The following is a 56,806-nucleotide window of genomic DNA, read 5'->3' on the forward strand; positions in this document are numbered from 1 at the left end:
AGAAAGTGTAGGAGTAATAGTTTCGTTCTTCTTAAGAAATTTAAAGCGATTTGAAAAATTTGAAAACCAATGGAAATATTACTTAAGCATTAAAGATTTAAAGCCTAGAGATATAGCAGAGAGAACATTTGTAGATCTATTAGAGGAGAAGGTCAGAGATATTCCTTTAGCGTATAGAAAAGATATTGTAAGCTTTCTTGAAAATAGCTCTAAAAACAAGTGGTACTTAAATTTAATACAAGAAATAAATAGCTTAGCTAAATATAGGCTTAATCAAATGTGCTTGATTTGCTGCTACTCAAATCAAGCGCTATTATTTATTACTTAGCTTCCAATAACGCTCATAAGCAAGCAGAGCATCAGCTAAATTTGCATATCTCGCTTCGCCATTGCTGTCATATACCCATATTTCAGGCTCTATTTTTGAATCGAACCAAAGTAAGTAAATTTTCTCATTGGTGTCTGCGCTGCCTGCAAATAGGGACAGTCTATTTTTACGAAATAAACTAGAAACTTCATCTTCCCAATACTCAGACGCACTCACCTGCATTGCTTTAATTTCGGCAAGCCTAGCATCTTGGACGTTACTCCATAGTGCTTGTATTTCTTAACAAGAAAGCCAATGCCCAAATAGTTTAAAGCGCTCCTGCAACATGGGTGAAAGTGTTTTATAAATGTCTTTTTCTAATGTGGGTATGCTATGAACTGGCAATTCAGGCGGTTCAAGATCAGTTGCTGCAGCATCTAACTCTATTTGTGCACTGTTTATCAGCTGATTAATCATAGCCTCTCTCAGCATAGTAAGCAGGAGCTGTGCGCTATTAAGTATCTATGGTTAGGCATAGCATAGAAGTACAGCCGATTAATTATCGGCCGTACTACCACTATGAAAGCGGAATTTATCATCTGGTGTAAGAATAGCTTGGCGTTCCACTTCTGCAAAAAGTGCTACACGTTCTGCAATTGGCTCTTTGCTATAGAGTTGGGCCAGTTTTAAATAGTCTTGGTAATGACGTGATTCTGATTTTAGTAGATTAAAATAAAACTTCTGTAGTTCTTCATCCAAAAAAGGTGCAATACGAAAAAAACGCTCACAAGAACGGGCCTCCACAAAAGCGCCAATAATCAAAGTATCAATCAAGCGTTCGGGTTCTTTTTGGCGCACATGTTCATGCAGGCGTTTGGCATAAAGTGAGGCACTCAGCTGAGTGTACTTAATGCCCCGTTTTTTCATAATGGCCGTTACTTGTTCAAAATGACGCAATTCTTCACGGGCTAACCGTGACATTTTCTGCTGCAATTCTTCTTTTTCGGCGTAGCGAAACATCAGTGTTACAGCCATGCCTGCAGCTTTTTTTTCGCAATTAGCATGGTCAATAAGTAGTTCTTTGGGATGATTTTTAGCAGCTTCTATCCAACTTTGTGGAGTACTGCATTTTAAGAAGGTTTCGATTTCTGGTAAAAGTTGCATAGTAATGTCAGTAAGCCTAGAAATTTCTTGCATTATAGGCGCGAATGACAATGACTACCAAACTCAACTGGTTGATATATATCAGCCCCCACTGGGTCAAAAGTGACATCATACTAGTCACAGGACCTTACCCAGCAGTGAAGAGGCAGCTATGCATACAATTAAGCGGATTTTAGTCGTTATCAAACCCAACCAACCAGAAGGCCTAGCACTAAAGCGCGCTAAACTTATTGCGAAAGCTAATAATTGCAGCCTGCATTTATTAGTCTGTGACCGTAATAATGAATGGACTGCTTACCTTACTGATATGGCAAAAGCATTAACCGATGAAGGCTTTGAAGTTACTCATCAAAATGCCTGGAAAGACAGTTATCACGAAACCATTATCGCGGCACAACAAGCACAAGATTGCGGCTTAGTTATTAAGCAGCATTTTCCAGAGAATCCTTTGAAAAAAGCCTTACTCACACCGGATGACTGGAAGCTACTTCGCTACTGCCCAGCGCCGGTGATGATTGCTAAAACAGATACTTCTTGGGAAGGCGGTACTATTTTAGCTTCGGTTGATGTGGGGAATAACGATCCAGAGCACAAAGCGCTACACAGCAGTATTGTTGCCGCTGGTTTAGATATGGTGAATGTTACTAAAGGGCATCTAGAGCTATTTACGGCTCATCCATCACCTATGCTATCTGCAGCTGACCCAACCTTCCAGTTGCGTGAAACAATTGAAACGCGCTATCGCAAGCTATGCGAAGACTTTATCCATGGTTTTGATCTAAAACCTGAGCAAATGCATGTCAAAGAAGGCCCTGCGGATATTTTAATTCCGCGTATGGCGCATGCACAAAAAGCAGTGCTCACTATTTTAGGTACAGTAGCGCGCACTGGCTTATCCGGTGCACTTATTGGCAATACGGCTGAAGTGGTATTAGATGCCATTGAAACTGATGTTCTTGTATTAAAGCCACAAGACCGCATTGACCAGCTTAAAGCTGAGCTAAAAAAATAGGTTTTAAATAACACTATTCACCGCCGTCCTTGTGACGGCGGTTTTGTTTATCCGCTATACTTTCAGCGTTAATAATTAAAAGTACAACTGAGGGTAGCTGTTATGAGTTGGTTTACCATCTTACTCTTTATTCCTGCTTGCTTTGCTTTAAACATGGCACCAGGCCCTAACAATCTGTTATCAATGAATAATGCCCGTTGCTATGGCATTAGAATTTCTTGTTTAGCTGGTATTGGCCGCCTTGCTGCCTTTATTGGCATGATCGCTTTAACTGCTATGGGATTGGCCAGTTTACTCTATACCTCCGAATTACTATTTAATGTGGTCAAGGTTTTGGGAGCGTTGTACCTATTTTGGCTGGCTTACCAGCTATGGCGTGCTCCAAAGGCAGAACTAGAAAGCCCTGCAGTTAATTCACGCAGCCTGTTTGGCTTAATGCAACAAGAGTTTTTATTAGCGGCTGGTAATCCTAAAGCCATTCTAATTTTTACTGTTTTTTTACCTCAGTTTGTTGACTTATCTGCAGGTAATATCAGCTTCCAGTTTTTTATTTTAGGCAGCCTATTTATTGCAATGGAGTGCATTGCTATTTTCCTATATGCACTTTTTGGCAGTTTGTTACGCCACTGGTTCGCCAAACCTGCTATGAAGCAACTATTTAACCGTAGCTGTGCTTCATTGTTAGCCAGTGCTGGAGTGGGCTTATTATTTGCCAAGCGCACTAACTAAAAGGCCTAGGATAAAAAGATGCTAACACTTACCACTCCCTCCGCAGATGATTATCTGCAACTTATTCGCATTTGGGAAAGTGCCGTACGAGCCACCCATGATTTTCTACCGGAGGAAGAGATACAAGCACTCAAACCGCTAATTCTTAACCAGTATTTTGATGCTGTAAGCTTAACCTGCGCGCGCTCTAGCACTGGAGAAATGCTTGGTTTTTGCGGTGTACATGAGGGTAATATTGAGATGCTCTTTGTTTCGGCTACGGCTCGCGGCCAAGGTGTCGGTAAGTTTTTAGCGTCACAGGCGATACAACAAGGGGCTTATAAAGTGGATGTGAATGAACAAAATCCTCAGGCTATTGGTTTCTATCAACACCTTGGTTTTAAGCAAATAGCTCGTTCAGCACTAGATGGGCAGGGAAAACCCTACCCTTTATTGCATATGCAGCTTAATGGCTAGCGGCATTATCCCTTAGCAAAATCCACAACGAAGTCACCTCTGCACTTCTCACGCTGTGTAATGGATCTGTTTGATCTTGGCTTCGTTTGTGGTTTGGCTGAATATCTAAACGCTGCTGTACACATAATCCTGCTTGGCTGATCCACTCCAGTAGCGTCTCTCTACTGCGTAATCCAAGACGTTCAGCAAGATCAGAAAGAATCAACCATACCTGCCCTTGCTCGGCTAAATAGTGAGTTACTTGGTTTAAAAAACGTTTTAGCATCCGACTATCGGGATCATAGACAGCATATTCAATGGCTGAACTAGGCTTACCTGGTAACCATGGTGGATTACAGACAATCAGCTGGGCTTTTTCAGTGGTATCGGGGAAAAGATCAGCCTTGATAATGTCTATTTGCGTTAAGGCAAGGCTTTCTTTGGTCTGTTGCGCACAGGCTAAAGCGCTCGGATTAATATCTGTTGCTAGCACTTTGGCAATACCGCGCTTAGCTAGCATAGCTGCCAGCACTCCTGTGCCTGTGCCTATATCCATCGCTAAATTACAATTGGCTGGCAATTTAGCCTGGGTTAGCAAATCTAAATACTCACTGCGCATAGGTGCAAATACCGCATAATGCGGATAAATAGATGCATTCAATGCAGGAATAAACACGCCTTTACGGCGCCATTCATAAGCCCCTATTAGGCCTTGTAATTGACGCAGTGAAATAAGGCAAGGATAAGCATTACTAGGCCCTAAAGCCTGTGTGCAAGCCTCACTTACATCAGGTGCACGACGCAAAGTGCAAACATAATTTGGATCTAAGGCTAACAGCAACAAACCTAACATTTGCGCTTTTTGTGCTTGACGCTGGCGAACTTGATGAAAAGCTTGAGTGATATCTTCAGCAAGCTTTTTTTGCTGCTGACGTTTATCTATACGTCTTGCGACAGCTTGCAATAGTTGTCGAGCATTTTGAAAATCCCCTTGCCATACTAATGCATTGCCTTGACTTACATGCTTAAAAGCAACATCTGCATTCATGTTATCGTCAGCAACTAGTAAGTGCTTTGGGGGTTTTTGTTGATTTTCACTGAGCCAGCGCCACTGCTGTTCTTGCCATGTGATAAATACAGTGTGCTTTTCGCTCATAACCACAACCTGAAAACATAAAAGCCTAAGAATAGCTTAAATGCTGGCTAAAAGCCTGAAAATTGCGCAGCGCAACCATCATATTCTAATTTGCCATCTAATATAGCCAAGGTACGCTGTGCCATTTTACTTAAAGACAGGTCATGCGTTACCAAAATCACAGCACATTTTTGCTGTTGATTGAGCTGGGCGAATAACTCAAAAATAGCTTGTGCATTACGGCTGTCTAAGTTGCCGGTTGGCTCATCCGCTAACAGCAGCTTTGGTTTATTCATTAACGCACGGGCAATAGCCACCCGCTGTTGTTGCCCACCTGATAATTGATTGGCAGGACGTTGCATAACTGCTGACAAACCAACTTGCTCAAGTAAATGTACAGCATAGTCCTTTTGCTCTTTATTGGGTCGCCCCCGCCCAAGCATGCACGGCATTAAAACATTTTCTATGGCAGTAAACGCATTCAGCAAATGATGAAATTGGAAAACAAATCCTAAATGTTGGTTGCGCAATTGCGTCAATTGCACATCAGATAAATGCTCTGTATTTTGCCCTAAAAGCTTGAGCTGGCCAGTGCTGGCTGTATCTAACAAGCCCAGTATATTTAATAAGGTGCTCTTACCTGAGCCAGAAGGTCCTACTAGTGCAATAAACTCACCCGCTTTTACATTAAATGAAATATCTGTAAGAACCTGCTGTGCTAGCTTAGTATGGCCATTAAAGGTTTTGCCTAGCTGATCTAAAATTAATAATTCAGACATTATGAATCGCCCTTGCTGGTTGCAATAAAGCCGCACGACGAGCGGGCCAGGCGGCAGCAAGGATGCCACTTATGACAGATAACAGTAAAGTATAAGCAATGAGTGTGATAGAAACCTCAGCTGTAAATAAACTGGCTGCAAAGTAATTAAAAGCATGTACTAAGACAGAACCGATTAAACAGCCTAGCATAGCGCCTAGTAAGGCTAATGCCCCGCCTTGCATAAGAAAAACAGTTAAAATTAACCTTCGTGTGCCTCCCATAGCTCGCAAAATGCCAATTTCTCGAGTCCGTTGGGTAACGCTCACTGCCAACACACTGGCAATGCCAAAAATAACCGAGATGGCAATAAACAGACGAATTACTTGGGTAGCCATGCTTTGTGATTTCAGCGCATTCAGCATTTGGCTGTTATTTTTCATCCAGCTTTCTGCTTTTAAAGCGGTACGCAATTCTAGCTGTTGAGCAATAGACTCGGCCTGGAAAATATTGTTAATACGTAAATCTATGCCTGTAACTGCTCCTGGCATATCCAGTAATGCTTGGCTTTGTTTTAAATCGGTATAGACATAGCGCGCGTCTAAATCACGCACACCAATTTGAAAGATACCCACTACCCGCACTGTTGTTGCATGCTGAGCAGCCTCTAAACGAAATTTATCACCTATACGCAACCCTAGATTCTGTGCTAATTGCTGACCAATAAGCACATCTCCTTCTCCCAGTTTTAATCGGCCTTGCTTAAGATAAGCAGGCAGATCAATCACTTGCAGATAGCGATTTAAGTCTATGCCCATTAAAGCTATTGATTTTCGCGTCATAGCGCGCTCTGCAGTTGCTGGGCCTGAAATAGAAGGCGAGACTGCGGTTAATTCGGGCAGCTTATCTAAATGCTCTAGCCATAGCTGCCAATTAGCAATAGAACGTAAACGCTGAGCACGTGGCGTATGTAAAAGAATATCCTGTGTCTGAACCTGAGCACTTAATAGATTACGTTCTTGGGCAGCTTCTAGTCTTAAATGCGCTTGGGTGCCTAATGTTCGATCAATAACATTCGCTTGCAGCCCAGAAATAATAGAAGTGATAAAAACAACCACCGCTGTGCCTATCGCAATGCCAAGACAAATCAGCGAGGTTTGCAGCAGATTCTGCCGCAAAAAACGCTGTGCAAGTTGCCATGCCGACCAAAGCATAGCCGTTAGTCTTGCCATTTAGGGCGCAAACGCTGGTGCGCTTGTTCTGCTGTTATATCTAACAGCAAGTCATCTGCGGCTAAACCTTGGCTGATTTCACTGCGCCCTTCACTGCGGATTCCTAATTCAACAAACACTGGCTGCGCTTGGCCTGCTTGATAGCGCCAAACATAAGCCTGTTTGCCTTGCCAGCGAAGAAACTTATTATCCAGCACTAAGGTTTGCGGTTTGTGCTGCGTTAATATACTGGTAGACACTGTCATACCTGAGCGCAACCAAGCAGCGGGCTGTTCTAAACGCAGGTGCACGTCTATAGTGCCTCTGGTACTGTCTAAAGCGGGCGCAATAAAACTAACTTTGCCTTGAATTTCGCGCTCTGGATAAGCATCAGCAATAATCCATGCGGGCTGCCCTAAGGCAATAGGCGCGAGGCTTTTCTCGTCAAGCGCGAGCACGACTTCTAATGAATCTAAACTGGCCAATTCAAAAAGTACTTGTTGCGGCTGCACAACATCACCTTGCTCAACATTACGTTGCAAAATACGTCCTGCAAAAGGCGCGTAAATCATCGTTTTATCTAAGCGTGCCTGTGCCTCTGAGAGCGCTTGCAGGCTTTGCTGGCGCTCTGCACCTAAGGTTTGAAGCTGCTCAGTTTGTAGTTTGGCGCGTTGCAGGTTGGCTTGTAAGTCATGCACTTGGCGCTGGGTTTGCTCTAAACTTTCTGTTGATACCAAGCCTTTGGCAGCCAAAGCTTGGCGGCGAGTTAGTTCTTTTTGCGCTAAAGCTAAGCGTTTTTGCGCCTCTTCTAGGGTAACCTGTGCCACACCAACGCCTAGGCTGTCTAGTTGCTCTAACTTCGCTTGAGCTTGATTACGCAACGCTAACCAAGGCTGCTGCTCCAAACTCAGTAATAACTGCCCTTGTGTGACTAGATCACCTTCACGTACATGGCGCTGCTTAACAGTGCCCGTAATTTCAGCGCTGATCTGTGCTTGAATATCAAAACGCACTTCACCACTGGCAACAACCCATTGCTTAAGTGGCTGCACAGTAACTTTTACTGCTGGCACTGTAGTGCCTTGCCATAGGTGCCAGCCAAAGCCCCAAATTAATGCCACCAGTAACAACAGGTTCAGCACAATAATCAGGGGACGACGCATGCTTAGCTCCTATGCTTTCAATTCAATATGATCATCATAAATGATAATTAAGCCTTGCTTAAATAACCCACCAATGGATTTTTTAAAGTTACCTTTACTGACATTAAACGCATTAGCAATGATTTGCGGATCAGACTTATCACTTAGCGCCAGTGAACCACCGTTGTCTTTTAAGCGCTGCAAAATTTGCTCGCCCAGTTCATCACGCATTTCATGCCCTTGTTTTTGCAAGCTAAGGCTAATACGTCCATCATCACGCACCAAACGAACATAGCCTTCAATTTGCATACCTGGGCGAACAAAGCGAAATAGCTCATTCTTATGAATTAGTCCCCAGTACTTGCCATTAATAATAGCTTTAAAGCCTAAATCAGTACGCTCTGCAACCAAGAGGTCAACCTGCATACCTTTGGGTAATTCTTCGTTAGTAGCCGTATCTTTAAGATGGCGATCTAAGCGGGCACTGGCTGTAATACGCTCAGTATGTGGATCTAAATAGACATACACCATGCAATAGTCACCAACTTGCAAGGGGCGCTTTTCTTCTGAATGAGGCAGTAATAAATCCTTACTTAAGCCCCAGTCTAAAAACAAACCAACACGGTTAATATCCACTACTTTTAAGCTCGCAAACTGCCCAACCTGCACTTTAGGTTTATGCATAGTTGCAATGAGCTTATCTTCACTGTCACGGTAGACGAAAGCATTGACCCAATCTTCTTCATCTAACTCAGTATTTTTTGTAATTTCACGATTAGGCAACAAAATATCGCCATGGACAGTACCATCTAAATACACACCAAAATCAACTTTACGCAATACCTGTAAAGTGTTCATCTGTCCAATTAATGCCATTGTTTACTCACTTCGTCTAACGACGCAAAAGAAAACACCCTGCAAGCTCTAACTTGCAGGGTGTTTGTTAACTTGCTACAGATCATCGTAACGCCTGTAGTACTTCTTCTAACTCACTAACCATTTGTTTAAGCATTTGCTTATACTCGGTTTTGTCATTAGCCACAGCACCATTTAGTAAATGCTGGCGTGCACCAACAATAGTAAAGCCGTGCTCATATAACAGTGAGCGGATTTGCCGAATCATCAGTACATCTTGGCGCTGATAATAGCGGCGATTGCCACGTCGTTTAATACGTAACAACTGTTCAAACTCTTGCTCCCAATAACGCAGAACATGTGCTTTTACAGCACATAAATGGCTAACTTCACCAATGGTAAAGTAGCGTTTACCTGGTAAAACCGGTAATTCTTCCGTTAACGCTGGGTTACTCGTCTCTTGTGACATATGCCTCAACTCGAGCCTTCAACTTTTGCCCTGGACGAAACGTCACAACGCGGCGGGCGGAAATAGGAATTTCCTCACCTGTTTTAGGATTACGCCCTGGACGCTGGCGCTTATCCCGCAAGTCGAAGTTGCCAAAACCTGACAACTTCACAGGTTCGTTATTTTCGAGGGCCAGACGAATCTCTTCAAAAAACACATCAACCAACTCTTTGGCTTCCCGTTTATTTAGCCCAAGCTCTAAATTGAGATGCTCGGCCATTTCTGCTTTCGTCAAAGCCCCCATGCACTATTTCCTCAATGTTGCGTTGAACCTCTCTTCAAGCAGCGTGAGTACATTTTGTGTTGCGCTGCTCACTTCGTCATCTGTTAGAGTGCGCGATGGATGTTGCCAGGTCAAGCCAACGGCCAAACTTTTGCGATTTGGATCAACACCTTTGCCTTGGTAAACGTCAAATAAACGAATTTGCGTTAAAAATTCACCAGCCGCACCACGCATAGCGGTTAGAATCTCTTGCGCTGGTATTATTGCGTCGACTAATAAAGCTAAGTCACGGCGCACTTCTGGGAAGCGTGATAATTCAGCAAATGTAGGCAATTTACCTTGTATTACAGCACTTTGCAGCAGCTCAAACATAAACACAGGCTGATCTATATCCAATTCACTCGCTAACTGCGGGTGCAATGCTCCCATATAGCCTACTAGTTCGCCATTGCGCAGCACTTGAGCGCATTGCCCTGGATGGAAGCCATGTTCAGTGCACGGCTCAAAGCTGTAGCTGGAAAAATCACCGGCAGCTGTTAATAAAGCTTCAACATCACCTTTAAGATCATAGAAGTCAATGTTGTCTTTGCCATGTGCCCATTCTTCAGCTAAACGTGTGCCTGTAATCACACCTGCTAACATTGGTTCTTGTTTTAAGTTGTCAAGCTGACCGACAAAACGTAAGCCTGTTTCAAATAGACGCACGCGACTCTGCTGGCGATTTAAGTTATAGGCAACTGCTTTTAACAAGCCTGGTAAGAGCGAAGCGCGCATTGAAGAAAGTTCTGCCGATATAGGGTTGGCTAACTCTAGTGCAGGCTCCTCGGGATGAAATAACTTAAAGACTTTCGGATCAATAAAGCTATAAGTGATAGCTTCTTGGTAACCACGCGCTACTAATAACCGGCGCAAAGCCGGTAAACCCACTTTGGTTTCAGGGTTGGCTTTAGGCGCTAAAGGTACCATTGGGTAACTTACAGGAAGCTTGTCATAACCATATAAACGACCTACTTCTTCAATTAAGTCTTCTTCAATGCTGATATCAAAGCGATGACTTGGCACATCCACTAACCAAACGCCTGCCGCTTGCTTATTCAGCACTAAACCTAACACAGATAACAAACTTTCAATTTCATCATCTGTAAGGTCAAACTCAAACGTTTGATTAACCCGAGCAGCGCGTAATTTAATAGGTGCAACTTGAGGTAAATATGCTGGGGCTACGGCTTCGACCACAGGGCCAGCTTGACCACCGACAATATCTAGTAAGAGTTCAGTAGCACGTTCAATGGCTTTGCCTGCTAGCTGCCAGTCAACACCACGCTCAAAACGATGCGAAGCATCTGTATGCAGGCCGTAAGAACGGGCCTTACCAGCAATGGCAATAGTATCAAAGAAGGCACTTTCTAAGAATAAATCTTGAGTGTGCTCAACATTCACACCACTGTTTTCACCCCCCATCACCCCTGCAATAGCTAAAACACGCTGGTGATCAGCAATAACTAAGGTTTGCTCAGTTAGCGTAATTTCTTGGCCATCTAACAAGGTAACTTTTTCGTTTTGCTCAGCAAAACGTACACGAATACCACCTTGTATTTGTGCAAGATCAAAGGCGTGTAAAGGCTGGCCTAACTCAAGCATCACATAGTTGGTAACATCAACCGCAGGGTCAATACTGCGAATATCACTACGCGCTAAGCGCTCAACCATCCATGCAGGCGTTTTACGGGTTAAATCAACACCATGAATAACTCGACCGAAATAACGTGGGCATGCCTTCTCTGCTAGCAATTCAATTTTAACGCTATCTTCAATTGTCGCGGCTATGGGCGTAATAACTGGAAGGCTAACAGCTAGATTATATAACGCACCTACTTCACGCGCTAAACCTGTTAATGACAGGCAGTCACCTCGGTTTGGCGTCAAGTCTACCTCAATGGAAACATCATTAAGATTTAATAATTCACGAATGTCTTGTCCCACCGGTGCAGTAACATCAAGCTCTAGTAAACCTGAGTCATCTTCGCCAATCTGCAACTCTGTGGCTGAGCAGAGCATGCCAAAGGACTCTACGCCACGTAATTTGGCTTTTTTAATTTTAAAATCACCAGGTAACACAGCACCTAATTGCGCAAAAGGCACTTTAATGCCAGCGCGTGCATTAGGTGCTCCACAAACGATTTGAAAGGTCTCTTTGCCATCGCTGACCTGACAAACACGTAGTTTATCAGCGTCTGGATGCTGTTCAGTTGCAAGGATTTCTCCCACCACTACGCCAGAAAACTCACCCGCCACTGGGCGCACGGCATCGACCTCAAGACCTGCCATAGAAAGGCGGGCTACTAGCTCATCACGCGATACATTTGGATTAACTAGGCTACGTAGCCATTGTTCACTGAAATTCATGTTGCTCTCCTAAATTCGGTTAACGGCTACTTAGCGAAATTGCGCTAAAAAACGCAGATCGTTGTCGAAGAACAAGCGCAAATCATTAACCCCATAACGCAACATGGTTAAACGCTCAGCGCCCATACCGAAAGCAAAACCTTTAAATTCTTCTGGATCAATGCCTGACATACGCAATACGTTTGGATGCACCATGCCGCACCCCATTACTTCTAACCAGCCTGTTTGCTTACATACGCGACAGCCTTTGCCACTGCACATAACACATTCCATATCAACTTCGGCTGAAGGCTCAGTAAATGGGAAGAAGGATGGGCGGAAACGCACACCTAAATCTTTTTCAAAGAAAACACGTAAAAACTCAACAATAGTGCCTTTTAAGTCAGCAAAGCTCACATCCCGATCAATCAGTAAACCTTCTACCTGATTAAACATAGGTGAATGGGTCATATCAGAGTCACAACGATAAACACGCCCTGGGCACACCACGCGAATAGGCGGCTGCTGTGTTTCCATAGTGCGCACCTGCACGGATGAGGTGTGCGTGCGCAATACCGTCGTTGGGTTGAAATAGAAGGTATCGTGCATAGCACGCGCGGGGTGATGGCTTGGAATATTTAAGGCTTCGAAATTGTGGTAGTCATCTTCAACTTCTGGCCCTTGCGCTACTTCGTAGCCAATGCTTGAAAAAAAATGCTCAATACGCTCTAAAGTGCGAGTAACTGGATGTAAACCACCCATTGTTTGGCCACGACCTGGCAAAGTAACATCAATACGCTCAGCTGCCAGCTTTGCTTCTAAGGCTGCACTTTCAAGCAGTTGTTTGCGCGCATTAAGGGCAGTTTGTACTTGCTCTTTTGCCACATTAATCAACGCACCTGCTTGAGGACGCTCCTCTGCAGATAAGCTGCCTAATTGCTTCATTAATGAAGTTAATTCGCCTTTTTTGCCTAAATATTGCACACGTAGTTGTTCAACAGTGACAACATCTTGACTGGTTTCTACCGCTGACAGTGCCTGAGCCACTAACGCATCAAGATTTTCCATTTAAACCTCCAGAGAGTCTTGCAAAACGCAGACTGCGCTGCACTTTGCAAGTCTCTCTCTTAAATCATCATGCAAAATAAAAATAAGGGAAGAGCTTTGAGGCCCTTCCCTTATTTCAAAAACGCTTTACGTTGCTACGTTCGAAAATTAGGCCAGAGCGGCTTTAGCTTTTTCGACGATCGCTGCAAAGGCTGCTTTTTCATTTACTGCTAGGTCAGCAAGAACTTTACGATCGATCTCGATAGTTGCTTTCTTCAGACCAGCAATAAATCGGCTGTATGATAAGCCGTTTACACGAGCGCCAGCATTGATACGAGCAATCCACAATGCGCGGAATTGACGTTTTTTCTGACGACGGTCACGGTATGCATATTGACCAGCTTTAATAACTGCTTGTTTAGCTACGCGGAATACGCGAGAGCGCGCTCCGTAGTAACCTTTAGCTAGCTTAAGTACTTTCTTGTGACGACGACGCGCCACAACGCCACGTTTAACACGAGCCATAAAATATTACCTTTATTTATCTAAACCAAAGATTAACGAAGACGCAACATGCGTTCTACGCGTTGTACATCAGTAGGGTGCATCAAAGATGTACCACGTAGCTGACGCTTACGCTTAGTAGTCATTTTGGTCAAGATGTGACTCTTGAAAGCGTGTTTGTGCTTAAAGCCGTTAGCGGTTGGCTTAAAACGTTTTTTAGCACCGCTCTTAGTTTTCATTTTTGGCATGTTTGAATACTCCGCATTCAGTGATTACGCATAACCTTAAGGCCTACCAGTGCCCTAGGGGGTTATTTTTTCTTTTTCGGGGCGATGACCATCATCAGCTGGCGTCCTTCCAGCTTAGGACGTTGTTCTACAGTGCCATACTCAGCCAAATCAGCTTCGATTCGGTTAAGCAGCTCCATACCCAAGTCCTGGTGAGCCATCTCACGACCGCGGAATCGTAATGAAACCTTGGCCTTGTCCCCGTCTTCTAGGAAACGTATCAGGTTGCGTAGTTTTACCTGATAATCCCCTATATCCGTCCCTGGTCTAAACTTAATTTCTTTAATTTGCACTTGCTTTTGATTTTTGCGCGCCTGTGCCTGCTGTTTTTTCTTCTCAAACAGATGTTTACCGTAATCCATGATTCGGCAAACAGGTGGCGTGGCTTCAGCAGAAATTTCTACTAAATCAAGGTGCGCCTCTTCAGCAGCTTTTAGTGCCTCATCAATCGAGACTATCCCGATCTGCTCACCATCAGCACCAATTAGGCGTACTTCACGTGCTGCAATATTTTCGTTAATTGGTGCCTTAGGGGCAGTGCGTCTGTCTTGTCTCATATCTCGCTTGATAATAATCACTCCAGATCTTGGCGTCCGCGCCGGGAAATCGCAGTTGTTAATAGTTCCATAAACTGGCTTACAGGCATTGAGCCTAAATCTTTGCCATCACGTGAACGTACTGCGACAGTTTTGTTTTCAATTTCCTTATCGCCAATAACCAGCAGGTAAGGAACTTTGAGTAAAGTGTGCTCGCGGATTTTAAAGCCGATTTTCTCGTTTCTCAAGTCACAAGTTGCTCTAAAACCATTTTCATTCAGAGTTTTTTCAACTTTTTTCGCAAAATCGGCTTGTTTGTCCGTAATATTCATAATTACAGCTTGTGTTGGGGCAAGCCATGCAGGAAATGCCCCCTCATAATGTTCAATCAAAATACCGATAAAACGCTCGAAAGAACCTAGAATAGCACGATGTAACATTACAGGGTTTTGACGATCATTTTCTTCGCTAACAAACTCTGCACCTAAGCGTACAGGCAAGTTAAAATCGAGCTGCAATGTACCACATTGCCATACACGACCTAAACAATCTCTTAGTGAAAACTCAATTTTCGGACCATAGAAAGCCCCTTCACCTGGCTGCAGCTCGTACTTCAAGCCTGCATGATCTAGCGCTGCTGCCAAAGCCGCTTCTGCTTTATCCCACTGTGCATCAGAACCGACACGCTGTTCTGGTCGAGTAGAAAGCTTAAGCTCAAGATCATTAAAACCAAAGTCTGCATAAACATCTGTGGTGAGTTTAATAAAGTCTGCTGCTTCTTGCTGCACCTGCTCTTGAGTACAGAAAATATGCGCATCATCCTGAGTAAAGCCACGCACACGCATAATGCCATGCAGCGCACCTGAAGGTTCGTTACGATGGCAAGCGCCAAACTCGGCTAGGCGTAATGGTAAATCACGGTAGCTTTTTAGCCCTTGATTAAAAATCTGCACATGGCAAGGACAGTTCATTGGTTTAACCGCATAAGTGCGCGATTCTGACTCGGTGATAAACATATTATCACCGTAGTTAGTCCAGTGCCCTGACTTTTCCCAAAGGATACGGTCAACTACTTGCGGTGTGCGTACTTCTTGATAGCCATTATCGCGCTGAATTTTGCGCATATACTGCTCAAGCACCTGATAAACCGTCCAACCATTTGGATGCCAGAACACCATACCTGGCGCTTCTTCTTGCATATGGAATAGATCAAGGCGCTTACCTAGCTTACGATGATCACGCTTTTCAGCTTCTTCAATACGTTTAATATAAGCGGCTAGTTGCTTTTTATCTGCCCAGGCAGTGCCATAAATGCGCTGTAGCTGCTCATTTTTTGAATCGCCACGCCAGTAGGCACCTGAAAAGCGAGTCAGTTTAAAGGCTTTTAAAAAACGTGTATTAGGTACGTGCGGGCCACGGCACATATCTACATATTCTTGGTGATAATACAAACCCATTTGTTTTTCATCTGGCATATCAGCCACTAAACGTAGTTTGTATTCTTCGCCACGCGCTTCAAATACCTTGATCACTTCATCACGTGGGGTTAGTTTTTTAACCACATCGTAATCTTGATCAATCAGCTGTTTCATGCGATTTTCAATTGCCACCATATCTTCTGGTGTAAATGGGCGATCAATCGCAATATCGTAATAAAAGCCTTCATCAATAACAGGGCCAATGACCATTTTAGCATTGGGATACAACTGTTTTACTGCATGCCCAACTAAGTGAGCACATGAGTGGCGGATAATCTCAACGCCTTCTTCATCTTTTGCAGTGATAATTTGCAGCTGCGCATCCTGATCAATAAGGTCACAAGCATCTAACAAGCGGCCATTAACTCGACCTGCAATGGTTGCTTTAGCTAAACCAGGACCAATATCCTGCGCAACTTGCATAATTGATACAGGTTGTTCAAATGAGCGCTGACTTCCATCAGGAAGGGTAATAATGGGCATGGCGCCTCCTCGTCCTAGTGGTGACCCCTACCAAAGGTCACATCGGTGGGATGGCCAGTAAGAGCGACCTTAAAACTTATCTGCCATACAGTAGCAGCGTAAAACCTGTTTTTAAGCCGTAGTCACTGGAAACTTCAACAAAAGCAGCCTTAAGCTGCCTAACTAGAGAATATTAACACATATTAATTACGTATTAAAGATCGCCATTACCCCAGCTTTTTAATACATAAGAAAACCTAGGCTATTTTATTTTTTCTGCTAATTACTTTTAAATAAATTAAAGTAATTTTCCGTTGTTTTCTGTGCCAACTCACTTGTTTCTACTCCCCGTAAAGCGGCGACAAAAGCACCAACTTCCACAACATACTCTGGCAGGTTTGGCTTTCCTCTATAGGGTATAGGCGCCAAATAAGGGGAATCTGTTTCAATTAATAAACGGTCAATAGGTACTTTTCGCGCCACTTCTTGAACCTGCACAGCATTACGAAAGGTAACTATGCCTGACATCGAAATATAATACCCCATATCTAACGCAGCCTTAGCCATTTGCCAATCTTCGGTAAAGCAATGCATAACTCCTGCTTTAGGTAGCGCCGCCTCTTTAAGCATGTTTAAAGTATCTGTTTGCGCTTCACGCGTATGGATAATAATTGGTTTTGCTGCTTGCTTAGCAACTTCTAAATGCAAAGCAAAAGAAGCTTGTTGTAACACTGCTGACTCAGGCTGATAGTGATAGTCTAGTCCAGTTTCACCAATAGCTACTACTTCTGGCGCACTAACTTGCTCAAGTAGCCATTCCTGATCTACTACACCATTTCCCTGCACATCAAGTGGATGCACACCTACAGAGCAATCTACATCATCGTACTGACAAGCTAACTCACGCACTCTGTGTGCATTATCTGCGCTTACACCTATACACAAGAAGCGCTTTACATTTTTATCACGTGCTGCTTGCAGAGCACGCTCTAAAGAGCCGTTATAAGCTGACAGATCTAAACGATCAAGATGACAGTGTGAATCAGTAAAGTAATTAAACGACATATAACATCATGGCTAACTAAAAATAAGCTAGCCATGATAACGGTTATCTAAGGAAAGAGGAAAGCTTAAAGCGTATAGGTGCGACGGTCCGATTTTAAAGTACCCGCTAAATAAGTTTCGATTTTATTTTTTACCATTAAATCATTAGGACCAAATTGCACACCAACACCTGCGGCACGGTTACCTTGTGCGCCTGTCGGCGTAATCCAGATTACCTTGCCAGTTACTGGAAGTTTATCTGGTTCTTCCATTAGCGTTAATAATAAGAATACATCATCACCAATTTTGTAATTTTTATTGGTTGGAATAAACAAGCCGCCATTTTTAATAAAGGGCATATAGGTAGCATATAGCACAGCTTTATCTTTAATGGTTAAGTTTAAAATGGCATTTCTTGGACCTAGCCCCATGACACTTCCTTTCAGCAAATAGCATACGTTCTATAAAATTATAGTGTTATTGCAAACCTATAAGTGATGCAGCTCAATTTTTTCGCGCAAGCAGACCTAACCAGCGATAAAGCAAGCCTTCAAACAGTAAGTCTGCCCGTAATGGTACTCGTTTTAAAACTTTCTGCCGATGATCTAATAGCCAATTTTGCACCTCAATCAAAGGTTCCAGTTGTGTTTTTTCAGCTAAGTATTTAATTACAGGAAACATGCTATTGGTTTCAAGCAAGGGCATGTCTTGCGTTAACTTAAAGCGCAAAATAGCCTGCGTCCAATCAGCAAACCAGTTAATTAGCCATTCTTGCGGAATTTTAGCCCATGCTAAAGCCAAATCAGACGCTGTAACTTGCTGTTTAAAGAGTTTTTTCACACCCTCTACAACTCGTTCATACTGAGCAAGTACATCCAGCTCTAATAACGACAGCGCTTTTAATGGCGAGTTACCGGCCAAAGCCAAAGCTGCTTGCAGATCGTTATCTTGTATATCAGGTTTAGCACTCTTTAACCAATCCAAGGCTTGCTGATTATTAGGCATTGTGCATTTTTGCAAAACACAACGACTTTTGATGGTAGGCAGCAAGAAGCTAATCTGATCACTGACCAGTAAAAAAACGGTACTACCACTGGGTTCTTCTAGATTTTTCAAGAGTGCATTTGAAGCGCCAAGAGTCATTGCCTCTGTTGGCTCAACAATCACAACTTGACGGCCACCCTGCTGTGCCGTTTGCGCAATATCAGCCACCAGCTCGCGCACTTGCCCAATTACAATGCTTTTACCCTCTTCCTCTGGTGCAAGATGAAAAAAGTCAGGATGCGTTTGAGCGGCTAATAAGCGACATGACGAACAATGACCACAGGCTTTTTGTTGTGGTTTTTGACATAGCAACAAGGCAGCAAAGCACTCCACAAACTGACGCTTACCTATGCCTTGATGACCATAGAATAAATAAGCATGGGCAAATTGACTATTGGCCGTCAATTGTTGCCACATACTTTGCTGCCAAGGGAACAACTCAGACACTTAAGCGCTCCATAATGCGTGGAAACAAGCATTTAATTTGCTCTTGAACTTCGCTCAAAATAGGTGCGGCATCAATAACTGAAAAACGCTCTGGTTCTTGTTTAGCTCGTACTAAATACGCTTCACGCACACGCTGAAAAAACGCTTGATGCTCTTGCTCAAAACGATCTAATCGGCCGCGCGCCGCCGCGCGTTTTAAACCTTCTTCAATAGGCAAATCAAATAATAAGGTTAAATCAGGCCGCAAATCACCCTGGACAAACTGCTCTAATATTTGAATACGTTGCTGACTTAAACCACGCCCACCACCTTGATAAGCATAGGTTGCATCGGTAAAACGATCACAGAGCACAACTGCTCCACGCTGCAATGCAGGCTTGATTTTTTCAGCAATATGCTGCGCACGCGCGGCAAACATCAGTAATAGCTCCGTATCTACGGCCATTACTTCATTACTAGGCGCTAATAACAATTCACGTACTTGTTCAGCCAAAGGCGTCCCTCCTGGCTCTCGCGTAAGGACGACCTCAACTCCTTGTTGCTGCAAATAGTCAGCAATAAACGTACGATTAGTTGTTTTCCCAGCACCTTCTGGGCCTTCTAACGTAATAAATAAACCTGGCATAGACTTCCCTACTCAGTGGATGCAGGACTAGAACGATAATCGCTACGGCGCCGTAACTGATATTCACGCACCGCTTTATTATGCTCACTGAGTGTTTCTGAAAAATAATGTGAACCATCACCTTTTGCCACAAAAAATAAGCTACGACCTTCTTTGGGATGCAAAGCAGCATGTATGGCTTCACGTCCAACCATAGCAATAGGTGTAGGCGGCAAACCTTGAATAAGGTAAGTATTGTAAGCTGTTGCTTCTTTTAAATCTGCAGAACGAATACGCCCTTGATAACGTTCGCCCATGCCATAAATAACAGTTGGGTCAGTTTGCAACCTCATCCCTTTATTTAAACGTCGCACAAATACGCCGGCAATCTCACTGCGCTCTGATGGCACGCCCGTTTCCTTTTCAATAATGGAGGCCAACACTAAGGCTTCATAAGGTGTTTTTAAGGGTAGGTTATCTGCGCGCTGCTCCCATTCTTGCGCTAAGACCTTCTCTAAGCGTTGATGGGCTTGTTTTAAGAGTTCAAAATCAGTTTGCCCTTTAGTAAACTGGTAGGTGTCTGGAAAAAACTGCCCTTCTGGATGAACGCCTCGCTTGCCTAAGCGCTCCATCAGCTCAGCATTAGATACATCACCTAATGTTTGAGTAATATGTTCATTAGCCGCTAATGCTGCACGTATTTGACGAATATTATGCCCTTCTACCAGGGTCACTTTATATTGCACAATATCGCCACGTAGCCATTTATCAATTACCTGTTTCACATCCATGCCGGGGGTTAAGCGATATTCACCTACATGAAGATTTTTACCTTGATAATTTAAACGCCAATGCAAGCGCAACCAGAAAGCCCCCTGAATAAGGCCCTCTGATTCTAAACGTGAAAATAAGGCGTTAGGCGTTGAGCCAGATGGCACCTCTAATATGTACTCAGTGGTAATGGATAGTTTTTGCGTTACTGAATCTTCTTGCAACCAAAAGGCTGCACCACCAACAATAGCCACAGCCAAGATAAAACTAAATAAAGTAAGAAATAGTTTACGGATCACAAGTGTGCCTACTTATATTCGATAAGACGTTGTAGTTTACGGGTGATAGGGCCAACCAACCAGTGTTGAGTAGAAAATTCACGAACTGGCCAAATACCATATGAACTATTGCACATAAATACTTCGCTAGCCTGCGCCAAATCAGACAAACTCAGCTTTGCTACCTTATAAGATAAAGCATGCATTTTAGCCAAGTCTAAAATCTGCTGCCGGCGCACTCCTTCAACCCCAGAATCAGACAAGTCTGGAGTAACTAAACAACCATTAATAACGCAAAAAATATTGCTAAAAACCCCTTCAATAACCCAGCCTTGCGTATCTCGCATTAAACCTTCGGCATACTTACTATCTTGCCATTCATTGCGAGCCAACACTTGCTCTAAACGATTAAGGTGCTTAATTCCTGCCAATAAGGGTTGACGTGCTAACGCTGTTTGACATTCAAATAAACAAATCCCCTCCTCTGCGTAGCTGGACGGCCAAACGGGGGAAGCGGATGCTAATAAAATACGGTTAGGCAAACAAGGCTTTGGCTGCGCATAGCCGCGCTGCCCCAAACCTCGAGTTATAATTAGCTTGCAAGTAAAGTCAAGATCAGCCTGGGTGCTAAGGAAGGAATCTAACTCAGCTTGTAATAGTCGAATATCTAAAGGGATTTGCAAACGCTGGCAACTATTTAGCAAACGCTGCCAGTGCCAATCTAATAATGGAATTTTTCCATCCACCACCTTCATGGTTTCAAAAACACCATCACCATAAGCTAAACCGCGATCAGCTAGGGAAATAGTTTCCGCTAGCTGACCATTAAGCCAAATTGACATGCTTAGATTTTGCGAAAAATTAAACTGCCATTAGTACCACCAAAACCAAAGGAGTTAGATAGCACAGTATCTATTACCATTGGCTTAGGTTGGTTAGCAGCAAAATCAAGATCACAACCTTCGCTTGGGCTTTCTAGGTTAATTGTTGGCGGAGCAACCTGATCACGCAGAGCAAGAATGCTGAAAATAGCCTCAATAGCGCCTGCTGCCCCTAACAAATGCCCTGTCATAGATTTAGTTGAGCTAACAACTAGTTTATAAGCATGCTCGCCAAACACACGTTTAAGTGCTGTTACCTCAACGAGATCGCCTAAAGGCGTTGATGTGCCATGCGCATTAACATACTGAACTTCGTTAGGTTGAATATCTGCATCACGCAAAGCAGCAGCCATACAGCGTGCTGCACCATCACCATCTTCTGAAGGTGCCGTCATATGATAAGCGTCAGAACTCATACCAAAGCCAATGAGCTCGGCATAAATAGTAGCTCCCCGCGCTTTAGCATATTCGTACTCTTCCAGCACTAAGGCACCTGCACCATCTGACAAAACAAAACCATCACGGTCTTTATCCCATGGACGGCTAGCACCTTGAGGGTCGTCATTTCGAGTGGAGAGTGCTCGCGCTGCTGCAAAGCCACCCAATCCCAAACCACAGGTTGCCATTTCTGAACCCCCTGCAATCATCACATCTGCTTCGCCGTACGCAATATTACGTGCAGCCATACCAATGCTATGTGTACCTGTTGTGCACGCAGTAGTTACCGCATAACTAGGCCCTTTTAATCCCAACTGGATAGATAAAGTGCCTGACAACATATTGATAATAGAACCGGGTACAAAGAATGGTGAAATACGTCTAGGGCCTGACTCAGCTAGCGTCTTGCCTGTATTTTCAATGTTGGGCAAACCACCAATGCCTGAACCTAAAGCAACACCTATACGCTCACGGTTAGCATCTGTAATTTCAAGTTTTGCATCCTCAATTGCCTGTAAGCTGGCAGCCAAACCATATTGAATAAACAAATCTAGTCGGCGTGCATCTTTTTCTGGCATATATTGTGAAACATCAAAACCTTTCACTGAACCACCAAATTGGGTAGTGAAAGCTGTGGTGTCCATGTGTTCAATAGGACCAATTCCACTTTTACCAGCGAGAATCCCTGCCCAGGTTGATGCAACATCGACACCTAGCGGAGTCACCATTCCCATTCCGGTAACCACAACACGTCTACGCGACATGGCGATAACCTCTTCTGCTTTTGACTGACAAAGAAAAGCCGCACGCCTACAAGGTCGTGCGGCTTTTCATATTCAGAACCGCTGTTCCAAATTAAGCGTGCGCTGTAACGTAATCAATCGCTTCTTGAACAGTAGTGATTTTTTCAGCTTGCTCATCAGGAATTTCAGTCTCAAATTCTTCTTCTAGAGCCATTACTAATTCAACAGTGTCAAGAGAGTCAGCGCCTAAATCTTCAACAAAAGATGCACTGTTAGTTACTTCTTCAGCTTTAACGCCTAATTGTTCAGCAACAATCTTCTTAACGCGTTCTTCAATAGTACTCATGTGTAACTCCTAAATGGAAAATATCCGGGCAACCCAGGCTGCCGCATAGTGTATAAAAAGGGTTTCGCTTATTTCAAGTGATAAGCTAACGGCTTGCCCTTTACTGCAACAACCCTACTTCAAATTAACTGTGCCCAAAGCTCAGTAAACTGCATTTATGACTAAGGATTATAACCACTAGTCACAAAAAATCTATTTTAACTCATATACATGCCGCCATTCACAGGAATTGTTGCCCCTGTGATATAGCCGGCATCATCGGACGCTAAAAAAGCCACTACAGTAGCAATCTCTTTTGCTTGCCCTAAACGTCCTAATGGAATCTGGGTTAACAGCGCCTGACGCTGTTCTTCTGGTAATTCACGGGTCATATCCGTATCAATAAAGCCTGGCGCTACCGCATTAACTGTAATGCCACGAGAACCAATTTCACGCGCCAACGCACGTCCAAAACCTTCAACTCCCGCCTTAGCTGCTGCGTAGTTAGCTTGCCCCATATTACCCATAGAGCCTACCACAGAACTAATATTGATAATACGCCCCCAACGTGCCTTCGTCATACCACGCATAACGGCTTTAGATAAACGAAACATGCTGTTTAGATTAGTATCAATAACATCATACCACTCGTCATCTTTCATACGCAGCATTAGATTATCGCGAGTAATACCTGCGTTATTGACTAAAATCAGTGGTTGCCCAAAGTCTGCTTGTAGCTTTTCTAAGGTAGCCGCCACAGAAGCATCATCACTGACATTTAACACTAAGCCAGCACCTTGAATACTATTCGCTTTTAAGGTTTCTGTAATAGCTTGCGCACCTTTCTCAGATGTAGCTGTACCTACCACCGTTGCACCTAAGCGACCTAATTCAAGCGCAATCGCCTGACCAATACCACGACTAGCACCAGTTACTAGCGCTACTTTTCCTTCTAAACTCACAAGCGACTCCTTATTTCAGAGCATCTAAAGCAGCAGCAAGACCTTCTGCTGATTCAAGATTATAGGTATTAGCGCCTTTAATACAACGCTTGTTTAGCCCCGATAAAACCTTACCCGGACCACACTCAACCACCTCAGTAATACCTTGCGCGGCAAGGTAAACCATAGATTCTACCCAACGCACTGGACTGTATAATTGAGCCAATAAATCTTCTTTTAATGAATCCAAATCAGCTGCTTTACTGGCTGTTACGTTTTGTACTAATGCGATATTTGGCATTTTCCATGCAATAGCATTAACCGCAGCAACCAGCTTTTCAGCTGCTGGCTTCATTAACGCACAATGAGAAGGCACGCTGACCGGTAATGCTAAAGCACGTTTAGCACCACGCGCCTTACAGGCCTCAATGGCACGCTCGACAGCCGCTGCGCTACCGGCAATAACCACTTGACCAGGGGCGTTAAAGTTAACAGCACTAACAACCTGCCCTTGCGCTGCTTCGTCACAAGCCGCTTGCACGTCAGCATCATCAAGACCTAGTACTGCAGCCATACCACCTTCACCAGCTGGAACCGCTTGCTGCATTAATTGCCCACGCCACTCGACAAGCTTTACCGCTTCTGCAAGCGATAAACTTTCCGCTGCGACAAGAGCAGAATACTCCCCCAAACTATGACCAGCGACATAAGCAGGCTGAGCACCGCCTTGCGCTTGCCATAAACGCCATAGCGCAATAGACGCCGTTAAAATAGCGGGTTGAGTCTTATCAGTTTGATTCAGCGATTCTGCTGGACCATTTTGACACAGAGCCCATAGGTCATAACCTAAAGCCTCTGATGCTTGAGCAAAGGTATCAAGAATAATAGGGTGTTCTTGAGCTAACTCACCCAACATCCCAACCACTTGAGAACCTTGTCCTGGAAATACGAACGCAAGAGATGCAGTCATAAAAACCTTCATCAGTTATTCAGCAAATAAGTGTGCCATGACCTATAAGTCATCACAAATCGACTATTGGATGATAGAGGCGCCGCTATGGTCACATTCTGCCAATAAAAAGGCTAAACGTTCTTGCATACGTTCATAAACATTACGTTGAGCTGCATTAACGGCTGCTTCAATTGCATATTCAAAGGCTTCATGAGTCGCCGAGCCATGGCTTTTTATAACCACTCCATTCAAACCCAGTAAGCAGGCACCATTATATTGCGCGGGCTTAAGTGTTTTAGATAAGGCGCGCCAAACAGGAATGGACAACCATTTCATTAACAAGGCGCGCAGACCACGGCCTAGCTGCTCACGCACCTGACCACCAATCATCTGCACCATACCTTCTGCTGATTTTAAGATAGCGTTTCCTACAAAACCATCACAGACAATCAGATCAGCTTCACCGCGGAACAAGCCATCACCTTCAATATAACCTATATAGTTAACACTAGGCATTCGTTGCAGTAGCTCATCTGCAGCCTTCACTGCCTGCGTACCTTTAATATTTTCTGTACCTATATTAAGCAGAGCAACTTTAGGGCTAGACAGACCCTCTGCCTCTAACGCTGCCACCCCCATGAGCGCAAACTGCACTAGGTTATCAGCAGAGCAATCCACATTTGCTCCAAGATCTAACATATAGGAACGTCCCTGCTCAGTTGGTAGCGCCGTAATAATGGCAGGCCGATGAATTCCTTCAAAAGTACCCAATTCAAGACGCGACAAAGCCATAAGCGCCCCTGTATTGCCGGCACTCACGATAGCATCAGCCTTTGCCTCTTTAACTAACTGAACAGCTACTCGCATTGAGGAATTAGTTTTTCCCCGAATCACCTGTGAAGGCAACTCATCCATAGCAATGCATTCAGATGCATCAACCACAGAAAGGCGTTGTTTATCAGCTAAAGAATAATGAGAAAGAATTTTTTCTAAAACAGCGGACTGACCTACAAGGATCAGTTTTAATGACGGGTGCGCTTTTAGCGCTGTAATACAAGCAGGTACAATGCAGCGAGGACCATAGTCCCCGCCCATCGCATCAACTGCAACAATTGGAGCTGTCAAGATTTACTCGGCAGAATCCTTGCTCACAATTTGACGACCACGGTACACACCAGTTGGTGATACATGGTGACGTAAATGCACTTCACCAGTGCTTTTCTCTACAGACAATGCATTTTCAGTTAGTGCATCGTGTGAACGGCGCATATCGCGCGCTGAACGAGATTTTTTGTTCTGCTGAACAGCCATAATTAACTCCTAAACGTTTGGGTCACGCTTTAATTGCGCCAATATACTGAACGGGTTGGACTTTTTTACCTCTTCCTCGTCAAGCTCAGGTTCTTCAAGCTCAACTGGCGGCCGACATTCGTCACTTGGATGCATCGGCACAATCGGCAAGCTCAGCAACAGCTCATCCTCGATTAGCGCATGCAAATCCAGGGGCTCTTCCCCCACTTCCAGTACGTCGTAGCCTTTCGGCAACTGTGAATCATCCGTGCCTGGCCATATCACTGCGTAGCTAAAACTACCCTGACATGGCAAAGCGGCTTCTTCCAGACAACGCTGGCAAACCATCCCGACCTCAGTAGTAAGATCAAGCTGTATTATAACAGCTTTTTGCTGGTCGCGACTAAAGGTCACATTTACTAGTACATTACCAGTAGCATGTGTCGACAAATCGCAAACCCTTGTAAACTGTGCCAAAGGCAGGCTGCCGTTAAGGCTAATGCCACGATCAGCTAATTTACGAGGATCAACGTGAGGAGGAATCGGTCCATTCAACATAGGCGCGGTATTCTATGGATGCGTAGGCATACTGTCAAAGGTTATTCGATTTATAATGCAGAAAGTCGCTAAAAGGCGTACTCTTTTTTTCATTATAAGTAAAAGTTTCTCGCACTTATTTGTTTTAAGTCTTTCTTGCTTAAGCACTCTGTGCGAAACTCACATGATATTGATCTTACTGTGAATGTAAAGTTTATATGTCTAGTTTGTGGTTACATCTTATCGCTGCCAGCTTATATCTTGCCGCCAGCTTCTACCAAGGCTACTGCCTATGGCGTAAAAATAGCCTGAATAATACCTTTTTTATCGTCATTGGTTTTTTAGGCTTGATTGCTCATTCATTTGCCTTATTTCCACAGGTTTTTTTACCCTCAGGTTTAGCCCTAAGTTTTTTTAATGCTGCTAGCCTAACGGCTATAACTGTAGTAGCTGTTATGTTAATTGGCTGCACGCGTATGCCATTGCAAATGCTGCTTTCGCCACTTTTTGCCATTAGTGGGGTTACTGTATTGCTTTCAACATTTATTCCAGCTGGCACCGTGAACCCTATTCAAGAACACCCAGGTATTTTGGCACATATTCTTTTTTCAATCTTAGCCTCTGGCATGATTATCATTGCCGTTTTTCAATCTTTACTTTTGCTTAATCAAGAGCAACAACTACGTAAGCGCCCTATATCACGCCTAATCAAACTTTTTCCGCCATTGCAAACCATGGAGTCACTGCTCTTTGCCTTTTTAAGTGCTGGCTGGCTTTTCTTAAGCTTATCACTAATGACTGGGGCTATTTATCTTGAAAATTTTTTAGCGCAGCACTTAGCGCACAAAACCTTATTATCCTGCCTTGCTTGGGTAGTATTTGCCGTATTATTGTGGGGTCGCTATCGCCTAGGATGGCGTGGACATAAAGCCATTCGCTGGACATTAGCTGGCTTTTGTTTGTTAATGCTCGCTTATTTTGGTAGCAAATTAGTTCTTGAATATATTTTTCCAGCTTAAGGTAATTGCTGACTGTGAATGACATGGATATCGGCTATCTTATTGGCCTTTTGATTTTTTTAATTTTGTGCTCTGCATTCTTCTCCAGTTCCGAAACTGGTTTGCTTAGCCTGAACCGTTATCGTTTACGCCATAAAACACGTGAAGGCCATAAAGGCGCAAAGCTAGCCAGTGAACTACTGAGTAAACCTGATCGTATGCTTGGTACTATTTTAGTTGGCAATAACGTTGTTAATATTTTAGCAGCCTCCATTGCTACTGTTGTTTGCGTCAAGTTTTGGGGTGAAGCTGGTGTTGTAATTGCCACTGCTGGCATGACAATCTTAGTCCTTATTTTTGGTGAAATTACACCTAAAACCTTGGCGGCCCTGCGTCCTGAGCTTGTCGCTTACCCTGCAGCACGCGTACTTAAAGTTCTGATGTTTATTCTAGCACCCGCCGTTTGGCTAACCTCAACTATTAGCAATATTTTACTACGCATGCTAGGTGTTAATACTAGCCTTAAAACCTCAGACGCACTTTCTCGTGAAGAATTACGTGCCATTGTGCGCGACTCACAAGCCAGCCTTGCGCATAATGGCCAAGAAATGATGTTAGGTGTGCTGGATTTAGAAAAGATTACTGTCAATGACATTCTTATCCCCCGCAATGAGGTTTTTGGAATTGATCTTAACAGTGATTTAAATACTATTGTTTGGCAACTACGTACTACTACTCATACACGTATACCTCTTTATAGGGATAATATTAATCAGATTCTTGGCGTTATTCATATGCGCCAAATAGCGCGCTTACTTACCCTGAACAAACTGACCCATGAAGATTTACAAAGCGCATGCAATGAGCCTTATTTCATTCCAGAAAGCACACCACTGTCGATTCAACTATTAAACTTTCAACAACAAAAACGTCGTTTCGCCATTGTGGTTGACGAGTATGGTGACGTTGAAGGCATTGTTACTTTGGAAGATATTCTTGAAGAAATTGTAGGCGACTTTAGTGCGCCTGAAAATCGCCATGAGCCTGAAGCCAGTTTGCAAGAGGATGGTAGCTATATTATTGATGGCACAGCGCATGTACGCGAGCTCAATAAAGAAATTAACTGGCAGCTTCCACTAGATGGCCCTAAGACTATCAATGGTTTGATTACTGAACATTTAGAAGATCTTCCTGACGGTCCTGTTTGCTTAAAGCTTGGGCAGTATTACCTAGAAACCTTAGAAATTCGTGACAATCGTATTATCTCTGTGCTCGCTCGTGATCTTAAAAACACTAAAAAAACAATGGCTAACCACTAAGGTGCTAGCAAACACCTTTAGGTACTGTCATTAACTTAAATTGCTGTGGCTGCAAGGCGGTCCCCCCTTGCACCTTCATTCCTCTTAAATCACAGCTTACAAACTGTGTTTTATAAAAAGTACAGTCAATAAAACGAGCCGCTCGAAAAGCAACTGCTTGGAAAATAGCCGCTGTAAAGTCACAATTAATAAATGTCGCTCTACGCCCACCAAACTCCATTCCAGCCATGCCTGCAATAAACAGTGCCGAGTCAAAAATACAATCTACGCAGACTACATCATCCATATTAGCTAGAATCTGTGCATGCAGAAAGCTTGATTTTTCAATGCGCGCTTGATTAAAAGCACAGTAATCCAATTGAGCATAAGCAAAGTCAACTTGTTCCAAGCAGCTGTGGTTAAACGAGGTCGCCAGCACAGCATGGCTAAAATTAACCGCTTTAATCTGGGCTTGATGTAGACTTAACCCACGCAGAGTATCCAAATCAGAATCAGGGCCTATAACTATTCCAGAGAAGTCCACACAGTTAAGTTTAGGCGAAGCACTGGCTAAAGCCGCTAAATGCGGCTGGATATATTCTAGAAAGTGTGGGCTGGACCATTTAGTCTGAAGTATTTTTTTCACGGCAAGGATAGTCTATATTTTTTACCAGTATAAAAAAACTGACTAACTCTTTCTATTAACTAGTTGTTACATCAAATATTCTTTGTTGTTTCTTGTAGGTACCACTGCACACAGGCTTTAGCCAGTACCTCTGTTGGATCTATGGCATACACTAAGTACTTAGAATTGATACTTTGTAATGCTAATGGAATCTCTGTGCAGGCTAGCAGTAAATACTGTGCTCCCGCCTCAATTAGCTCTTGCGCACAGTTTTCAATCAAATGGGCACCTTCTTTTAGCTGTCCCTGCTTCACCAAGTAACAACCTTTCATAAAGAAGTTGTCCATAGTATCCAAACTATTCAGTAAAACCCGATATCCTGCTTTAGATAAGATAGATTGATACAAATTAGCATCCAACGCTCCTTGGGTTGCAATAATGCCAATTGTGCCTGCTGTACTTTGAGTATTTTGTAGTGTTTTGACTACTTCTTGTGCAATATGAAAAATCTTAACTGTTGTTTCTTTTTGTAGCTCAGCATGCCAGTAATGTGCCGTATTGCAGGCAATAGCTATTCTCTTTACTCCAGCGCGCTCTAATAATAAAACGCCTTCTAAAATAGCGTTTAGAGGTGACTCCCCCATCCCCTTTAGCGCCAACTGACGATCAGGAATAACACCGTTATTCCATACCAACATAGGCACATGGTCTTGATCGCACTGTGCATTTCTAATATCTAAAATCTTACGTTGTAAATCCAACGCGGCATAGGGGCCCATACCGCCAATAATACCTAACATAGGTGTTTTTTGATTTTCTTCCACAAGTTCAACCTAATTGCATTAGGCGTGCTACTTCCACACGCAAAACATTCAAAATATGCTGTTTTAAGGCAATATAGCGTGCATCAGCCATTAACTGCTCAAGGCGTCTTGGTCGCGAAAAATCAACGTTGATTTCTTGCGTTATTTGCCCTGGCTGCCCTGTCATTAAAACTATTCGATCAGCTAATAACAAAGCTTCATCAACATCATGGGTAATAAATAAAACTGTTGTTTTATTAGCTTGCCATAACTGCACTAACATCTCTTGCATCAATAGGCGTGTTTGTGCATCCAAGGCGGCAAACGGTTCATCCATTAACAAGACATCTGATTGTTGCACCCATGCTCTAGCTAGTGCCACTCTTTGCTTCATTCCACCTGATAATTGCCAAACAGCGTGCTCTGCAAAGCGTTTTAGCCCTACTTGCTCCATGTAGTAGTCAACCACCGCCTGATAGCTCTGCTCATTCGCGCCTCTCATTGTTAGTGCAAAAGCAATATTTTGCCGCACATTCAACCAAGGAAATAATTGTGGCTTCTGAAAAACCACAGCCCGTTCTGGGCTGGGTTCGCGCACTAAATTACCCTTAACTACGATCTGCCCTGAATTGGCTTGTTCAAAACCTGCTAAAAGATTTAGCAAGCTTGACTTGCCACAACCTGAAGGTCCTAACAGACAAACAAACTCAGCTTTATTAATAGAAAGATTAAGATTTTTTAAAACCTGATTTTGCTGGCCACTAGGACTGATAAATTCCTTGCTTACATTAATAAACTCAACATGCGCACTCATTAAAAATCCTTCCCCGCCCAAGGCACCCAGCGGGCTTGTAATTTAATTAGTAAGAAATCCAGCAAATAGCCAATGCCACCTAAAATAATAATGCCCAAGATAACCACATCTGTACGTAAATAATTACCTGCATTCAAAATCATCCAGCCTAGTCCAGATGTTGCGGCAACCATTTCAGCAGCGACTAACGACGTCCAACCAATACCAATAGAAAGCCGAGCTGTTGTAAATAAAGCAGGCAAACTATAAGGCAAAATGACACGCACAATTATTTGCACTGGCGATGCACCTAGATTTCTGGCCGCTCTTAATAAATCTTCTGGAATATCACGACTCGCCGCAGCAGCCCCAACAACGACACTCAAAAAAGTGGCTATAAAAATAAGAAAAAACTTTGAACCTTCGCCAATACCAAGCCAGAGCACCACTAAAGGGATCAAGGCTATTTTGGGAATAGGTCGAAGAAATTGCACAAAAGGATCTAATATGGCGTTAAGCACAGGGCTGCGTCCCATTATCAAACCTAAAGGAACGCCCAGCACAATAGCCATCAAAAATGCAGAGAATGCTCTCGCACAGCTCACCCAAATATGTTCATACAGCGGCACAAGGCGATAACCATTAGAAACTAAATCAGGCACTGATTTGACCAACTCAGATGGCGATAAAAGCAAGCTAGAAGCTATCCACCCCATACCGCTTGATAACTGCCATACAGCAATAACCACAACCACTGCAAACAAGCTAATACTACGTAAATAAAGCTTAGTCATGATTACGGCTCTTGTACGCTAACAGCATCAATTAGGTATTGATTATTGATAAAATCGGCATAGCTTTCAGGCTTATCTTGAACACGAATTTCACCTGTGCGAATCAAAAAATCAGCAATATCAAGCGCAGACTGAGCAATACCACTGTTCTTATCATGATTAATAGAACCTAAATACACCTTAGTGGCTTGCTGCTCTAGTGGTATATATTCAATACCGGACAAACTAGCGCGCACCTGCTCTGCTGGTAAACTCAAATGTCGAGCCAATTTAGAAATAGCCTCTTCTGGCGCATTCTGATACTCATCAACCTTAGCCTGGTAGTTACGCAAAAATGCTGAAACTAGTGCTGGATGTTGCTGCGCAAACTCTTTACGTACGACAAAGTTGTTATACACAATAATGCCGTGTTGTTTTAAATCTATTGTTTGATAAATGGCGTGCGCCCCTTGCTTTTCTAACTCCAACGAAAATGGTGCCCAGACATAAGCCGCATCAATATCACCACGATTCCACGCTGCCACAATTTCAGCTGGCTTTAAAGGCAATAAGCGAATGCTTTTTTTATCAATGGCCTGCACTTCAAGCGCTGCTTCTAATGCAAACTGAGCAGTGGAGTTGGCTGGGAAGGCAACAGTTTTACCAGCTAAATCATTTAGTTGTTTAATTTCAGGTTTAACCATGAGTTTTTCGCTAGTGGCAACCAGCCCTTCTAACCCTATGATCTCAATAGGTAAACCACGACTAATTCCTGCTATAGCTGGGTTATTACCAAAACGAGCAATATCAATTTCATTGGCTGCAAACAAACTTAATACTTCAGCACCAGAGGCAAATTCAACCCATTTAACAGGTACGCCTAGTGCTTGATCAAACGACTTATCTATTTGCCCTAATACCCATATACGCGGGCCGCCCGCCCAAGCCAAGCGCACTTCTTCTAATTTTTCACTCGATTCAGTAGCTGTCACTTCCTGTTCAGGCGAGCAGCCTTGAGTTAAAGCAAGAAATGACAATAGACCTGCAATGACAATGCGGTTAATCCAAGAACTGTGCATAATTAAATCTCTTACATACTATTATTTTGCACACTATAGATCAGGCGCAGAATAACCTAAAATAATAAGTAAAGATAATTTTATATCAAAAAGGAATTAAAATCTTAACCTAAGATTTAGCTAGATTGCTAAAGATAAAACATAACCATGGGTGTGATATGCCTACAAAAAGCAAGGCAAGCGTCTTACTCCAGCAAAAACTAATTTGCTAAAAAGGGTAACGAAATAATGGCTTTTATTTAAAAACAGTTGCCAGAGTAGGCTAAGACGATATTAGCTAAGAGCTTCCACCCTTAGCTAATTTCATTAGAGTTGAATACCGATTGAGCGAACCGATTGATTTGCCTTCGCACGAGCAGCTTCTATATTTTCATCAAGGGCTAAAGCCACCCCCATACGACGCTTACCATCGACATCAGGCTTACCAAATAAGCGTAAAGCAGTGTCTGGTTCAGATAACGCAATGCCCAAGTTAGAAAAAACTGTTTCTTCTGAGCAACCTTCGGCCATAATCACTGCCGAAGCAGCAGGCCCATACTGGCGAACATAAGGAATCGGCAAACCTAAAATAGCCCGCGCATGTAAGGCAAACTCAGATAAGTTTTGCGATATTAGCGTGACCAAACCTGTATCATGCGGGCGTGGGGAGACTTCGCTAAACCACACTTGGTCGCCTTTGACAAATAACTCAACACCAAATACACCGCGACCACCTAAATCGTCAGTAATCGCACGCGCAATTCGCTGAGCCTCCTCAAGTGCCGCTTCACTCATAATTTGAGGTTGCCATGATTCTTGGTAATCGCCATCTTCTTGTCGATGACCAATAGGATCACAGAATAAAACACCTTGCGCATGACGCACAGTGAGCAAGGTTATTTCATAGTCAAAATCAATAAAGCCTTCAACAATGACCCGCCCTGCACCTGTCCGACCACCTTCTTGTGCATAGTCCCAAGCTGTTTGTAAATCTTCTGCACTACGTAAAACACTTTGTCCCTTACCAGAAGAGCTCATTAGGGGTTTAACTACGCATGGATAACCTAATGCAGCAACCGCTTGTTGGTATTCATCAAAGTTGTCCGCAAAGTGGTAAGGAGAGGTCGGAAGTTCTAATTCTTCCGCGGCAAGACGGCGAATGCCTTCGCGATCCATAGTGAGCTGAGTAGCCCTTGCGGTAGGTATGACAGTAAAGCCATCTTTTTCAAGCGCGGCTAATGTTTTAGTCGCAATGGCTTCAATTTCGGGAACTATGTAATGTGGTTGTTCTTGTTCAATAATGGCGCGCAATACATCACCATCTAACATATCCACTACGTAACTACGATGCGCAACCTGCATGGCAGGTGCATTGGCATAACGATCTAAAGCAATCACTTCAACGCCTAATCGTTGTAATTCAATAGTTACTTCTTTACCTAGCTCTCCTGCACCACAGAGCAACACTCGTGTGGCCTTATTTGACAGGGGAGTACCTATGGAAGGCATTTTGCGTCCTCTTGCAACCTATAGAAGCCCTACTCTACACGTAAAATGCTAATCTAGGCTAGCAAGAGCTTACACGAAACTAAATTTTTCTATCAGTTTGACAAAACTGTAACAATATACTGCAACTTAGCGTTTTACAGAGGATAAGGTTTAAAGCTTTTATTTTCTCGCTCTACGCAACGACGTAAAACTTCGCGCTTTTCTTCGTTACTCATTTTTCCCCAATAACTAATTTCTTGGCCTGTGCGGTAACAGCCCATGCAAATATCATCAATATCTAAAGCGCAAATGCTCACACAAGGCGAAGCTACTGGCTTCTCGTTCTCTGGTATAGACAAAGCACACCTCTGTTTATTTAGTCTAGCCAACGCCATAAAGTGTTATGGCTCTGAGCATAATATAAATAAATTGTAAAATATTTTCCCTACCCAATTAACCCTTAGCTCTTATGATGAGTGCATTTTTAGTCCTAGGATATCTCATGCGTAAGTTAATTATTGGCAGCTCTTTATTAGCTTTGACACTCTTAACAGGTTGCAGTCAAAAAATTGCCAAACCTAATGAATATGGTAGTTTTTTATCCAACTATGATGGCTTAACGGTGATTGAAGCCGACTCAGGACGTAAAGCCTTGCGCTGGGTAAACCCTGAAGTAGAACTTAGCCAATACGGACAGATTATTTACACCCCCATTCAATATCATCCACTACCTGCCAAGTCTGAACAAATTACTAAAGGAACCCTAAAAAATATCCTAAATTATGCCAATAAACAGGTTGAATTAGCCTTAAATAAACAAGAAGAAAAAATCCAGACGCCAGCAAACAAACATAACGCCTTAATTTTCCAAGGCGCTATCACTCGGGTAGATCTAAAAACAGAGTCTTTCCAACCTTATGAGGTCCTGCCTGTAATGGCGATAGTGTCTGGCGCTGAGTATGCAATGGGTGGGCGAGACATTCGTAGTAGCATCTTTTTTGAAGCTGAATTTGTTGATTCAAACTCACGTCAACCTGTGGTGCGTGTGATTATGCGCGCTAACGGCGAAACACTCTCCAACAAAAAGACCAAACTCAGCCTAAACGATGTAAAAGAAGCCATTGATTTACTAGCAACAGATATTGCTAGTTTTCAACCTGTAAGCTAATAACTTTATGCACAAAGTCAGCGCGCTCCTCGACGCTGGCTTTAGGCAACTCATAGAGTTGATAACCAAGCTCGGTATAGATATCACACATTGCTTGGTAGGTTTTTACCGCTAATGGATAGTCTTGCTTGCGTTGCTCATCTTGACAATAGATCTCAAACCACGGTGGCGCAATAAGCACTTGTGGTTGATAAGGATACAGCTCAGCGGCTTTTTTTAGATATTCTGGAATGGGTAGCTGAGATAAATTTAAATAACCAAGAATGTCTGGCACGCCTCGATCATATAAACAGATATCATCCTTGGCTAGTTCATAAGAATAAACTTCCCAGGTTAACATTTGCTCGGCAAATTTTTCAGGTGAGCGCCAAGGCAAAGCACTACCGCCAATACGCTCTTGCATTTGAATAATAGCACGCCCCGCTTCAATACTAGTCTGTATGCCTTGCGCAGCCAAATACGCTAGTAAGGTACTTTTTCCGCTACCAGGTCCACCTGTTATAATAAAACGTTTTGTCATCTTTTCTTAAATTTCATACCTATTGCATACACTATTTCTGGGCAACCCAAATAGTCCAAGAATCTTTATCCATTAATGGCATATGCGCCGTTACTTTTGGCGAAATATACGCAATTAACTGTTCCAGTTCAGCATCGGTTAATTCATGCAAGATAGAACGCCCCTTACGCGCACTAAACTCTTGCTGTAATGCCTCAATATTGGGATATAGCAAGCGGTCCTCCCAAAAACTTAACTGTTTTACAGATCGAAAACCGACTGATTTAAGTCCTTGTTTAACCAATTCAGCCGTAGGCCGTCGCTTAGCCTCAAAGGTTAACAAGCGTGGGAAGCATTCAAACAAATAACCACGAATATGCTCAGGACTCCCCGCATAGCGCACATCTTCTTGGGTTCTATCTTGAATAATATAGACCCCATTAGCGGCTAACACACGGTAAGACTCAGCAAAGCAATGTAATTGATCTTCTAAGGATAAGTGATGAATCAAAGCGCGCTGAAAAACAATATCTTGGCTTTTATTGGCTAGTCCGCTAGCCAAGGCTTCTCCTTCTAACACCTTTATTTGTGCTATGCCTTTGGTTTCACGCTGGGCATCTTCAAGCATAACTTTAGAAGAATCAATAGCAGCAACTTGCTTAGCGCCAAGCTCTACCCAAGCCCTTGAGTAAACAGCTCCACCACAGCCAATATCAGCCACGTTCTTATTGCGCGCATCCACTAAAGACGCCATGAGCGCTATCCAAGAATCTTGTGCATCACGCCCTGTATAAGCATCATGTTGGTGGGCTGCATTAAAATCTATAGACATAAATACTCCTACCAATAGGGTTTTAATCCAAGCTGATCTTTCAAAAGAAAAATAAACCTAGCCTATTTACTTAGGCTATATGGAAGGAGTTTACTCAGCTACTAAGTCTTTTTTATAACGCTGTGCATTTTGCACATAGTGCGCTGCACTGGCTTCTAAGCCTTTCATTTGCTCAGGTGTTAATTGACGAACCACCTTGCCTGGTGACCCCATAACCAAGCTACCATCTGGGATTTCTTTGCCTTCAGGTACCAAACTATTAGCGCCAATTAAGCAATATTTACCTATTTTTGCACCGTTTAATATCACTGCATTAATGCCAATTAAGCTGTAGTCACCTACTGTGCAGCCATGCAGCACCACATTATGTCCAATGGTCACACCTTTACCTAAGATTAAGGGATAACCAATATCCGTATGAATCACTGTGCCATCTTGCACGTTGGCATTTTCCCCAATATGAATCAGCTCATTATCTCCACGCAATACGGCACCAAACCAAACGCTAGCACCTGCATCTAAACGAACACTACCTATAACATCGGCCGAGGGTGCAATCCAGCTATCTGGGTGAGCTTCAACACTACGGTTAGCTAAACGATATTTCATTTTTTATTATCCTTATTAAATGATTTTAAGCTTTCCAACTGGCGGCCGGTGCAGATCGATATCTGCACCAAACACTAGATTGGTGAGTTCCACCAACATGATGGCAGTTAAACCCCAGATTTTATATCCCTCAAATTGGTAACTAGGTACATACCAACTGCGCCCTTGATAATCTATTCGATGAGTCATTTCGCGGGCATCATCTGCAAAAAATGATAAAGGAACAGAAAAAATAGCGGCTATCTCACTTTCATTTGCCACATACTCTGTATGTTCTGCCACCAAACCAACATAGGGCGTCACACTCACGCCGTGTTTCGACATTAATGTGCTTAAAGGGCCAACCACCTTAACACGTTCAGGAAGCAAGCCCACTTCCTCATGAGCCTCACGTAAAGCTGTAGCGATAAGATCAACATCCTGCTGCTCATAATGGCCACCAGGAAAAGCCACCTCACCACTATGTGTAGAAAGTCCAGTAGCACGCTGCGTTAAGATAACCTGAGGATGAGTAGACTCAGTAATAGGCACCAAAACAGCCGCCTGAGGAACATGTGAAGCTACTTTAATCGTTTTAGGCTGATAGGACCTTACTCTGTGTACCATATCTAGCAACATAATTTAGCTCTCTTATTCTTTATTAAAGATAGTAACACTCCTTTGTTTTTCGACAAGTTTTTACTATTCTTTGACTGAAAAACGCCAATGGCGTCATAGGAGAACATTCTTTGTCTCGTTTTTCAGCACGTTATATTCAAAAACTATTAGATAGCAGCGACGTACAACACCTAGCTGAAATTGCCAACATACTCAGCTCAAATCCACTGACTGATTTTACGCTTAAGTATTACAACCTACCTTCCGCCTTATTTGTATTTATTGAAACACAAACATGGTTTGCACAAGGTAGCCGATCAGGTGTTTGGACGTATTTTGAAGCGACTGATAAAACTACTCAGCAACAAATGGCCAAAGCGCTTTTAGCCTTTGCACCTAAGGATTTTTATCAAAATTACTTACTGGGCATGAGCCATTGGCAAGATACTGTATTCACTGAAAGGCTAGATCACTGGTTAGATACCAACCAAGAACGCTGTAATGTCTGGCTCGTCGAACATTTACAGCAGTATTTAGCGCTATTTCGCTACCATTTAATATAAAAAAGCCGAACACTAAGTCCGGCTTTTCATTAGGCATTATGAGTTAATCTACCCATACGCGAGCATTACGGAACATACGCATCCAACCGGCATCTTCTTGCCACTCATCTGGGTGCCAAGAGTTATTAACGGCACGGAATACACGCTCAGGATGAGGCATCATTATGGTTACACGACCATTACCAGAGGTCAGCCCTGTAATACCACGTGGAGAGCCATTAGGGTTAGCGGGATAGCCTTCTGTTACGGCGCCATGGTTATCAATAAAGCGAGCAGCAACGCAGCCAGAAGCATCAGCCGCTAACATCGCCTGCTCATTACTGAACTCGGTAAAGCCTTCACCATGAGCCACAGCAATTGGCATTTGAGTACCTGTCATACCTTGGAAGAAAATCGAAGGCGATTCCTGAATTTCCAGCATAGCAACACGGGCCTCAAACTGCTCCGAGCGATTGCGCACAAAACGTGGCCACATGTCTGACTCAGGAATTAACTCTTGTAGGTTAGATAGCATCTGACAACCATTACAAATACCTAAAGCAAAGCTATCTGTACGATTAAAGAAGCCCTCAAACTGATCGCGCGCTCGACTATTAAAGAGTACTGACTTAGCCCAGCCTCCGCCCGCACCTAGAACATCACCGTAAGAGAATCCGCCACAAGCCACTAAGCCTTTAAAGTCTTCAAGACTCAAACGCCCTTCTAGAATATCACTCATGTGTACGTCAACTGCGGCAAAACCTGCACGATCAAAAGCCGCGCCCATTTCAATCTGACCGTTAACACCTTGCTCACGTAAAATAGCTACGCGAGGTCGAACACCTTTATTGATATAAGGTGCTGCAATATCTTGGTTCACATCAAAGGTTAGTTTTGCGAATAAGCCTGGGTTAGCTTCATCTAACAGGCTAGCAAATTCTTGATCTGCACATTCTGCATTATCGCGTAAACGTTGAATGTGATAACTGGTTTTTGCCCATGTGCGCTGCAGTAAGCTGCGCTTTTCAGCAAAAATCGTCTCCGTTGATAAGCGAATACCTACTTGTTCGCCAGCAACAGCTTTACCTAACACATGCACGCAATCGGCTAAACCAAACTGCTCAAACAAGGTTAATACCGCTGCTTTATCTGTGCTGCGAATCTGCACCACCGCACCTAACTCTTCGTTAAATAAAGCAGCAATGCTGTCTTGAGGTTGAATAGACAGCGCATCTAGTGCGATATCTAAACCACAGTGCCCAGCAAATGCCATCTCTAACAAGGTTGTGATTAAACCGCCGTCTGAACGGTCATGATAGGCTAATAACTTGCCGTCTTGATTTAAGCACTGAATCGCATCAAAAAAGGCTTTAACATCTCGTGCGCTATCGGCATCAGGGACTTGCTGACCCATTTGACTATAAACCTGAGTCAAGATAGAAGCGCCTAAACGATTTTTGCCGCGCCCTAAGTCAATCAGCAAGAGCTCATTTGAACCTTTATCTAAACGTAGCTGAGGCGTTAGCGTTTGACGCACATCCTGCACAGGTGCAAAACCACTGATCACTAAGGATAGAGGAGAAATGACGGCTTTCTTCTCACCGTCTTCTTCCCAACTGGTTTTCATTGACATTGAGTCTTTACCTACTGGAATAGTAATTCCTAGCGCAGGACAAAACTCCATACCAACGGCTTTCACTGTGTCATATAAGCGCGCATCTTCGCCAGCATGGCCTGCCGCAGCCATCCAGTTGGCGGATAAGCGAATATCGCTAATTTTTGCAATGCGTGCTGCCGCCAAGTTAGTAATAGCCTCAGCCACCGCCATACGACCAGAAGCAGGCGCATCCAGCACAGCCAACGGAGTACGCTCGCCCATTGCCATAGCTTCGCCGGTATAAACATCAAAGCTGGTCGCTGTCACCGCACAGTCCGCTACGGGTACCTGCCAAGGCCCTACCATTTGGTCACGCGCTACCAGCCCTGTAATTGAGCGATCGCCAATAGTAATTAAGAAACTTTTGCTTGCTACAGCTGGATGGCTTAACACCCGTTCCACAGCCTCTGCAACAGTCACATCTTGAGCAGAAAACGCATCTGTTAGGCTGGTTTCACGTGTAACTGAACGGTGCATCCGTGGCGGCTTACCTAGCAACACATCCAGTGGCATATCTACAGGCTTATTATTGAAGTGACTGTCTTCTACGGTAAGATGCTCTTCAGCAGTGGCTTCACCCACTACAGCAAAAGGACAACGCTCACGCTCACAAATAGCCGCAAAACGTTCTAGATCTTTTGCGTCCACAGACAGCACATAGCGTTCTTGCGACTCATTACACCAAATCTCAAGCGGGCTCATACCCGGTTCATCATTAGGCACATTGCGTAATTGGAAACGTCCACCACGCCCAGCGTCGCTTACTAACTCTGGTAAAGCGTTAGATAGACCACCTGCGCCTACGTCATGAATAAACTTAATGGGATTGTTTTCACCCATTTGCCAGCAACGGTCAATGACTTCTTGGCATCGACGCTCCATTTCTGGGTTATCGCGCTGTACAGAAGCAAAATCTAAATCAGCCGAGCTTGATCCGGTAGTCATAGAAGAAGCCGCACCACCCCCTAGGCCAATTAGCATGGCAGGGCCGCCCAACACAATCAGCTTGCCACCTACTTCAATTTCGCCTTTTTGTACGTGGTCTTCACGAATATTACCCAATCCACCAGCTAACATAATAGGCTTATGATAACCACGTACTTCTGCACCATTTACAGTGTTAACGCTTTGCTCAAAGGTACGAAAGTAACCTGTTAATGCAGGGCGTCCAAATTCGTTATTAAATGCCGCACCACCCAGTGGACCTTCAATCATAATATCCAGCGGAGTAACAATGCGCTCAGGTTTACCATAAGGCTTTTCCCAAGGCTGCACAAAGTTTGGAATATTTAGATTAGAAACGGTAAACCCAGATAGACCGGCTTTAGGCTTAGAGCCACGCCCCGTTGCGCCCTCATCACGAATCTCGCCGCCAGAGCCAGTTGATGCCCCTGGAAATGGCGCAATCGCAGTTGGATGGTTATGTGTTTCTACTTTCATCAGAATATGTACTGGCTGCTGGTTAGCACCATATTCTTTAGTTACAGGATCAGGATAAAAACGTCCTGCAGTAAAGCCTGTAATCACAGAAGCGTTATCTTTATAGGCGGATAGCACACCTTCGCTATTCATTTCGAAGGTGTTTTTAATCATTTTAAACAGTGACTTTTCTTGCGCTTGCCCGTCAATATCCCAGCTCGCATTAAAAATCTTATGCCGGCAATGTTCTGAGTTGGCTTGTGCAAACATCATCAACTCGACATCATGCGGATTACGTCCAAGCTTAGTAAAGCTTTCAAGCAAGTAATCAATTTCATCCTCAGCTAATGCCAGACCTAGATCAAGATTGGCTTTATCTAAAGCAGAACGGCCTTGAGATAAAATATCTACTTCAGTTAAAGGCTTAGGCTGTGCATGATTAAATAACGCTGACGCCTCTTCCATTGAGTTAAGAACCAATTGTGTCATGCGATCATGTAATACGGCTGCAATTTGCTGCTCTTGGGTGTCATCAAAGTCACCCTCCACATAATAAGCAATACCGCGCTCAATACGATCAATTTTGTCTAGGCCACAGTTGTTAGCAATATTCGTTGCCTTACTTGACCAAGGTGAAATGGTGCCAAAACGAGGAACAACAAGGAATAAGCGACCTTGTGGCTCTTTTGCTACAGTACTTGGACCATAATGCAGCAGACGATTTAAGACTTGACCTTCTTCACTACTTAACACTGCACTCACTTCAACAAAGTGGGCAAATTCGGCATATACACCGGTAATAGAAGGAACTTTTTGGTTTAGTTGCTCAAGTAACTTTCCGTGACGGAAGGCAGAAAGTGCTGGAGCGCCGCGCAAGATCAGCATGAAATAACAGCCCCGAACAAAGCAGTTCAAAAGACATTGTATTCTAGTCGTAGACAGCAAAAATAACCATCTATAATATTCACTTAAATCTAGGTGGGGCGATTATCAGTTTACTTGCGTATTCTTTTGCAACCCATTCTCTTTCTTTTGCTATACTCGGCGGTTATGCAGAAACTAAAAACAGTAGTTCTATCCAATGCGCTGTTTATCTTCCTATTTAGCGCCGCAGTCTTGCTTAGTGCTTGTCGACAAGAGACAACAGCACTTCAGCAAGTATTGGCCAGTGGCGAGCTAATTGTAATTACACGCAATAGCCCAGCCACTTATTTCCAAGATGAAAACGGCGATACTGGTTTTGAATATGAGCTGGTCAAACGCTTTGCTGATCACCTAGGCGTGCGCTTACGTATTGAAACCCAAGATAATATTGACGCTATCTATCAACGTCTTGAGGAACATGATCCTCAGCAGCCTGTATTAGCGGCGGCTGGATTAATTTCTACGCCTGATAGGGCTGAATACATTGCCTTCAGCCAAGGTTATTACAGCGTTACGCCAAAAGTAATTTACCATAAAAGCGCTAAGCTTCCGCGCAAGGTGGAAGATTTAATTGGCAAGCGTATTTTGGTTATGAAAGGCAGCTACCAAGCCTATGCGCTTAAACAACTACAAAAAGAACACCCTGAACTTATTTTTGAGACATCTGATGCAATTGAAAGCGTTGACTTACTTCGCCTAGTCAACGACAAACAAATTGATATCAGTATTATCAACTCTAATGAGCTGGCTATTAACCAAGTTTATTTTGCCAACGTGCGCCATGCCTTTGATATCGCCCCTGCTCAAGAGCAGCGCTGGGCGGTATTTCGCTCAGATGACGATAGCTTATTACAAGCCGCCAATGCTTTTATTACAGAGATTCAAGCCTCTGGCCTGATGGAGCGTTTAGCACAACGTTATTATGGGCACATTGAACAAATGGGCTATGTCGGTGCTTACGCTTTCGCCCAAGATTTACAACAACGTCTTCCCAAGTATGAAAAATTCTTTAAGCAGTCTGCTCAGGAATACAATATGGACTGGCGTCTGCTAGCAGCTATTGGCTATCAAGAGTCACACTGGCAACCTGAAGCCACGTCAAAAACTGGTGTGCGTGGACTTATGATGCTCACTAACAACACCGCAAAGGCCATGGGTATTAGCAACCGTTTAGATCCTGAACAAAGCATTTTAGGGGCAGCCCGTGTTATTGAAACACTGCGTAATGACAAAGCACTCAAAGACATTCCAGAACCAGATCAAACATGGCTTGTTTTAGCCTCTTATAATGTTGGTTTAGGGCACTTAAAAGATGCTCAAAAACTCGCTGAACAAGAAGGTTTAAATCCTCAAAAGTGGAATGATGTGCGAAAAATGCTGCCGCGCCTATCGCAAAAAGAGTGGTACAGCAAAACGCGTTATGGCTATGCCCGTGGCGGAGAGCCTGTGCATTTTGTCAATAATATTCGTCGTTATTACGATATTTTGACCTGGGTGACACAGCCACAACTTGAATCAAGCAACCTTGGCAATACCATGCTGCACAAACCTCAGATTGCGCCTGAAGTGAGCACAAACACACAAGACGAGCAAGCTAGGCTTTAACTGCCATTTATCGGTTTAGTTTTCTTATGTTGAGCTCGTCGCTGCTTAAAAAAATCAGTTAATAAGCGACTGGCTTGCTCCTCAAGCACGCCACCTTCAACCAATACATAATGATTTAAATACAGACTTTCAAAGAATCGTTGCTGACTGACGGCAGCGCCAGCACGTGGCTCAGCGGCTGCAAATACCACACGTGCAATACGTGAATGCACAATTAGCCCTGCACACATTGAACAAGGCTCTAAAGTGACATAAAGGGTTGTATCTGGTAGTCGATAGTTTTGCAGTTGCCTAGCAGCCTGGCGAATAGCTAGCATTTCAGCATGAGCACTAGGGTCATGCTCAATAATGGGGCGATTAAAGCCTTCGCCTATAATGTGACCTTGCTGCACTAAAACTGCCCCCACAGGCACTTCACCTAACAGAGCACCTTGCTGAGCTAGCTCCAGTGCCCTTTGCATAAACTGCTGATCTTGCGAACGATCAATAATGCGCACTCGCCCTTTCATTACTTCTCTACTTTAATCGCTGCCATCAAGCCTGTTTCCATATGGTCAATAACATGACAATGGAACATCCAAGTGCCAATGTTATCAGCAACCAAGGCAACACGTGCTGTTTCTTGCTTATCTAATAAATAAGTGTCTGTAAAATAAGGATCAATTTTATGGCGATTAGAAGACAATATTTTAAATGCCATACCATGCAAGTGAATAGGATGCTGGTACTGGCTAATATTGCGAAGCTCAAAAATGTAACTTTGACCTTCTTTTAGCACAGCAATTGGGCGATCGGCGCAGGTATTATCTTGAATATCCCATGCCTGGCCATTAATTTGCCAAAAGGTATAGTTATCTTTATTGGGCACTGAAAGCATGCCTGCCCATTCAAAATTAAAGCGCATGACTTCTGCATTTTCTAAGTCAGGCTCAGCCAGTGGATTGGCTGGCAACGTACGTGGCCATGTCGTTTGCTCTGGTAGTCCTTGCTCAACACTATTAAAGCGCGCCAAGGTTAGTGGACCATTGAGCATACGCTCAGTCGTACCAGCCGCAGGTACTTTGTAAGCTAAGTCAAGACGCATACCAGGCCCTAAGCGGTATTCCTTAGGAAATGGCCGCGCTGGAGCCACAGGCTGCCCATCAATGGCATAAATTTGGATATTTTTATTATCTAAACGCAAGCGGTAAGTTGCTGTATTATCTAGGTTTAATAAACGTAAGCGCACAATTTGCCCAGCAGGTAGATCCAGCTCAGGCTTGATCTTGCCATTAATTGTAAAAACAGTGCCTAAAGTGCCACCTCGGGCAGCATCGCGCGGAATACTAAACTCGGTAAACTGACCCTTCTCATCAATAGGCCAAGTTTTTAAGCACAGCGTATAGTCATGCTTAAAATCTGTACCATCACGTTCATCGACAATAATAGGCCCTACTAGACCACGCCCTAACTGCGGACCGCTGACCATGTGAGGGTGATACCAGAAACTACCTGCATCAGGTAGATCGAATTCATAATCAAAATATTCACCAGGCAATACCGGCAATTGTGAAACGTAAGGTACACCGTCCATTTCAATTGGAATACGTAATCCATGCCAATGAATAGTACTCCACTCAGGCAGCTTATTAATAAAACGCACACGTAGGCGATCACCTTGGCGTGCTCGGATCTCAACCCCAGGTGCTAAATTATTGTAACCCCAAGCAGGTGTCATATGCCCTGGTAGCAATTCTAGATCAAAAGGGGCAGCTATTACTTCATAGTCATGCGTGGTTACCTTTGCAGGGCGGCCTACCCAGTAACGCACAGCTCCAGCGGTTACTCCTATCACGCTAAGCCCAGCTAAGCCTGTGAGTACCTGCCTACGAGTAAAAGACATAACCGCCCCTTAAATACTTTACAAATGAGAATAAATTGCAACAATTATGCGACATTTTGTCTATTAAGCAAGCCACTGCACTCAGGTTGTTGATATGTATCAGACATAAAAAACCGAGCCTAGGCTCGGTTTAACTATCATTTTAAACTAACTATTTTATTGGATAATCTAAAATCATATTTAACTCTACAGCAATTTCTTGCGTTACATAGCACTCTTTTTTGGCAGGAGCATCAGCCGGTGTCAAGCACTCTGGCATTTTATTTGATGTTCCTGAAATAGCGTATAAAGGAGTTTTAATACGTACGCGACGCGTTGTTGCAGACTGGTCAAAATACACACTCTCGCTAAAGCTACTAGCGGGCGTTAAAATTCGATAATTCCAGTTAGGCGTTTCAATGCCATGGGGTAACTCATCAATAACAGCATAAGCAAAACGCGCCGGTAAATTGGCTAGAGTCAATTTTTCGCCCATAGAGCACTTAAAGTACAGCGTTGTTTTTACCCCTTGTGCATTAAAGCTTAATGGTAAAACACCAGGTTCGCGACACTCGCCTAATGCCTGCTCTAAACTAAGCTGCTCTGTTGCATTAACAGACCAACTGGCAGGATGTTCTAGCGCCCACTTAGCTGTTGCTTTTTGAGCCTGCACATAATCTGAATCCATCTGTGGCAGCAATACGCCGTCTTTACAACCTGTTAGCAAAGTAACTGCACCTAAAGCAGCTAAAGTCATTTTTTTAAACATAACTCATCCTTATGTACGATGCGTCAAAATAAAGGTTGAGGGTGGATACTGCATGATTCGTTTAAACATAGTAGCAAAAGCGGCTGGATTATCGTAACCACATAAATTAGCCACTTGCGTAACAGCTACACCTTCAACCAATAAAGCCAAGCTATAAGTAACACAGGCTTGCTGTTTCCAAAAACTAAAAACCACACCTGTTTGCTCTTTGAACCAGCGGATAAATGTACGTTCACTTTTATAGTGTTTTTTAGCCCACTGCTGAGTGCTTTGCTTAATATCAGGTTGTTGCAAAAAAGCCGCGCAGCTTTTGCGCAGAGCCTCATCGGCAGGCATAGGTAGCAGTAGCGAGAGCTTATCTGCTGCTTTAATTTCAGCTAACAATAGCTCTGCTAACAAGGCATCCCGCCCATTCAATTCATAGATTAAAGGTAAGTCGGCGGCAGCACAGAGTAGTTCACGCAACAGGGGCGCCACACTTATAACCTCACAACTGGAGGAACGCACTGACTGTTCTGGCTCAATATAGACACTGCGTGTACTTACGCCAAGCATAACTACTTTATGAGGAACATCAGCTGCAATCCACACCGCATGCTGAGGTGGCACTATCCAAGTACCTTGCGCCACTTCCACATGCATTACACCTGTCATGCCATACAACAATTGAGCTCGACGATGGCTATGCCAATCAAGTACCTGCCCATGGTTGTAATCGGTACCAATAGCCACTATAGCTCTTGGCGTATGATCCAGTTTAGCAATTGAAATATTATACATTTACACTCAGCCCACTTGGCATAAATACAAAACTTAATGTCCAGTATGCGAAAGTACGCCATATATTTTTAGATTAATCTAGCTTTTATTTACGATGAAAAAGCTATGACTTACTTAATTCTATTTGGCTTTGGCTGCCTAAGTGGCTTAACCACGGTGCTATTTGGCTTTGGTGGCGGATTTGTCGCCGTTCCTGTTATGTACTGGTGCATCTTACGGGTTTATCCTGAAAACGCTTTACTGCAATCTAACGCGATGCAAATTGCTGTTGCGACATCTGTCATGGTAATGCTCGTGAATACAGCACAAGCCAGCTACAAGCATTATCAAAAAGGCAACTGGCGCTGGGATCAAATAAACCCCTTGGCTATTTTTATTGGTGTTGGCGCTATTATTGCCACCTACGCTATTCGTTTTTTTGATACTGACCTGCTTAAAACACTTTTTGTATTGTATTTAGCATTAACTATTTTAGATGCTTTAATACGTAAAGGCTTTATTCAAAGCCCCAGCCAACAAACACCATCTCCTCTCTCTAAACCTACCAGCACAGTCTATGGCCTAATTATTGGCTTTGTTGCTACGCTATTAGGTGTGGGGGGCAGCATAATGACAGTGCCTTTAATGCGTCGACGTGGTTACAGCATGACCCAAGCAACGGCTTTAGCCAGCCCTTTGAGCTTACCCGTTGCAGTACTAGGCAGCGCTGGTTACCTCGTACTGGGACTGTACTCTCCACTGGACTTAGGTCGAACCTATATTGGTTACATAGATCTTGCAGCCTTTCTTGCTTTAGCAGTAGGCTCTTGGCTGGGCATTCGTCTTTGCACTCCATTAATTGGTAAATTACCCGACCAGTTACATGCCAAGATTTATATCGCCCTGCTTGCCTTTGTCCTTTTAAGCGTTTGGCTAAACTAATATGACCTTACACAGCTTACTCCTATTTGCCTCAACCTGTTTTGTGATCACCTTAATGCCTGGGCCTAATAGCTTTCTTACCCTAAACAATGCGGTGCAACTTGGGTTTAATAAAGCTTGTCTAGCCGGTGCAGGTCGTCTTATTGCCTTTATTGGCATGATTAGCCTTACCGCATTAGGCTTAGCTGCGGTACTAAAAACATCAGAAACGCTTTTTACCTTAATTAAAGTAGCTGGTGCAGGTTATTTGTTTTATCTAGCCATTGTACTCTGGCGCAGCAAAGCTGAGTTGACAGTTAGCTCTAAAAATACCGCCCAACACTCCCTTAAAAAGCTCATTCAACAAGATTTCTGGGTGGCCGTTGGCAATCCAAAAGCTATTCTATTATTTACAGCCCTATTTCCCCAGTTTATGAATACTGAACAACCAGCAAGTTATCAATTTGCCATACTGGGTAGCCTATTTTTATGCTTTGAATGTTTCGCTATTATTGTCTATGCCAGCCTAGGCAAACAGCTAGCGCATTTTCTGACCAAGAGTAAAATACGCCGCTGGTTTAACCGTAGCTGTGCCGCTTTATTTGCTAGTGCTGGTGCTAGCTTACTAGGTAGCAGCCAGGCTTAGTCTAACTGCGCTGTTTTTTGTAAAGATGACATCACTATAGCAGCCACAATTAAGCCCCCACCAACCCACATGCCCAAAGTGGGCGTTTCGGCAAAAATCAGCCATGCCAGAGCAATACTATAAATAGGCTCTAGTGTATAAGCTAAAGCCGCTGTACGTACTTTTACAGCACTTAAACTACGTACAAAAAGCGTATGTGAGATTGCGGTACATAATACGCCTAATAAGGCAATCCAAAACCAATCTAGTGCTTCTACCTGCGCAATACTAAAAGCAGCAAATGGCAGTAAACTTAAAGCAACAATAAAATTCTGCCAACAAGCTGTTTGAGCAGGTTCTACTTTTCCAACATAAGAGCGGCTATTGACCGACAACGCAGAAAAGAGAAAGCCTGAAACAATTGCCCAAAGTAGACCCGTAGTAGCTTGCGATGAAAAATTAAACTCAGGTGTAATTAAAATTAAGCCTATAGATACAGTAGCTATGAGTAACCATTCACGACGCGAAGCTTTTTCATGATAGAAAACGCCTTCCAGCAGCACTGTGAATGCTGGAAAGGCTGCAAAACCTAGCGTAGCAATAGCCACCCCCGCAGACTTGACCGCAATAAAAAAACTAATCCAATGTGCACTTAAAAGTAACCCTCCTAACACCAAACGCCCACGCATCCGCCATGTTTGACGTGGCCAACGATGGCGCAACACAAAACGATAAAACACATAAAGTGCCAGCACAGCGAGCACAGTTCGGCCAAAAACAAGATTGACAGGCCCTGTATCTATCAACTTACCAAAAATACCTGTTAATCCGGCTAGAAAAACAGAAATATGCAATCCAATTAATGCTGAGCTGGACTTCATTGCTGATGTATTCAAAATGACTCTCGATAATCTATTAGTGATGTTTAGATTGTTGTTTGCTAGCAATTTGCCTAGACTGCCATGCTTTACATTATTTTATGAAGAAGAATCTATCAGTCTATGCAACGCGGTATTACCTATGCAGCTATAGCTGGAGCAATGTGGGGCTTTGTGTTTTTAGCGCCTGCATTACTACCTGACTTTAACCCTCTACTGTTAAGCAGTGGGCGTTACCTACTTTATGGTGCTGTCTCCGCGATTATTCTACTCCCTATGGCTAAAGAGCTACTGCCTCGTATTAGCCGCTATGACTGGTGGATGCTGATTAAATTAGCCTTTACTGGCAATATTCTCTACTACATTTGCTTAGCCTTTGCTGTACAGCTGGCTGGCGTGGCTACCGCCTCGTTAATTATTGGTGTACTTCCTGTTACTATCACCCTAATGGGGAGAAAAGAAGCTGACGCTATCCCCTTAAAGCGTATTATCTTACCGCTTATAGTAGTGACGGCCGGCATTCTATGCATCAATATTGAAACTCTATTAAGTAGCCAGGCTGCTAATAACTCAGTAACTGAACGCGCTCTAGGGATTGCTTGTGCTTTCGGTGCTCTCTTTTGCTGGACTCACTTTGCAGCCAGCAATACCCGTTACTTAAAACAAAGTCCATTCACAAGCAGCGAGTGGTCTTCATTATGGGGCGCAGTTACAGGTGCAATCTCTATTATTTTATGGATTGTCGCTATGCAGATCCCTGAGTTCAAGCCAGCAGCCCAGATGCCTAACGAACGCTGGATTATGTTTTGGTGCGTTAACTTAGGAATTGCCGTATTAAGTTCCTGGTTTGGAAACCTAATGTGGAATGCTGCCACACGCCGACTACCAACTAGCCTAGGCGGCCAACTCATAGTATTTGAAACACTCTGCGCGCTGCTTTATGGCTTCATTTATCAGCAGCGTTTACCTAGTGTAATGGAAGCCATTGCCATTATTTTATTAGTCTGTGGCGTACTCTGGACAGTGCGCTGTCACCAGTAAGGTTTTATTTATGAATGATGTAATTCAGCTAAGTGATTTTCCGCATCAATGCCATGAGAAACTGCGTTTTCGCGATACCGATATGCAAGGTCACGTTAATAATAGTGTTTACCTGACGCTATTTGAACAAGCCCGCATCGAAGTTTTATTCAACCAAAATCAACGCTTAGATAAAGAAGGCGCTGTTTTTGTAGTGGCTCATATATCAATGGACTTCCTTAACGAACTGCTCTGGCCTAATGACATAGTGATAGGCTCAAGTATTACTCAATTTGGACGCAGTTCTATGCACTTAACTCAAGCCATCTTCCAAGGTGAAACCTGCATTGCCAAAGCCACAAGTGTAATTGTCTTAATGGATGTGAATACGCGCCGCTCCACACCCTTTTCCGATTTTGCAATAGAACAATTAACCCAGCTACAACAGAAAAAAACATCTTAAAATTGGTGGTAAACAACTTATTTAAAACTAATACCTGTCGTGCTCAAGCACAAAAAACAAATTTAAAAATTTTATAATCGCATTACCGTTAAGCTACTTACTAACTATTTAGTACAAACCTAAAAACTTAAATCTATATTTCTCATTATTAGTACTGCTAAAACCAACTATTAACCAGATTCGCAGGCATCTTTAGCTTAAAAATAAAAATGCCAAATAAAATTCGGCGTTTTTATCATAAATGGCCCTAGAAAATCTAAAAGCTATACTTGTAACCTAAATTAAAATCATATTTATCAAAACGATTACCTGTACTTCCAGTAGCCTCCATAAAGACTGAGTGATTATTGTTAATCACGGTATTTGCTCCGACACCAAACTCTAACCAACTACCACTGAATTTTAAACGTTCCTTATTACCATTTAGCTTATATTTTTGCTCTGCCTCAAACTCATGTGCATAGTTTAATTTGGTGTATAGATTAACTGGCTGCCCTGCAAGCACTGTACTGTAGCCAAAATTACTACCTGCTCGTGCTAACACCGAGTTTTGCTTGTCTAAATCAACCCGTAACCCATTTGAGTTTTTAATCGTACTACTACTGATGCGTCCTACAGATAGTTTAAGATTGGGCTCAACATAAAAACTATCGTTAAACTGATAACGTTTGCCTACTTCTGCTGAAGCTGTTAAGCCATTTGACGTCCCATTACCTTTTACTTTATCACCTAAGCTATCACGAATATCTAGCTTATTTTTATAATGTGAATATTTTAAGTACAAGTCAGCGTACCAATTATTTTCGGTTAAATAGGTCGCATATAAGGTTGCACCATAACTTTTCTGTTTTCCTGACCCTGCCTTATAGTTTTGATCAGATGTCGTATAATGCAAAGCGCTGCCCAGATACCAGGCGGCATCGGCTGTTTGCATTACTTGACCATCCACACCCAGCTGAAAGCCTGAATAGTCCATATCAAAACCTTTCAACTGACGTGATTGGAATGATTTAAACTTACCACCATAAGTACGCACCCAGCTGCCATATTGCAAATTATCTGCCCGCAGCAAACTCATCCGTTGAGTCAAATGCTCTTGTTCTGCCATATTAAGTAGATAATTACCTATAATGGTGCTGCTTACGGAAGCATCTGCACCATTGCTTTTCTCACCCGTAGAATAAAGCTCAAAATCATGGCTAGCAGGATCATTATTTTCTCGCCTTAGGCTGTATAAATAACCGCCAAACTCATATTCATTCATCGCTGTAAAGTTCGCTACTCCATCAGGTGTTTTAATAATAGTCAATCTTTCAGTTCCATTCGTTTTTGCTGATGGCTGGTTCGCGACAGATACAATATGATTACCCGAAGAACTATTTGATACTATAAGATTATCTGCTAGCAGAGCATTATTAAGATCAACTTTAAACTTAAACTCAGTAGCACCTGATAACTTATCAACATTTACTTTAAAATAGTTATCACTTCCAGTAAAGTCAACACTACTATTATCCGTCAACTCTAAATTATTAATATACGAATCATCTGTAGGTCGCCAGACGCTATTTTTACCCTTCCAGCTAATTTCAGAGTTGTTAGTATACTCTATATTCCCTCTAATTATGCCAGCTTCAGTATTTAAAGTAATTATTCCACCTCCAGTAGCTTGAATACCTCCTGTAATATCAACTCTATTTTTTACTTTTATTTCTCCCATATTAGTAGCCAACAAAGCTAACTGATCAGAATCAACTTTTATAAGTGTATTCCCAGTAAAGTCTATTATTGAATTGTTATTCGCATTTGCAGCAGTGGCTTTTTCGCTACCTAAAATACTGATATTGTTAGCCTTTATTAATGCTCCGGTTTTGCTACTCAAAGCATAGCTATCACTACTGCTTCTAAAGCTCAGTGTAACATTATCTAAATCTATACGTGATTTACTTCCTTCAGCCCCAACAGCAAAATAAGAAGGAATATTATTGCCCTGATTTTCTGGCGATGCTACTACTATACTTCCATTTGTAAACTTAATATAAGACTCTCTAGAATTATGATTAACTGCTGACAATGCGGACCCTGACGCAATATTTATACTTCCTTTATCAATTACAGCCTCCCCTTTTATAACAGACACCGCCTGAACAGAGTCACCTGTACTGTAAATATTTAGATTTTCCGCCTTAAATTTATTATTATCATTTTTAGTCTTTTCATCCAGAAGAATAATAATTCCACCTAAGGTTGATGTTCTAATTTTTGCGCCGTCACCTAAGTCAACAAAATTTTCTCCTATGCCTAAATTAATAACTGGATTATTAAATTCACTATTACCTTTAACATCAATAACCAAGTTAGTATTTGCTGTAAATTTTGAGCCATTCTCAACACTAACTGCCGACTTATCTATTCCAGAGATTTTCGTATTGCTTCCTACATCCGCTACTGAGGCATCAGTTAACTTAATACCATAATCTACATTCCCACCAATTGTTAAATCAGTTGCTTTAAGATTCGAATTCTTAGCTAGTATAGCTATTGATTCAGAGTAATAACCAATTGAATCAATACTAATATTTATTGAGCTATTACTTCCCAAGTTTAAATTAGATTTTTCTAATAAAACAGCATTTCCATTCCCATCAACAGTAGCTACATTAATGTTTAATTTATCTGCAGTTACCGATGTATTAGAATTATTATTTTTAATACTTATACCTACAACATCACCTGTACCTTTATTACTAACATCTATAACTGTTCCCGTTCCTAAATGATGACTTAAATTGTCTCCATCAAATTTTATTCCATGGCCCACCTCTGTATAACCATCAGGGTTTTCTACCTGAACAACTAGCGCCCCCTGACCAAGATTAAGCCTATTATTTCCATTACTATTAGAGTGTATGCCAGAGGTGCTACTTATGACCTTATCGCCGGCTACTAGATTAACATTAGAAAGGTCAACCTCTCTATTATAATCAGTTGCATATGCATTTCCTGCTGTTACTGCAGCAATAGCACAGACTAATAAACTCCGTTTCATAGACCCTTACCCTCTATTAAGATTTAGAAAATATTTTATATAGCGATAAATATAAAAAAATCAAATAAAGAACACTCAACAATGACAGAAATCATTATATTGATATTCAAATAATATATAATAGTGATATATAATTATAAATATTATTAACTTTAACTAATACCAATCACCAGATAACTGAACATTCGATGAACAAAATCTACGTCAACCACAAATAGATAAAACAGCTTTGTATACTAAGATGTTTTATAGTTGAAGACGAGGCATGACTTGAGTTCTGTTCAAAGTTTTGAAAGCTGGTGGAATACTATTGGTAGCTGGGTTGAGCAGCCTAATGAGCGACGCGGTGGAAAAAGTGGAGTGCAGATCTTACATCCCAAATCGTCAGACAAATCAACACTTTATAGTAAACGCCAAATTGGACATGATTTTCGCTCCCTACGTTATCCTGGTGCTCGCCCTACTGCATTTAGAGAAAAGCAGGCATTGGAGAGACTGCCGCAACTAGGTATCAATGTACCTGAATTAGTCTACTACGGTGCTGAAAAAAAAGCAGGAGTATGGCATGCGATTTTAGTGACTAAAGCATTAGATGGGTTTATTTCTTTAGATGACTGGTATAAACAAAATATACCCAGCCAAGTAGGTCAACAGCTGCACCTTAAGCTCCTTAAAGCCATTGCCTCAATGCTTGCACGCTTGCATAAAGCTGGCTGGCAACATAATTGCTGCTACTCTAATCATATCTTTGTACGTGTAGATGTCGACAACCAATCAGTAGATTGCGCTTTACTTGATTTAGAGAAGGCACGTCGTCGTTGGGCAGGAAAAAGAGCAGCAAAAAGCGATATGAAGCAATTAAAACGACATCGCGGATTGATGCCTAATTCAGACTGGGAACTATTACTTAGCCACTATCAGCAATGTAACTCAAAAGTAACATTTTAATATAGCCCTTCCTCTGAGCTGTATAATCAATACTGCTCAGAGTAGTTTATTACTTTGACAGACTAATAGTGGATATTTAATTTATTATATTTACAATGTAACATTATTTAAATTTATTTAATATTATTTAACTGATTATTTTTTAGCTCTATACGCTCACAGCGCGCATAGCTCTCAGTTAATAAAACTGGAGATTTGCAAGTTGTTTTTAGTAATACCTGATCTGCCTCTATAAAGAATACTTTTAATCCACAAAAATCTTCATAAAAATTATATTCTGGTAGGCTAAGCCAAGTTTCTTTGGCAGTCTCTTTTTCATGTTCATCTTCTGAAGACCACGTCCAACGCAATTTAAGCTTGAAGTTAGGGTTCCACACTTTAGGAACAACCACATAACCTGTATTATTATTGGCAGAAAATGACTGTATCTTATGCTCAGTTAAATTCCAGCCTTCCATAGGAATGATAACCATTTCATTTCTATCGCGTTCTAAGTCATCATCTCCACTGCAGGCTGCTAAAAGAAACGTGCAGCCTATTGCAAGCCAGTAATTAGTCTTCACTATCTATAACTCCTTAGATAACTACTTTTTAAGTATAACAATCTTGTCCAACCAACACTCGTACAAATGACACAGTTTTGCTATAGACTTAATATCACCTTAACTAGATAAGCCACAGCGTGTTTTGTGATAAAGGTAACTATTTTTCAATCAAAATCTAACTATTACCCATTCTACTTGTCTGATGCATTACCTTTATCAGGCGAGACCTTTAAAGGTTAAGCGGCTAAACACTATGGAACAGAAGATCATCTTATGTGCTTCACAGTTTACAGATTTAGATTTTCTTCTAAAAAAAATCTAGCGTAAATTAGCCTTCTAGCTTGGTGTACAACTGAGCTAAATTTAATTTAAAAATAGGATTTGAATTATGAAAAAATACGCTCTCATTTTAGGCCTAGCTACAGCGGTTTTAGCTCAACCTTCTTTTGCTGCTGAAGTGAAACAAGTTGTTTTTAAGTGTGATCGTGCTATTTCCCTACCTGTTACTTTCGTAAACGACAAACAATCTTTTGCAGTGGTTACAGTAGATGGCCGTCAACTGCTTTTAACTGAATCACCAAGTGGCTCTGGCGCTGTTTATACTTCAGCAGATAAAAATCTACCTTATAGCTTAAGCACAAAAAATGATAATGCTTTTGTAAACTTTGGTGACAGCACCATTCTTGAAAACTGTGTTAGTAAATAAGCACAGTTAAAATAGAGTTACAGCATGTTATTAAATTATTAATAACATGCTGATTGCATATATCCATATAATATTAACATCGAAAATATAATTTTCCTCGAC

General features: G+C 42.7%; 63 protein-coding genes. 15 read left to right on the top strand and 48 right to left on the bottom strand.

Going from position 1 to position 56,806, the window contains the following annotated elements; all coding sequences use genetic code 11:
- Positions 1-328, top strand: a 328-nt coding sequence (locus tag VQ643_RS07305) for a hypothetical protein (RefSeq protein WP_414198844.1), incomplete at its 5' end; no start/stop codon positions are given.
- Here VQ643_RS07305 and VQ643_RS07310 read toward each other — a convergent pair.
- The 3 genes from VQ643_RS07310 to VQ643_RS07320 form a co-directional block, all read right to left on the bottom strand.
- On the bottom strand, positions 314-544 hold the full coding sequence (locus VQ643_RS07310) for a hypothetical protein (RefSeq protein ID WP_414198845.1): 231 nt from the start codon (positions 542-544) through the stop codon (positions 314-316). The two genes, VQ643_RS07305 and VQ643_RS07310, sit on opposite strands and share 15 nt — an antisense overlap.
- Before the next feature lie 63 nt (positions 545-607).
- On the bottom strand, positions 608-784 hold the full coding sequence (locus VQ643_RS07315; protein ID WP_414198846.1) for a hypothetical protein: 177 nt from the start codon (positions 782-784) through the stop codon (positions 608-610).
- Between the two features lie 78 nt (positions 785-862).
- Positions 863-1,471, bottom strand: coding sequence for a tRNA-(ms[2]io[6]A)-hydroxylase (locus VQ643_RS07320; protein ID WP_414198848.1), 609 nt, complete (start codon positions 1,469-1,471; stop codon positions 863-865).
- Between the two features lie 151 nt (positions 1,472-1,622).
- On the opposite strand from VQ643_RS07320, the gene VQ643_RS07325 reads away from it, so the two are divergent.
- The 3 genes from VQ643_RS07325 to VQ643_RS07335 all read left to right on the top strand — a co-directional run bounded on the left by VQ643_RS07325 (position 1,623) and on the right by VQ643_RS07335 (position 3,668).
- Positions 1,623-2,483, top strand: coding sequence for a universal stress protein (locus tag VQ643_RS07325; protein ID WP_414198850.1), 861 nt, complete (start codon positions 1,623-1,625; stop codon positions 2,481-2,483).
- Positions 2,484-2,585: 102 nt separating this feature from the next.
- Positions 2,586-3,212, top strand: a complete 627-nt coding sequence (locus VQ643_RS07330; protein ID WP_414198851.1) for a LysE family translocator — start codon at positions 2,586-2,588, stop codon at positions 3,210-3,212.
- A gap of 18 nt (positions 3,213-3,230) precedes the next feature.
- A complete protein-coding gene (locus VQ643_RS07335; protein WP_414198853.1) occupies positions 3,231-3,668 on the top strand; it encodes a GNAT family N-acetyltransferase in 438 nt (145 codons plus the stop codon).
- Here the strand turns inward: VQ643_RS07335 and VQ643_RS07340 are convergent.
- The 26 genes from VQ643_RS07340 to VQ643_RS07465 all read right to left on the bottom strand — a co-directional run bounded on the left by VQ643_RS07340 (position 3,658) and on the right by VQ643_RS07465 (position 26,493).
- Positions 3,658-4,803: a methyltransferase gene (locus tag VQ643_RS07340; protein ID WP_414198855.1), complete on the bottom strand. Its 1,146-nt coding sequence runs from the start codon at positions 4,801-4,803 to the stop codon at positions 3,658-3,660. The two genes, VQ643_RS07335 and VQ643_RS07340, sit on opposite strands and share 11 nt — an antisense overlap.
- Positions 4,804-4,850: 47 nt before the next feature.
- Positions 4,851-5,561: an ABC transporter ATP-binding protein gene (locus tag VQ643_RS07345; protein ID WP_414198856.1), complete on the bottom strand. Its 711-nt coding sequence runs from the start codon at positions 5,559-5,561 to the stop codon at positions 4,851-4,853.
- Positions 5,554-6,771: an ABC transporter permease gene (locus VQ643_RS07350; RefSeq protein WP_414198857.1), complete on the bottom strand. Its 1,218-nt coding sequence runs from the start codon at positions 6,769-6,771 to the stop codon at positions 5,554-5,556. The genes VQ643_RS07345 and VQ643_RS07350 overlap by 8 nt, the downstream gene beginning before the upstream one ends.
- On the bottom strand, positions 6,759-7,913 hold the full coding sequence (locus VQ643_RS07355) for an efflux RND transporter periplasmic adaptor subunit (protein ID WP_414198858.1): 1,155 nt from the start codon (positions 7,911-7,913) through the stop codon (positions 6,759-6,761). The genes VQ643_RS07350 and VQ643_RS07355 overlap by 13 nt, the downstream gene beginning before the upstream one ends.
- A gap of 9 nt (positions 7,914-7,922) precedes the next feature.
- Positions 7,923-8,768: a S1 RNA-binding domain-containing protein gene (locus VQ643_RS07360; RefSeq protein WP_414198860.1), complete on the bottom strand. Its 846-nt coding sequence runs from the start codon at positions 8,766-8,768 to the stop codon at positions 7,923-7,925.
- An 82-nt stretch (positions 8,769-8,850) separates the two neighbouring features.
- Entirely contained in the window at positions 8,851-9,216 is a 366-nt protein-coding gene (locus VQ643_RS07365) for a MerR family transcriptional regulator (RefSeq protein WP_414198862.1), read from the bottom strand.
- Positions 9,197-9,499 (bottom strand): integration host factor subunit alpha, encoded by a 303-nt coding sequence (gene ihfA / locus VQ643_RS07370; protein WP_414198864.1) that lies wholly within the window; start codon positions 9,497-9,499, stop codon positions 9,197-9,199. The genes VQ643_RS07365 and ihfA overlap by 20 nt, the downstream gene beginning before the upstream one ends.
- A gap of 3 nt (positions 9,500-9,502) precedes the next feature.
- Complete coding sequence (gene pheT, locus VQ643_RS07375; RefSeq protein WP_414198865.1) at positions 9,503-11,884, bottom strand: phenylalanine--tRNA ligase subunit beta; 2,382 nt, start codon at positions 11,882-11,884, stop codon at positions 9,503-9,505.
- A 30-nt stretch (positions 11,885-11,914) separates the two neighbouring features.
- Complete coding sequence (gene pheS / locus VQ643_RS07380; protein ID WP_414198867.1) at positions 11,915-12,931, bottom strand: phenylalanine--tRNA ligase subunit alpha; 1,017 nt, start codon at positions 12,929-12,931, stop codon at positions 11,915-11,917.
- Between the two features lie 147 nt (positions 12,932-13,078).
- The gene (rplT, locus tag VQ643_RS07385) at positions 13,079-13,435 is read right to left on the bottom strand and encodes a 50S ribosomal protein L20 (protein ID WP_414198869.1); all 357 of its coding nucleotides are present in this window, start codon (positions 13,433-13,435) and stop codon (positions 13,079-13,081) included.
- Between the two features lie 32 nt (positions 13,436-13,467).
- Entirely contained in the window at positions 13,468-13,662 is a 195-nt protein-coding gene (rpmI, locus tag VQ643_RS07390) for a 50S ribosomal protein L35 (protein WP_414198871.1), read from the bottom strand.
- Positions 13,663-13,724: 62 nt separating this feature from the next.
- On the bottom strand, positions 13,725-14,276 hold the full coding sequence (infC, locus tag VQ643_RS07395; RefSeq protein ID WP_414199031.1) for a translation initiation factor IF-3: 552 nt from the start codon (positions 14,274-14,276) through the stop codon (positions 13,725-13,727).
- Positions 14,276-16,198 carry a threonine--tRNA ligase gene (gene thrS, locus VQ643_RS07400; RefSeq protein WP_414198872.1) on the bottom strand — a complete coding sequence of 641 codons (1,923 nt, stop codon included), beginning with the start codon at positions 16,196-16,198 and terminating at the stop codon, positions 14,276-14,278. Before thrS ends, infC begins: the two co-directional genes overlap by 1 nt.
- A 258-nt stretch (positions 16,199-16,456) precedes the next feature.
- Positions 16,457-17,242, bottom strand: a complete 786-nt coding sequence (locus tag VQ643_RS07405) for a TatD family hydrolase (RefSeq protein WP_414198873.1) — start codon at positions 17,240-17,242, stop codon at positions 16,457-16,459.
- A gap of 65 nt (positions 17,243-17,307) precedes the next feature.
- Positions 17,308-17,652 (bottom strand): PilZ domain-containing protein, encoded by a 345-nt coding sequence (locus tag VQ643_RS07410; RefSeq protein ID WP_414198875.1) that lies wholly within the window; start codon positions 17,650-17,652, stop codon positions 17,308-17,310.
- A 73-nt stretch (positions 17,653-17,725) separates the two neighbouring features.
- Positions 17,726-18,712: a DNA polymerase III subunit delta' gene (locus VQ643_RS07415; RefSeq protein WP_414198877.1), complete on the bottom strand. Its 987-nt coding sequence runs from the start codon at positions 18,710-18,712 to the stop codon at positions 17,726-17,728.
- The gene (gene tmk / locus VQ643_RS07420) at positions 18,705-19,337 is read right to left on the bottom strand and encodes a dTMP kinase (RefSeq protein ID WP_414198879.1); all 633 of its coding nucleotides are present in this window, start codon (positions 19,335-19,337) and stop codon (positions 18,705-18,707) included. Before tmk ends, VQ643_RS07415 begins: the two co-directional genes overlap by 8 nt.
- Positions 19,338-19,345: 8 nt before the next feature.
- Complete coding sequence (gene mltG, locus VQ643_RS07425; RefSeq protein ID WP_414198882.1) at positions 19,346-20,386, bottom strand: endolytic transglycosylase MltG; 1,041 nt, start codon at positions 20,384-20,386, stop codon at positions 19,346-19,348.
- An 8-nt stretch (positions 20,387-20,394) separates the two neighbouring features.
- Positions 20,395-21,207 (bottom strand): aminodeoxychorismate lyase, encoded by an 813-nt coding sequence (gene pabC / locus VQ643_RS07430; RefSeq protein ID WP_414198884.1) that lies wholly within the window; start codon positions 21,205-21,207, stop codon positions 20,395-20,397.
- 2 nt (positions 21,208-21,209) lie between these two features.
- Positions 21,210-22,448, bottom strand: a complete 1,239-nt coding sequence (gene fabF, locus VQ643_RS07435; protein ID WP_414198886.1) for a beta-ketoacyl-ACP synthase II — start codon at positions 22,446-22,448, stop codon at positions 21,210-21,212.
- Positions 22,449-22,539: 91 nt separating this feature from the next.
- Entirely contained in the window at positions 22,540-22,773 is a 234-nt protein-coding gene (acpP, locus tag VQ643_RS07440) for an acyl carrier protein (RefSeq protein WP_414198887.1), read from the bottom strand.
- 197 nt (positions 22,774-22,970) lie between these two features.
- Positions 22,971-23,714: a 3-oxoacyl-ACP reductase FabG gene (gene fabG / locus VQ643_RS07445; protein ID WP_414198889.1), complete on the bottom strand. Its 744-nt coding sequence runs from the start codon at positions 23,712-23,714 to the stop codon at positions 22,971-22,973.
- Positions 23,715-23,724: 10 nt separating this feature from the next.
- The gene (fabD, locus tag VQ643_RS07450; RefSeq protein ID WP_414198891.1) at positions 23,725-24,663 is read right to left on the bottom strand and encodes an ACP S-malonyltransferase; all 939 of its coding nucleotides are present in this window, start codon (positions 24,661-24,663) and stop codon (positions 23,725-23,727) included.
- A gap of 63 nt (positions 24,664-24,726) precedes the next feature.
- Positions 24,727-25,770: a phosphate acyltransferase PlsX gene (gene plsX, locus VQ643_RS07455; protein WP_414198892.1), complete on the bottom strand. Its 1,044-nt coding sequence runs from the start codon at positions 25,768-25,770 to the stop codon at positions 24,727-24,729.
- Positions 25,771-25,773: 3 nt separating this feature from the next.
- Positions 25,774-25,956, bottom strand: coding sequence for a 50S ribosomal protein L32 (gene rpmF, locus VQ643_RS07460; protein ID WP_414198894.1), 183 nt, complete (start codon positions 25,954-25,956; stop codon positions 25,774-25,776).
- 9 nt (positions 25,957-25,965) lie between these two features.
- Positions 25,966-26,493 carry a YceD family protein gene (locus VQ643_RS07465; RefSeq protein ID WP_414198896.1) on the bottom strand — a complete coding sequence of 176 codons (528 nt, stop codon included), beginning with the start codon at positions 26,491-26,493 and terminating at the stop codon, positions 25,966-25,968.
- 197 nt (positions 26,494-26,690) lie between these two features.
- Between VQ643_RS07465 and VQ643_RS07470 the strand changes: the two genes are divergently transcribed.
- Positions 26,691-27,491: an inner membrane protein YpjD gene (locus VQ643_RS07470; RefSeq protein WP_414198898.1), complete on the top strand. Its 801-nt coding sequence runs from the start codon at positions 26,691-26,693 to the stop codon at positions 27,489-27,491.
- 14 nt (positions 27,492-27,505) lie between these two features.
- A complete protein-coding gene (locus tag VQ643_RS07475; protein ID WP_414198900.1) occupies positions 27,506-28,789 on the top strand; it encodes an HlyC/CorC family transporter in 1,284 nt (427 codons plus the stop codon).
- Between the two features lie 4 nt (positions 28,790-28,793).
- On the opposite strand, the gene VQ643_RS07480 is transcribed toward VQ643_RS07475, so the two are convergent.
- The 7 genes from VQ643_RS07480 to VQ643_RS07510 all read right to left on the bottom strand — a co-directional run bounded on the left by VQ643_RS07480 (position 28,794) and on the right by VQ643_RS07510 (position 34,667).
- Complete coding sequence (locus VQ643_RS07480; protein ID WP_414198902.1) at positions 28,794-29,414, bottom strand: pentapeptide repeat-containing protein; 621 nt, start codon at positions 29,412-29,414, stop codon at positions 28,794-28,796.
- Between the two features lie 71 nt (positions 29,415-29,485).
- Complete coding sequence (locus VQ643_RS07485) at positions 29,486-30,217, bottom strand: aspartate/glutamate racemase family protein (RefSeq protein WP_414198904.1); 732 nt, start codon at positions 30,215-30,217, stop codon at positions 29,486-29,488.
- Positions 30,218-30,221: 4 nt separating this feature from the next.
- Entirely contained in the window at positions 30,222-31,010 is a 789-nt protein-coding gene (locus VQ643_RS07490; RefSeq protein ID WP_414198906.1) for an ABC transporter ATP-binding protein, read from the bottom strand.
- Complete coding sequence (locus VQ643_RS07495) at positions 31,010-31,783, bottom strand: ABC transporter permease (protein WP_414198908.1); 774 nt, start codon at positions 31,781-31,783, stop codon at positions 31,010-31,012. The genes VQ643_RS07490 and VQ643_RS07495 overlap by 1 nt, the downstream gene beginning before the upstream one ends.
- 2 nt (positions 31,784-31,785) lie before the next feature.
- Positions 31,786-32,841 carry an ABC transporter substrate-binding protein gene (locus VQ643_RS07500; protein WP_414198909.1) on the bottom strand — a complete coding sequence of 352 codons (1,056 nt, stop codon included), beginning with the start codon at positions 32,839-32,841 and terminating at the stop codon, positions 31,786-31,788.
- Positions 32,842-33,147: 306 nt separating this feature from the next.
- Positions 33,148-34,329, bottom strand: coding sequence for a formate-dependent phosphoribosylglycinamide formyltransferase (gene purT, locus VQ643_RS07505; RefSeq protein WP_414198911.1), 1,182 nt, complete (start codon positions 34,327-34,329; stop codon positions 33,148-33,150).
- A 134-nt stretch (positions 34,330-34,463) separates the two neighbouring features.
- Positions 34,464-34,667: a DUF1289 domain-containing protein gene (locus VQ643_RS07510; RefSeq protein WP_414198913.1), complete on the bottom strand. Its 204-nt coding sequence runs from the start codon at positions 34,665-34,667 to the stop codon at positions 34,464-34,466.
- Positions 34,668-34,810: 143 nt separating this feature from the next.
- Here VQ643_RS07510 and VQ643_RS07515 point away from each other — a divergent pair, with 143 nt between their 5' ends.
- Positions 34,811-35,476 (top strand): DUF3313 domain-containing protein, encoded by a 666-nt coding sequence (locus VQ643_RS07515; RefSeq protein WP_414198915.1) that lies wholly within the window; start codon positions 34,811-34,813, stop codon positions 35,474-35,476.
- Here the strand turns inward: VQ643_RS07515 and VQ643_RS07520 are convergent.
- The 4 genes from VQ643_RS07520 to VQ643_RS07535 form a co-directional block, all read right to left on the bottom strand.
- Complete coding sequence (locus tag VQ643_RS07520; RefSeq protein WP_414198917.1) at positions 35,454-35,996, bottom strand: AAA family ATPase; 543 nt, start codon at positions 35,994-35,996, stop codon at positions 35,454-35,456. The genes VQ643_RS07515 and VQ643_RS07520 overlap by 23 nt on opposite strands.
- A gap of 31 nt (positions 35,997-36,027) precedes the next feature.
- The gene (locus VQ643_RS07525) at positions 36,028-36,807 is read right to left on the bottom strand and encodes a class I SAM-dependent methyltransferase (protein WP_414198918.1); all 780 of its coding nucleotides are present in this window, start codon (positions 36,805-36,807) and stop codon (positions 36,028-36,030) included.
- A 90-nt stretch (positions 36,808-36,897) separates the two neighbouring features.
- A complete protein-coding gene (locus VQ643_RS07530; protein WP_414198919.1) occupies positions 36,898-37,416 on the bottom strand; it encodes a gamma carbonic anhydrase family protein in 519 nt (172 codons plus the stop codon).
- A 15-nt stretch (positions 37,417-37,431) separates the two neighbouring features.
- Positions 37,432-38,034 carry a CoA pyrophosphatase gene (locus tag VQ643_RS07535; protein WP_414198921.1) on the bottom strand — a complete coding sequence of 201 codons (603 nt, stop codon included), beginning with the start codon at positions 38,032-38,034 and terminating at the stop codon, positions 37,432-37,434.
- Positions 38,035-38,144: 110 nt separating this feature from the next.
- Between VQ643_RS07535 and VQ643_RS07540 the strand changes: the two genes are divergently transcribed.
- Positions 38,145-38,576: a hypothetical protein gene (locus tag VQ643_RS07540; RefSeq protein WP_414198924.1), complete on the top strand. Its 432-nt coding sequence runs from the start codon at positions 38,145-38,147 to the stop codon at positions 38,574-38,576.
- Positions 38,577-38,619: 43 nt separating this feature from the next.
- Here VQ643_RS07540 and purL read toward each other — a convergent pair whose 3' ends face one another.
- The gene (gene purL / locus VQ643_RS07545) at positions 38,620-42,516 is read right to left on the bottom strand and encodes a phosphoribosylformylglycinamidine synthase (RefSeq protein WP_414198926.1); all 3,897 of its coding nucleotides are present in this window, start codon (positions 42,514-42,516) and stop codon (positions 38,620-38,622) included.
- 165 nt (positions 42,517-42,681) lie between these two features.
- Between purL and mltF the strand changes: the two genes are divergently transcribed.
- Complete coding sequence (gene mltF / locus VQ643_RS07550; protein WP_414198929.1) at positions 42,682-44,160, top strand: membrane-bound lytic murein transglycosylase MltF; 1,479 nt, start codon at positions 42,682-42,684, stop codon at positions 44,158-44,160.
- On the opposite strand, the gene tadA is transcribed toward mltF, so the two are convergent.
- The 4 genes from tadA to VQ643_RS07570 form a co-directional block, all read right to left on the bottom strand.
- Positions 44,157-44,669 carry a tRNA adenosine(34) deaminase TadA gene (gene tadA, locus VQ643_RS07555; RefSeq protein ID WP_414198932.1) on the bottom strand — a complete coding sequence of 171 codons (513 nt, stop codon included), beginning with the start codon at positions 44,667-44,669 and terminating at the stop codon, positions 44,157-44,159. The two genes, mltF and tadA, sit on opposite strands and share 4 nt — an antisense overlap.
- Positions 44,669-46,042, bottom strand: coding sequence for a multicopper oxidase family protein (locus VQ643_RS07560; protein ID WP_414198933.1), 1,374 nt, complete (start codon positions 46,040-46,042; stop codon positions 44,669-44,671). The genes tadA and VQ643_RS07560 overlap by 1 nt, the downstream gene beginning before the upstream one ends.
- A gap of 151 nt (positions 46,043-46,193) precedes the next feature.
- Positions 46,194-46,790, bottom strand: coding sequence for a hypothetical protein (locus VQ643_RS07565; RefSeq protein WP_414198935.1), 597 nt, complete (start codon positions 46,788-46,790; stop codon positions 46,194-46,196).
- Between the two features lie 9 nt (positions 46,791-46,799).
- Entirely contained in the window at positions 46,800-47,570 is a 771-nt protein-coding gene (locus VQ643_RS07570; protein ID WP_414198937.1) for an AraC family transcriptional regulator, read from the bottom strand.
- Positions 47,571-47,675: 105 nt separating this feature from the next.
- Here VQ643_RS07570 and VQ643_RS07575 point away from each other — a divergent pair, with 105 nt between their 5' ends.
- The gene (locus tag VQ643_RS07575; protein ID WP_414198939.1) at positions 47,676-48,491 is read left to right on the top strand and encodes a sulfite exporter TauE/SafE family protein; all 816 of its coding nucleotides are present in this window, start codon (positions 47,676-47,678) and stop codon (positions 48,489-48,491) included.
- Position 48,492: 1 nt separating this feature from the next.
- Positions 48,493-49,116, top strand: coding sequence for a LysE family translocator (locus VQ643_RS07580; RefSeq protein WP_414198941.1), 624 nt, complete (start codon positions 48,493-48,495; stop codon positions 49,114-49,116).
- Here the strand turns inward: VQ643_RS07580 and VQ643_RS07585 are convergent.
- Complete coding sequence (locus VQ643_RS07585; RefSeq protein WP_414199032.1) at positions 49,113-49,976, bottom strand: DMT family transporter; 864 nt, start codon at positions 49,974-49,976, stop codon at positions 49,113-49,115. The genes VQ643_RS07580 and VQ643_RS07585 overlap by 4 nt on opposite strands.
- Positions 49,977-50,096: 120 nt before the next feature.
- On the opposite strand from VQ643_RS07585, the gene VQ643_RS07590 reads away from it, so the two are divergent.
- Entirely contained in the window at positions 50,097-51,014 is a 918-nt protein-coding gene (locus tag VQ643_RS07590) for a DMT family transporter (protein WP_414198942.1), read from the top strand.
- A gap of 10 nt (positions 51,015-51,024) precedes the next feature.
- Entirely contained in the window at positions 51,025-51,456 is a 432-nt protein-coding gene (locus VQ643_RS07595) for an acyl-CoA thioesterase (RefSeq protein ID WP_414198944.1), read from the top strand.
- Positions 51,457-51,712: 256 nt separating this feature from the next.
- Here VQ643_RS07595 and VQ643_RS07600 read toward each other — a convergent pair whose 3' ends face one another.
- Positions 51,713-54,505 (bottom strand): autotransporter outer membrane beta-barrel domain-containing protein, encoded by a 2,793-nt coding sequence (locus VQ643_RS07600; RefSeq protein ID WP_414198946.1) that lies wholly within the window; start codon positions 54,503-54,505, stop codon positions 51,713-51,715.
- 270 nt (positions 54,506-54,775) lie between these two features.
- Between VQ643_RS07600 and VQ643_RS07605 the strand changes: the two genes are divergently transcribed.
- Positions 54,776-55,453, top strand: a complete 678-nt coding sequence (locus tag VQ643_RS07605) for a lipopolysaccharide kinase InaA family protein (protein WP_414198948.1) — start codon at positions 54,776-54,778, stop codon at positions 55,451-55,453.
- A 113-nt stretch (positions 55,454-55,566) separates the two neighbouring features.
- On the opposite strand, the gene VQ643_RS07610 is transcribed toward VQ643_RS07605, so the two are convergent.
- Complete coding sequence (locus tag VQ643_RS07610) at positions 55,567-56,016, bottom strand: DUF3304 domain-containing protein (protein WP_414198949.1); 450 nt, start codon at positions 56,014-56,016, stop codon at positions 55,567-55,569.
- A 370-nt stretch (positions 56,017-56,386) separates the two neighbouring features.
- Between VQ643_RS07610 and VQ643_RS07615 the strand changes: the two genes are divergently transcribed.
- Positions 56,387-56,704: an MliC family protein gene (locus VQ643_RS07615; RefSeq protein WP_414198951.1), complete on the top strand. Its 318-nt coding sequence runs from the start codon at positions 56,387-56,389 to the stop codon at positions 56,702-56,704.
- Positions 56,705-56,806 lie beyond the last annotated feature (102 nt).

The sequence above is a fragment of the Pseudomonas sp. F1_0610 genome, from assembly GCF_047470865.1.
Classification (GTDB): Bacteria; Pseudomonadota; Gammaproteobacteria; order Pseudomonadales; family Pseudomonadaceae; genus JAZDRH01.

Excerpts from the sequence above, each read along its gene's own strand:
- VQ643_RS07405 (WP_414198873.1), bottom strand. The coding sequence starts at position 17,242 with ATGTCGTTTAATTACTTTACTGATTCACACTGTCATCTTGATCGTTTA.
- VQ643_RS07595 (WP_414198944.1), top strand. The coding sequence starts at position 51,025 with ATGAATGATGTAATTCAGCTAAGTGATTTTCCGCATCAATGCCATGAG.
- VQ643_RS07590 (WP_414198942.1), top strand. The coding sequence starts at position 50,097 with ATGCAACGCGGTATTACCTATGCAGCTATAGCTGGAGCAATGTGGGGC.
- rplT (WP_414198869.1), bottom strand. The coding sequence starts at position 13,435 with ATGGCTCGTGTTAAACGTGGCGTTGTGGCGCGTCGTCGTCACAAGAAA.
- VQ643_RS07575 (WP_414198939.1), top strand. The coding sequence starts at position 47,676 with ATGACTTACTTAATTCTATTTGGCTTTGGCTGCCTAAGTGGCTTAACC.
- VQ643_RS07470 (WP_414198898.1), top strand. The coding sequence starts at position 26,691 with ATGTCTAGTTTGTGGTTACATCTTATCGCTGCCAGCTTATATCTTGCC.
- VQ643_RS07365 (WP_414198862.1), bottom strand. The coding sequence starts at position 9,216 with ATGTCACAAGAGACGAGTAACCCAGCGTTAACGGAAGAATTACCGGTT.
- VQ643_RS07585 (WP_414199032.1), bottom strand. The coding sequence starts at position 49,976 with ATGAAGTCCAGCTCAGCATTAATTGGATTGCATATTTCTGTTTTTCTA.
- purL (WP_414198926.1), bottom strand. The coding sequence starts at position 42,516 with ATGCTGATCTTGCGCGGCGCTCCAGCACTTTCTGCCTTCCGTCACGGA.
- VQ643_RS07340 (WP_414198855.1), bottom strand. The coding sequence starts at position 4,803 with ATGAGCGAAAAGCACACTGTATTTATCACATGGCAAGAACAGCAGTGG.
- VQ643_RS07315 (WP_414198846.1), bottom strand. The coding sequence starts at position 784 with ATGATTAATCAGCTGATAAACAGTGCACAAATAGAGTTAGATGCTGCA.
- VQ643_RS07580 (WP_414198941.1), top strand. The coding sequence starts at position 48,493 with ATGACCTTACACAGCTTACTCCTATTTGCCTCAACCTGTTTTGTGATC.
- VQ643_RS07490 (WP_414198906.1), bottom strand. The coding sequence starts at position 31,010 with ATGAGTGCGCATGTTGAGTTTATTAATGTAAGCAAGGAATTTATCAGT.
- pheT (WP_414198865.1), bottom strand. The coding sequence starts at position 11,884 with ATGAATTTCAGTGAACAATGGCTACGTAGCCTAGTTAATCCAAATGTA.
- VQ643_RS07525 (WP_414198918.1), bottom strand. The coding sequence starts at position 36,807 with ATGTCTATAGATTTTAATGCAGCCCACCAACATGATGCTTATACAGGG.
- thrS (WP_414198872.1), bottom strand. The coding sequence starts at position 16,198 with ATGCCCATTATTACCCTTCCTGATGGAAGTCAGCGCTCATTTGAACAA.
- VQ643_RS07325 (WP_414198850.1), top strand. The coding sequence starts at position 1,623 with ATGCATACAATTAAGCGGATTTTAGTCGTTATCAAACCCAACCAACCA.
- pheS (WP_414198867.1), bottom strand. The coding sequence starts at position 12,931 with ATGGAAAATCTTGATGCGTTAGTGGCTCAGGCACTGTCAGCGGTAGAA.
- fabD (WP_414198891.1), bottom strand. The coding sequence starts at position 24,663 with ATGACTGCATCTCTTGCGTTCGTATTTCCAGGACAAGGTTCTCAAGTG.
- VQ643_RS07495 (WP_414198908.1), bottom strand. The coding sequence starts at position 31,783 with ATGACTAAGCTTTATTTACGTAGTATTAGCTTGTTTGCAGTGGTTGTG.
- VQ643_RS07320 (WP_414198848.1), bottom strand. The coding sequence starts at position 1,471 with ATGCAACTTTTACCAGAAATCGAAACCTTCTTAAAATGCAGTACTCCA.
- VQ643_RS07520 (WP_414198917.1), bottom strand. The coding sequence starts at position 35,996 with ATGACAAAACGTTTTATTATAACAGGTGGACCTGGTAGCGGAAAAAGT.
- VQ643_RS07535 (WP_414198921.1), bottom strand. The coding sequence starts at position 38,034 with ATGTTGCTAGATATGGTACACAGAGTAAGGTCCTATCAGCCTAAAACG.
- VQ643_RS07410 (WP_414198875.1), bottom strand. The coding sequence starts at position 17,652 with ATGGGGCTAGGTCCAAGAAATGCCATTTTAAACTTAACCATTAAAGAT.
- purT (WP_414198911.1), bottom strand. The coding sequence starts at position 34,329 with ATGCCTTCCATAGGTACTCCCCTGTCAAATAAGGCCACACGAGTGTTG.
- VQ643_RS07615 (WP_414198951.1), top strand. The coding sequence starts at position 56,387 with ATGAAAAAATACGCTCTCATTTTAGGCCTAGCTACAGCGGTTTTAGCT.
- VQ643_RS07360 (WP_414198860.1), bottom strand. The coding sequence starts at position 8,768 with ATGGCATTAATTGGACAGATGAACACTTTACAGGTATTGCGTAAAGTT.
- VQ643_RS07355 (WP_414198858.1), bottom strand. The coding sequence starts at position 7,913 with ATGCGTCGTCCCCTGATTATTGTGCTGAACCTGTTGTTACTGGTGGCA.
- tmk (WP_414198879.1), bottom strand. The coding sequence starts at position 19,337 with ATGCCAGGTTTATTTATTACGTTAGAAGGCCCAGAAGGTGCTGGGAAA.
- VQ643_RS07335 (WP_414198853.1), top strand. The coding sequence starts at position 3,231 with ATGCTAACACTTACCACTCCCTCCGCAGATGATTATCTGCAACTTATT.
- ihfA (WP_414198864.1), bottom strand. The coding sequence starts at position 9,499 with ATGGGGGCTTTGACGAAAGCAGAAATGGCCGAGCATCTCAATTTAGAG.
- VQ643_RS07600 (WP_414198946.1), bottom strand. The coding sequence starts at position 54,505 with ATGAAACGGAGTTTATTAGTCTGTGCTATTGCTGCAGTAACAGCAGGA.
- pabC (WP_414198884.1), bottom strand. The coding sequence starts at position 21,207 with ATGTCAATTTGGCTTAATGGTCAGCTAGCGGAAACTATTTCCCTAGCT.
- mltF (WP_414198929.1), top strand. The coding sequence starts at position 42,682 with ATGCAGAAACTAAAAACAGTAGTTCTATCCAATGCGCTGTTTATCTTC.
- rpmF (WP_414198894.1), bottom strand. The coding sequence starts at position 25,956 with ATGGCTGTTCAGCAGAACAAAAAATCTCGTTCAGCGCGCGATATGCGC.
- VQ643_RS07515 (WP_414198915.1), top strand. The coding sequence starts at position 34,811 with ATGCGTAAGTTAATTATTGGCAGCTCTTTATTAGCTTTGACACTCTTA.
- VQ643_RS07560 (WP_414198933.1), bottom strand. The coding sequence starts at position 46,042 with ATGTCTTTTACTCGTAGGCAGGTACTCACAGGCTTAGCTGGGCTTAGC.
- VQ643_RS07565 (WP_414198935.1), bottom strand. The coding sequence starts at position 46,790 with ATGTTTAAAAAAATGACTTTAGCTGCTTTAGGTGCAGTTACTTTGCTA.
- acpP (WP_414198887.1), bottom strand. The coding sequence starts at position 22,773 with ATGAGTACTATTGAAGAACGCGTTAAGAAGATTGTTGCTGAACAATTA.
- VQ643_RS07500 (WP_414198909.1), bottom strand. The coding sequence starts at position 32,841 with ATGCACAGTTCTTGGATTAACCGCATTGTCATTGCAGGTCTATTGTCA.
- tadA (WP_414198932.1), bottom strand. The coding sequence starts at position 44,669 with ATGAAAGGGCGAGTGCGCATTATTGATCGTTCGCAAGATCAGCAGTTT.
- VQ643_RS07330 (WP_414198851.1), top strand. The coding sequence starts at position 2,586 with ATGAGTTGGTTTACCATCTTACTCTTTATTCCTGCTTGCTTTGCTTTA.
- VQ643_RS07530 (WP_414198919.1), bottom strand. The coding sequence starts at position 37,416 with ATGAAATATCGTTTAGCTAACCGTAGTGTTGAAGCTCACCCAGATAGC.
- VQ643_RS07350 (WP_414198857.1), bottom strand. The coding sequence starts at position 6,771 with ATGGCAAGACTAACGGCTATGCTTTGGTCGGCATGGCAACTTGCACAG.
- VQ643_RS07570 (WP_414198937.1), bottom strand. The coding sequence starts at position 47,570 with ATGTATAATATTTCAATTGCTAAACTGGATCATACGCCAAGAGCTATA.
- VQ643_RS07465 (WP_414198896.1), bottom strand. The coding sequence starts at position 26,493 with ATGTTGAATGGACCGATTCCTCCTCACGTTGATCCTCGTAAATTAGCT.
- fabF (WP_414198886.1), bottom strand. The coding sequence starts at position 22,448 with ATGTCGCGTAGACGTGTTGTGGTTACCGGAATGGGAATGGTGACTCCG.
- VQ643_RS07345 (WP_414198856.1), bottom strand. The coding sequence starts at position 5,561 with ATGTCTGAATTATTAATTTTAGATCAGCTAGGCAAAACCTTTAATGGC.
- rpmI (WP_414198871.1), bottom strand. The coding sequence starts at position 13,662 with ATGCCAAAAATGAAAACTAAGAGCGGTGCTAAAAAACGTTTTAAGCCA.